52 protein-coding genes (1 of these 52 cut by a window edge) are annotated in these 52,092 nt (G+C 38.4%); 31 read left to right on the top strand and 21 right to left on the bottom strand.

The window, feature by feature from the left end:
• Positions 1–1,140 (bottom strand): IscS subfamily cysteine desulfurase (locus tag DBR40_RS04155; protein WP_158673983.1); only part of this gene is annotated, 1,140 nt, incomplete at its 3' end.
• A gap of 119 nt (positions 1,141–1,259) precedes the next feature.
• Between DBR40_RS04155 and mce the strand changes: the two genes are divergently transcribed.
• The 10 genes from mce to DBR40_RS04105 all read left to right on the top strand — a co-directional run bounded on the left by mce (position 1,260) and on the right by DBR40_RS04105 (position 8,917).
• A complete protein-coding gene (gene mce, locus DBR40_RS04150) occupies positions 1,260–1,667 on the top strand; it encodes a methylmalonyl-CoA epimerase (protein WP_124558551.1) in 408 nt (135 codons plus the stop codon).
• 174 nt (positions 1,668–1,841) lie between these two features.
• A complete protein-coding gene (locus tag DBR40_RS04145; RefSeq protein WP_124558550.1) occupies positions 1,842–2,126 on the top strand; it encodes a hypothetical protein in 285 nt (94 codons plus the stop codon).
• 235 nt (positions 2,127–2,361) lie between these two features.
• Complete coding sequence (locus tag DBR40_RS04140) at positions 2,362–2,610, top strand: type B 50S ribosomal protein L31 (protein ID WP_025142617.1); 249 nt, start codon at positions 2,362–2,364, stop codon at positions 2,608–2,610.
• Between the two features lie 72 nt (positions 2,611–2,682).
• Positions 2,683–3,855 carry a putative sugar nucleotidyl transferase gene (locus tag DBR40_RS04135; protein ID WP_124558549.1) on the top strand — a complete coding sequence of 391 codons (1,173 nt, stop codon included), beginning with the start codon at positions 2,683–2,685 and terminating at the stop codon, positions 3,853–3,855.
• A 48-nt stretch (positions 3,856–3,903) separates the two neighbouring features.
• Positions 3,904–4,665, top strand: a complete 762-nt coding sequence (tpiA, locus tag DBR40_RS04130; protein WP_124558548.1) for a triose-phosphate isomerase — start codon at positions 3,904–3,906, stop codon at positions 4,663–4,665.
• A complete protein-coding gene (prmA, locus tag DBR40_RS04125; protein ID WP_124558547.1) occupies positions 4,665–5,504 on the top strand; it encodes a 50S ribosomal protein L11 methyltransferase in 840 nt (279 codons plus the stop codon). The genes tpiA and prmA overlap by 1 nt, the downstream gene beginning before the upstream one ends.
• A gap of 97 nt (positions 5,505–5,601) precedes the next feature.
• Complete coding sequence (locus tag DBR40_RS04120; protein ID WP_124558546.1) at positions 5,602–6,954, top strand: UDP-N-acetylmuramate--L-alanine ligase; 1,353 nt, start codon at positions 5,602–5,604, stop codon at positions 6,952–6,954.
• Positions 6,955–7,065: 111 nt separating this feature from the next.
• On the top strand, positions 7,066–7,395 hold the full coding sequence (locus DBR40_RS04115; protein WP_124558545.1) for a helix-turn-helix domain-containing protein: 330 nt from the start codon (positions 7,066–7,068) through the stop codon (positions 7,393–7,395).
• A gap of 108 nt (positions 7,396–7,503) precedes the next feature.
• Entirely contained in the window at positions 7,504–7,983 is a 480-nt protein-coding gene (locus DBR40_RS04110) for an Lrp/AsnC family transcriptional regulator (protein WP_124558544.1), read from the top strand.
• A 4-nt stretch (positions 7,984–7,987) separates the two neighbouring features.
• Positions 7,988–8,917, top strand: coding sequence for an EamA family transporter (locus DBR40_RS04105; RefSeq protein WP_199748274.1), 930 nt, complete (start codon positions 7,988–7,990; stop codon positions 8,915–8,917).
• 138 nt (positions 8,918–9,055) lie between these two features.
• Here the strand turns inward: DBR40_RS04105 and DBR40_RS04100 are convergent, their stop codons facing one another.
• The 5 genes from DBR40_RS04100 to DBR40_RS04080 form a co-directional block, all read right to left on the bottom strand.
• Positions 9,056–10,174 carry a GNAT family N-acetyltransferase gene (locus DBR40_RS04100; RefSeq protein ID WP_124558543.1) on the bottom strand — a complete coding sequence of 373 codons (1,119 nt, stop codon included), beginning with the start codon at positions 10,172–10,174 and terminating at the stop codon, positions 9,056–9,058.
• A gap of 71 nt (positions 10,175–10,245) precedes the next feature.
• Complete coding sequence (locus DBR40_RS04095) at positions 10,246–10,440, bottom strand: hypothetical protein (RefSeq protein WP_124558542.1); 195 nt, start codon at positions 10,438–10,440, stop codon at positions 10,246–10,248.
• Positions 10,441–10,527: 87 nt separating this feature from the next.
• Positions 10,528–11,094 carry an SMC-Scp complex subunit ScpB gene (gene scpB / locus DBR40_RS04090; protein WP_124558541.1) on the bottom strand — a complete coding sequence of 189 codons (567 nt, stop codon included), beginning with the start codon at positions 11,092–11,094 and terminating at the stop codon, positions 10,528–10,530.
• A gap of 251 nt (positions 11,095–11,345) precedes the next feature.
• Positions 11,346–14,300, bottom strand: coding sequence for a two-component regulator propeller domain-containing protein (locus DBR40_RS04085; RefSeq protein ID WP_233603801.1), 2,955 nt, complete (start codon positions 14,298–14,300; stop codon positions 11,346–11,348).
• Positions 14,301–14,340: 40 nt separating this feature from the next.
• Positions 14,341–15,126 carry a LytR/AlgR family response regulator transcription factor gene (locus DBR40_RS04080; protein ID WP_124558539.1) on the bottom strand — a complete coding sequence of 262 codons (786 nt, stop codon included), beginning with the start codon at positions 15,124–15,126 and terminating at the stop codon, positions 14,341–14,343.
• 123 nt (positions 15,127–15,249) lie between these two features.
• Here DBR40_RS04080 and DBR40_RS04075 point away from each other — a divergent pair, with 123 nt between their 5' ends.
• Both DBR40_RS04075 and DBR40_RS04070 read left to right on the top strand, forming a co-directional pair.
• Positions 15,250–15,972 carry a ferritin-like domain-containing protein gene (locus tag DBR40_RS04075; RefSeq protein WP_124558538.1) on the top strand — a complete coding sequence of 241 codons (723 nt, stop codon included), beginning with the start codon at positions 15,250–15,252 and terminating at the stop codon, positions 15,970–15,972.
• 17 nt (positions 15,973–15,989) lie between these two features.
• A complete protein-coding gene (locus DBR40_RS04070; protein ID WP_124558537.1) occupies positions 15,990–16,868 on the top strand; it encodes a ferritin-like domain-containing protein in 879 nt (292 codons plus the stop codon).
• Between the two features lie 95 nt (positions 16,869–16,963).
• Here the strand turns inward: DBR40_RS04070 and DBR40_RS04065 are convergent, their stop codons facing one another.
• The 5 genes from DBR40_RS04065 to DBR40_RS04045 all read right to left on the bottom strand — a co-directional run bounded on the left by DBR40_RS04065 (position 16,964) and on the right by DBR40_RS04045 (position 21,582).
• Complete coding sequence (locus tag DBR40_RS04065; protein ID WP_124558536.1) at positions 16,964–17,470, bottom strand: hypothetical protein; 507 nt, start codon at positions 17,468–17,470, stop codon at positions 16,964–16,966.
• A gap of 15 nt (positions 17,471–17,485) precedes the next feature.
• Positions 17,486–18,610: a CofH family radical SAM protein gene (locus DBR40_RS04060; RefSeq protein WP_124558535.1), complete on the bottom strand. Its 1,125-nt coding sequence runs from the start codon at positions 18,608–18,610 to the stop codon at positions 17,486–17,488.
• A 116-nt stretch (positions 18,611–18,726) separates the two neighbouring features.
• Complete coding sequence (locus DBR40_RS04055; protein ID WP_124558534.1) at positions 18,727–19,719, bottom strand: hypothetical protein; 993 nt, start codon at positions 19,717–19,719, stop codon at positions 18,727–18,729.
• A gap of 27 nt (positions 19,720–19,746) precedes the next feature.
• Positions 19,747–20,856: a hypothetical protein gene (locus tag DBR40_RS04050; RefSeq protein WP_124558533.1), complete on the bottom strand. Its 1,110-nt coding sequence runs from the start codon at positions 20,854–20,856 to the stop codon at positions 19,747–19,749.
• A 24-nt stretch (positions 20,857–20,880) separates the two neighbouring features.
• Complete coding sequence (locus tag DBR40_RS04045; protein ID WP_124558532.1) at positions 20,881–21,582, bottom strand: hypothetical protein; 702 nt, start codon at positions 21,580–21,582, stop codon at positions 20,881–20,883.
• Positions 21,583–21,720: 138 nt separating this feature from the next.
• Here DBR40_RS04045 and DBR40_RS04040 point away from each other — a divergent pair, with 138 nt between their 5' ends.
• Together DBR40_RS04040 and DBR40_RS04035 are read left to right on the top strand one after the other, a co-directional pair.
• Positions 21,721–22,965: a M16 family metallopeptidase gene (locus DBR40_RS04040; protein WP_124558531.1), complete on the top strand. Its 1,245-nt coding sequence runs from the start codon at positions 21,721–21,723 to the stop codon at positions 22,963–22,965.
• Positions 22,958–24,229: a M16 family metallopeptidase gene (locus tag DBR40_RS04035; protein WP_124558530.1), complete on the top strand. Its 1,272-nt coding sequence runs from the start codon at positions 22,958–22,960 to the stop codon at positions 24,227–24,229. The genes DBR40_RS04040 and DBR40_RS04035 overlap by 8 nt, the downstream gene beginning before the upstream one ends.
• A 101-nt stretch (positions 24,230–24,330) precedes the next feature.
• On the opposite strand, the gene DBR40_RS04030 is transcribed toward DBR40_RS04035, so the two are convergent.
• A complete protein-coding gene (locus tag DBR40_RS04030; RefSeq protein WP_124558529.1) occupies positions 24,331–24,612 on the bottom strand; it encodes a pyrimidine/purine nucleoside phosphorylase in 282 nt (93 codons plus the stop codon).
• A 272-nt stretch (positions 24,613–24,884) separates the two neighbouring features.
• On the opposite strand from DBR40_RS04030, the gene guaB reads away from it, so the two are divergent.
• From guaB to DBR40_RS04005, 5 genes are all read left to right on the top strand, one after another.
• Positions 24,885–26,354: an IMP dehydrogenase gene (gene guaB, locus DBR40_RS04025; RefSeq protein ID WP_124558528.1), complete on the top strand. Its 1,470-nt coding sequence runs from the start codon at positions 24,885–24,887 to the stop codon at positions 26,352–26,354.
• A gap of 297 nt (positions 26,355–26,651) precedes the next feature.
• Complete coding sequence (locus DBR40_RS04020) at positions 26,652–29,231, top strand: TonB-dependent receptor (protein ID WP_124558527.1); 2,580 nt, start codon at positions 26,652–26,654, stop codon at positions 29,229–29,231.
• Between the two features lie 218 nt (positions 29,232–29,449).
• Complete coding sequence (locus tag DBR40_RS04015; RefSeq protein WP_124558526.1) at positions 29,450–30,043, top strand: TIGR00730 family Rossman fold protein; 594 nt, start codon at positions 29,450–29,452, stop codon at positions 30,041–30,043.
• A 156-nt stretch (positions 30,044–30,199) separates the two neighbouring features.
• The gene (locus DBR40_RS04010) at positions 30,200–30,661 is read left to right on the top strand and encodes a MaoC family dehydratase (RefSeq protein WP_124558525.1); all 462 of its coding nucleotides are present in this window, start codon (positions 30,200–30,202) and stop codon (positions 30,659–30,661) included.
• A 62-nt stretch (positions 30,662–30,723) separates the two neighbouring features.
• Positions 30,724–31,272, top strand: a complete 549-nt coding sequence (locus DBR40_RS04005; protein WP_124558524.1) for a hypothetical protein — start codon at positions 30,724–30,726, stop codon at positions 31,270–31,272.
• Here DBR40_RS04005 and DBR40_RS04000 read toward each other — a convergent pair.
• Positions 31,269–31,712 carry a DUF2721 domain-containing protein gene (locus DBR40_RS04000; RefSeq protein ID WP_124558523.1) on the bottom strand — a complete coding sequence of 148 codons (444 nt, stop codon included), beginning with the start codon at positions 31,710–31,712 and terminating at the stop codon, positions 31,269–31,271. The genes DBR40_RS04005 and DBR40_RS04000 overlap by 4 nt on opposite strands.
• A 204-nt stretch (positions 31,713–31,916) precedes the next feature.
• Here DBR40_RS04000 and DBR40_RS03995 point away from each other — a divergent pair, with 204 nt between their 5' ends.
• The 5 genes from DBR40_RS03995 to DBR40_RS03975 all read left to right on the top strand — a co-directional run bounded on the left by DBR40_RS03995 (position 31,917) and on the right by DBR40_RS03975 (position 38,206).
• Positions 31,917–33,545, top strand: coding sequence for an acyl-CoA carboxylase subunit beta (locus tag DBR40_RS03995; protein WP_124558522.1), 1,629 nt, complete (start codon positions 31,917–31,919; stop codon positions 33,543–33,545).
• A gap of 168 nt (positions 33,546–33,713) precedes the next feature.
• The gene (gene trxB / locus DBR40_RS03990; protein ID WP_124558521.1) at positions 33,714–34,670 is read left to right on the top strand and encodes a thioredoxin-disulfide reductase; all 957 of its coding nucleotides are present in this window, start codon (positions 33,714–33,716) and stop codon (positions 34,668–34,670) included.
• 231 nt (positions 34,671–34,901) lie between these two features.
• Entirely contained in the window at positions 34,902–36,812 is a 1,911-nt protein-coding gene (locus DBR40_RS03985; protein WP_124558520.1) for a beta-N-acetylhexosaminidase, read from the top strand.
• Positions 36,813–36,876: 64 nt separating this feature from the next.
• The gene (locus DBR40_RS03980) at positions 36,877–37,503 is read left to right on the top strand and encodes a hypothetical protein (protein WP_124558519.1); all 627 of its coding nucleotides are present in this window, start codon (positions 36,877–36,879) and stop codon (positions 37,501–37,503) included.
• Positions 37,504–37,834: 331 nt separating this feature from the next.
• Positions 37,835–38,206: a diacylglycerol kinase family protein gene (locus DBR40_RS03975; protein WP_124558518.1), complete on the top strand. Its 372-nt coding sequence runs from the start codon at positions 37,835–37,837 to the stop codon at positions 38,204–38,206.
• Here the strand turns inward: DBR40_RS03975 and DBR40_RS03970 are convergent.
• From DBR40_RS03970 to DBR40_RS03960, 3 genes are all read right to left on the bottom strand, one after another.
• Positions 38,195–38,761, bottom strand: a complete 567-nt coding sequence (locus DBR40_RS03970; protein ID WP_124558517.1) for a DUF922 domain-containing protein — start codon at positions 38,759–38,761, stop codon at positions 38,195–38,197. The two genes, DBR40_RS03975 and DBR40_RS03970, sit on opposite strands and share 12 nt — an antisense overlap.
• A 107-nt stretch (positions 38,762–38,868) precedes the next feature.
• Positions 38,869–39,468, bottom strand: a complete 600-nt coding sequence (locus DBR40_RS03965) for a hypothetical protein (protein WP_124558516.1) — start codon at positions 39,466–39,468, stop codon at positions 38,869–38,871.
• Positions 39,455–39,952 carry an RNA polymerase sigma factor gene (locus DBR40_RS03960; RefSeq protein ID WP_039476083.1) on the bottom strand — a complete coding sequence of 166 codons (498 nt, stop codon included), beginning with the start codon at positions 39,950–39,952 and terminating at the stop codon, positions 39,455–39,457. The genes DBR40_RS03965 and DBR40_RS03960 overlap by 14 nt, the downstream gene beginning before the upstream one ends.
• A gap of 326 nt (positions 39,953–40,278) precedes the next feature.
• Here DBR40_RS03960 and DBR40_RS03955 point away from each other — a divergent pair, with 326 nt between their 5' ends.
• The 4 genes from DBR40_RS03955 to DBR40_RS03940 all read left to right on the top strand — a co-directional run bounded on the left by DBR40_RS03955 (position 40,279) and on the right by DBR40_RS03940 (position 44,226).
• Complete coding sequence (locus DBR40_RS03955; RefSeq protein ID WP_124558515.1) at positions 40,279–41,664, top strand: dicarboxylate/amino acid:cation symporter; 1,386 nt, start codon at positions 40,279–40,281, stop codon at positions 41,662–41,664.
• 100 nt (positions 41,665–41,764) lie between these two features.
• Positions 41,765–42,265, top strand: a complete 501-nt coding sequence (locus DBR40_RS03950) for a hypothetical protein (protein WP_124558514.1) — start codon at positions 41,765–41,767, stop codon at positions 42,263–42,265.
• 99 nt (positions 42,266–42,364) lie between these two features.
• A complete protein-coding gene (locus DBR40_RS03945; RefSeq protein WP_124558513.1) occupies positions 42,365–42,727 on the top strand; it encodes a BlaI/MecI/CopY family transcriptional regulator in 363 nt (120 codons plus the stop codon).
• Positions 42,728–42,732: 5 nt separating this feature from the next.
• On the top strand, positions 42,733–44,226 hold the full coding sequence (locus DBR40_RS03940; RefSeq protein WP_124558512.1) for a M56 family metallopeptidase: 1,494 nt from the start codon (positions 42,733–42,735) through the stop codon (positions 44,224–44,226).
• Positions 44,227–44,375: 149 nt separating this feature from the next.
• Here the strand turns inward: DBR40_RS03940 and DBR40_RS03935 are convergent, their stop codons facing one another.
• Together DBR40_RS03935 and DBR40_RS03930 are read right to left on the bottom strand one after the other, a co-directional pair.
• The gene (locus tag DBR40_RS03935) at positions 44,376–47,036 is read right to left on the bottom strand and encodes a TonB-dependent receptor (RefSeq protein WP_124558511.1); all 2,661 of its coding nucleotides are present in this window, start codon (positions 47,034–47,036) and stop codon (positions 44,376–44,378) included.
• Positions 47,033–47,989, bottom strand: coding sequence for a GLPGLI family protein (locus tag DBR40_RS03930; RefSeq protein ID WP_124558510.1), 957 nt, complete (start codon positions 47,987–47,989; stop codon positions 47,033–47,035). The genes DBR40_RS03935 and DBR40_RS03930 overlap by 4 nt, the downstream gene beginning before the upstream one ends.
• A gap of 417 nt (positions 47,990–48,406) precedes the next feature.
• Between DBR40_RS03930 and rplU the strand changes: the two genes are divergently transcribed.
• From rplU to DBR40_RS26830, 3 genes are all read left to right on the top strand, one after another.
• On the top strand, positions 48,407–48,718 hold the full coding sequence (gene rplU, locus DBR40_RS03925; RefSeq protein ID WP_039476071.1) for a 50S ribosomal protein L21: 312 nt from the start codon (positions 48,407–48,409) through the stop codon (positions 48,716–48,718).
• Between the two features lie 52 nt (positions 48,719–48,770).
• Positions 48,771–49,187: a 50S ribosomal protein L27 gene (gene rpmA, locus DBR40_RS03920; RefSeq protein ID WP_124558509.1), complete on the top strand. Its 417-nt coding sequence runs from the start codon at positions 48,771–48,773 to the stop codon at positions 49,185–49,187.
• Positions 49,188–49,557: 370 nt separating this feature from the next.
• The gene (locus DBR40_RS26830; RefSeq protein WP_199748273.1) at positions 49,558–50,400 is read left to right on the top strand and encodes a hypothetical protein; all 843 of its coding nucleotides are present in this window, start codon (positions 49,558–49,560) and stop codon (positions 50,398–50,400) included.
• A gap of 95 nt (positions 50,401–50,495) precedes the next feature.
• Here DBR40_RS26830 and DBR40_RS03910 read toward each other — a convergent pair whose 3' ends face one another.
• The 3 genes in view from DBR40_RS03910 to DBR40_RS03900 are tightly spaced (at most 22 nt apart) and all read right to left on the bottom strand, a layout consistent with a single transcriptional unit that may run on beyond the window.
• On the bottom strand, positions 50,496–51,203 hold the full coding sequence (locus tag DBR40_RS03910) for a hypothetical protein (RefSeq protein WP_124558508.1): 708 nt from the start codon (positions 51,201–51,203) through the stop codon (positions 50,496–50,498).
• A 5-nt stretch (positions 51,204–51,208) separates the two neighbouring features.
• Positions 51,209–52,042 (bottom strand): hypothetical protein, encoded by an 834-nt coding sequence (locus tag DBR40_RS03905; RefSeq protein ID WP_124558507.1) that lies wholly within the window; start codon positions 52,040–52,042, stop codon positions 51,209–51,211.
• Between the two features lie 22 nt (positions 52,043–52,064).
• Positions 52,065–52,092 carry the 3' portion of a polyprenyl synthetase family protein gene (locus DBR40_RS03900; protein WP_124558506.1) on the bottom strand. 938 nt of this gene lie beyond the right edge of the window, so only the last 28 of its 966 coding nucleotides appear in the window; its start codon lies beyond the right edge, outside the window; the stop codon is at positions 52,065–52,067.

Raw genomic sequence — 52,092 nt, 5'->3', positions numbered from 1 at the left:
TCTTAAGTGGTTAACTGCTTTTTCGGTAACAGCAATAGCCTGGTCAATCTCTGCTTCTGTGGTAAACCTTCCTAAACCGAAACGGATAGAAGAGTGAGCCAGGTCATCAGATAAACCTAAGCTTTTTAAAACGTATGATGGTTCTAAAGAGGCAGAGGTACAAGCCGATCCCGAAGACACTGCTAAATCACTCATAGCCATCATTAAACCTTCACCTTCAACATATTTAAATGAAATGTTCGCTACGTGTGGTAAACGGTGTTGTGTATTACCATTAACATAACTTTCTTCCATTTTGTTTAAAGTCGATTCTAATTTATCACGTAAACCTGATAAACGAACGGCTTCGCTTTCCATTTCTAATCGGCAAAGTTCGCAGGCTTTACCTAAACCTACAATACCCGGAACGTTTAAGGTACCTGAACGCATGCCGCGTTCGTGACCACCACCATCCATTTGGGCAGTAACTTTAACTCTTGGACCTTTACGACGTACATAAAGTGCACCAACACCTTTTGGTCCGTACATTTTGTGTGCGGAGAAAGCCATTAAATCAATCCCATCAGTATTTACATCAACCGGAATTTTACCAACTGCCTGCGTAGCATCAGTCATAAATAAAGCACCGTGTTTGTGTGCAATCGCCGAAATTTCTTTAACTGGTTGAACTACACCGATTTCGTTGTTGCCATACATGATAGAAACTAAAATTGTTTCTGGTGTCATGGCAGCTTCTAATTCAGCTAAATCAATTAAACCATCTTCTTTAACACCTAAATAAGTAACACGTGCACCATTTTTTTCTAAGTGTTTGCAGGTATCTAAAACCGCTTTATGCTCAGTAACCGCAGTAATAATGTGGTTACCTTTTTCTTTATACATTTCAAATACACCTTTAATGGCCAGGTTATCAGCCTCGGTAGCACCTGATGTAAAAATAATTTCTTTTTCAGTACAGCCGATTAATTTGGCTACTTGCTCACGAGCATAATCTACACCCTCTTCAGCCACCCAGCCAAACGCGTGATTGCGGCTCGCGGCATTTCCAAATTTCTCAGTAAAGTAAGGTAGCATTGCTTCCAACACTCTCGGATCTAACGGTGTTGTAGCATTATTATCTAAATATATCGGCTGTTTCATCTTTATTCTGTTGATTATTGATACAAAGATACGAAAAAAGTTTTCTAACAATTATAAATAATAGCTATGAGGTTATAGAGAAAACCTGCATTTTTACATTTAACCAACCTTTTAAATCGATGAATAAGATAGAACATATCGGAATTGCCGTAAACAGTTTAAATAAGTCGGTTCCGCTTTACGAGCTTTTGCTTAATACTTCGTGCTACAAAACCGAAACCGTAGCGGCAGAACAAGTAAATACAGCGTTTTTTAAAGCCGGCGATAACAAGGTTGAGTTGCTCGAAGCTACATCCGATGATAGTGCTATTGCACGCTTTCTGGAGAAAAAGGGGGAGGGGATTCATCATATTGCTTTTGCTGTTGATGATATCCTGGCCGAAATGGAACGCTTAAAGGCCAGTGGTTTTGTGTTGTTAAACGAAGCACCCAAAAAAGGTGCCGATAATAAAATGGTGTGTTTTGTTCATCCTAAACAAACAAACGGCGTACTAATAGAGCTTTGCCAGGAGATAAAATGGGTGTAGAGGGGGGGGATGGATAATGTAAGATGGGAGATGTGATGGAAGAGATAAGATGGGAAATGGAAAATGAATGAGGGAGCTAATCTAAACATCATTAACTTTGTACTATTGTTTTTCGCTTAATGAAAACTTTGCAAAAAAAATCTTTAAACTCTAAAATCTTATAAATCCTATTCGATGTCATTAATTAGTATCATCAGTAAAGATTTCGATGTGCCCGAAAACCTTTCCGAAAATCAACTGCGGGAGGTGATGGTTGATGCATTTGCGTATCTGATTGATAATGATTTTCCGAAATTGATTCAGATTTTATACAAGGCAGATGTAGATCAGTATAAATTAAAGGAATTACTTGAGACGGTTGAAGGTTCGAGCTCGGCTGAAGTAATTGCCGATGCTTACATCGTCAGACAAAAGGCCAAAATAGAAACCTGGAAAAAATATAGTCAGAAAAAAGATTAGTTTAAAAGCTGCTATTTGACATTATTTCAAAGGTTTTTAGACCAGAACTCGTTGTGAAAAGGCTTATGATTTAAAATTCTTGCATTAGGCTTGTAAATCAAAAATAAAATTAAGATATTTGCATCCTCTAAAATAGAGGTAGAAAGACTAATAGGAAATGTCATAAGCGTTGTTGCCAGCAAATTGCAAAAATGTTCTTGATGCTTTCACACAAATAACTAAAAATAATATTCAAATGAAAAAAGATTTGCACCCAACAAGCTACAGACCAGTTGTTTTTAAAGACATGTCTAACGAATATGCTTTCTTAACAAAATCTTGCGTAGATACTAAAGAAACTATTAAATGGGAAGATGGTAATGAGTATCCTCTTTATAAATTAGAGATCTCTCATACTTCACACCCTTTTTATACTGGTAAAATGAAATTGGTTGATACTGCAGGACGTATCGATAAATTCAAAAACCGTTACGCTAAGAAATAATTTTAGCAACAAAAAGCATTTTTTAAAGTCCCTTTGCCAAAAGCATCGGGACTTTTTTTATTTTTGTTGCTTATGACAATCAATCTTTTTGATGATGCCAGCTGGATGTCTTTACGTCCGCTTACGTTTACCAGGCCTGTGGCCGATCTGCGCATTGGTATTTTAACCATTGCAGAAAAATGGGCGAAACACTTAAAAGCCGACTTTGGCTTTCAAACTCAGGACTACCTCTCCGTAAAATTTGCTCCAAAATCTAACGCCAGTTTGTTTATAAACGGGTCGGTTTGCCCTGATGATGATTTGCTTAATGCCATTACTGTGCTTAAAAGCGGTGAAGTATTATTGGCTGGCGATGTTGTTTTGGCTTTTAGGAATAGCGAGGTATTAACTTATCAGCAGGCTCAAATGCAGTTAAAGCCGGTTGATTATCAATTAAATTTCACCAGGATTAGCTACCCCGAGCATATTTTTGGGAATAACCCTGCCGAGATCAGAAAAGATTTTAAGTTGTTAACCGAAGGTCGTACCTCGGCAAAATTAAGCAGTACCAACCAGTTGTTAGGGAACGATATTTTTCTGGAGGAAGGCGCTAAGGTAGAGTGTAGCGTATTGAATAGTGGTTACGGACCCATTTATATCGGTAAAAATGCCGAAGTTTGGGAAGGCAGTTTAATAAGAGGCTCTTTTGCTCTTTGCGAAAATTCATCGGTAAAAATGGGTGCTAAAATATATTCAGGTACTACCATTGGTCCGAACAGCCGTGCTGGAGGTGAAATTAATAATTCGGTAATTTGGGGCAACTCAGCCAAAGGTCACGAAGGTTACCTGGGTAATTCGGTAATGGGCGAGTGGTGCAACATTGGTGCCGATACCAACAACTCGAATTTAAAAAATAATTATGCTGAAGTAAAGCTTTACAATTATGAAAGCAAAAAAATGCGCAATACCAACCTTCAATTTTGTGGGTTAATTATGGGCGATCATGCCAAAAGCGGTATTAATACCATGTTTAACACTGGTACTGTAGTCGGAATTGGAGCTAACGTTTTTGGTGCCGGTTTTCCTCCACACCACATTGCCGATTTTAGTTGGGGTGGTGCTGCTGGTTTCGAGGCTTATAAATTGCATAAAATGTTCGAAACAACCGAAAAGGTGTTTGCAAGAAAGGATGTGGCCTTTAATGAGGTAGAAAAAAACATCCTGACAAAAGTATTTGAATTAACCGAATCGTATAGACGATTTTAATATAAAATCTGATCTGAAAAAGATCAACCAACCATTAAATAATACAAAATGAGAAAAAAGATTGTTGCCGGTAACTGGAAAATGAACTTAGATTATAACGAAGGTGTTTCGTTATTCAGTGAAATCGTAAATATGGTTAGAGATGAGCGCAAGGGCGATCAGTTAGCAATCATCTGTTCACCATTTATCCATTTAAACAGCCTGGCAAAATTGGGTGGTAATGATGTTAAAATTGGCGCTCAGAATATCAGCGATAAAGAAAGTGGTGCTTATACAGGCGAAACTTCTGCCAAAATGGTTAAATCTGTTGGTGCAGAATATGTTATTTTAGGTCACTCAGAGCGCAGACAGTATTTTGCTGAAAGCGACGCTTTATTAGCAGAAAAAACTAAAGTTGCTTTAGCTAACGGCTTAACGCCAATTTTTTGTATCGGCGAAACTTTAGACGAGCGTAACAACGGAAGTTACTACGAAGTATTAAAAAAACAATTGGTAGAAGGTATTTTCGGTTTAACTGAAGAAGATTTCAAGAAAATTGTAATCGCTTACGAGCCGGTTTGGGCTATTGGTACAGGTTTAACCGCTTCACCAGAGCAGGCGCAAGATATTCATGCTTTTATACGTAGCGAAATTCATGCAAAATATGGTTTCAACGTGGCTGATGATACAACTATTTTGTATGGCGGTAGCTGTAACCCAGGTAACGCAGCAAGCTTGTTTGCCCAAAAAGATATCGATGGTGGTCTTATTGGTGGTGCATCATTAAAATCGCGCGATTTTACAGATATTATTAAAGCATTAAACAGCTAATGCAATATACAAAAGCAATATTTACATTTAAAAGTATCGAAGACTATCAGCAGGATTTGCTTATTAGCGATCTTGCCGATTTAGGCTTCGATACTTTCGAAGATAGCGAGGGAGGTTTTACAGCTTTCGTAATCAAGGATAACTTTAACGAGCAGGAACTGAAAGATTTGCTGGCTAATTATAGTGATGAATTTACAACAGATTATACTTTAGAAGATGTTGCAGATGAAAATTGGAATGCCGAATGGGAGAAAAATTTTAGTCCGCTGGTAATTGATGATGTGTGTTACGTAAGGGCAACTTTCCATGAGCCACAGCCATCTTTCCCGTACGAAATCGTAATCGATCCGAAAATGTCATTCGGTACCGGTCACCACCAAACTACAACGATGGTGATGCAGTATATTCTGGCTGCCGATGTAAAAGATAAAGCCGTATTAGATATGGGCTGTGGTACAGCCATTTTGGCTATCCTTGCTGCTAAATTAGGTGCAAAAAGTCTGGTAGCTATCGATTATGATGATATTTGTTATCAAAGTGCTATAGAAAATGCTGCGCTTAATAAGGTAGACAATTTAACAGCACTCTGCGGCAGTAAAGAAGTGATTCCGGACGAAGTGTACGATGTTATTTTTGCCAACATCAACAGGAATATCCTTTTAGATCAGATTCACCGCTATGCCGAAGTATTGAAACCATCAGGCAAGATTTTCTTCAGCGGTTTTTATCTCGATCCGGATTTAAGTATGATCACTGCTGAATGCGCTAAATATGGTATTAAATATATCGACCATAAGCAAAATGGTGAGTGGGTAGCGGCACAATTTGAGAAAAGGTAGAAGGATGGAAGGTTGAGGGTTTAAGGTGGAAAGCAGAAAATTTAATAGTTGTTCTCATATCTCAAATCTAACCTCTCAAATCTAAAATATTAAAAATATGCGTATACATTTTATTGCAATAGGTGGAAGTGCGATGCACAATCTGGCTATTGCCCTGCATAAAAAAGGTTATCAGATTACCGGTTCGGATGATGTGATTTTTGAGCCTGCGAAATCCCGTTTGGATAAATATGGCTTGTTGCCGGCCGAAATGGGTTGGGATGATAGCCGCATTACCAGCGATTTGGAAGCGGTTATTTTGGGGATGCATGCCCGGATCGATAACCCTGAGTTGTTGAAGGCACAGGAAATGGGCGTTAAAATCTATTCATATCCCGAGTACATTTACGAACAAAGCAAAAATAAATTACGTGTAGTTATTGGCGGTAGTCATGGTAAAACAACCATTACCAGCATGATTTTGCATGTGCTAAATTATTATAATCGTGATTTTGATTACTTAGTTGGTGCACAACTGGCTGGTTTCGAAACCATGGTGAAAGTAACAGCAGAAGCGCCAGTAATGATTATTGAAGGTGATGAGTATTTATCGTCGCCGATTGATAGAAGGCCTAAATTTCACCTCTATAAAGCCAATGTTGCTGTAATTAGCGGTATTGCATGGGATCATATCAATGTTTTTCCTACCTATGCCGATTACACTGCACAGTTTGATAAATTTATCGATACAATTGAAGAAAATGGTACCCTGATTTATTGTGAAGCAGATGCTGATTTAAATGAGATTGTAAGCCATTCAAAGGCTAAGGTAAATAAAATTGGTTACGCCATTCCTGAACATGAAATTAAGGATGGAATTACTTATTTGCTTCCTGAAAACACAGCTTTAAAAGTTTTTGGCGACCATAATTTAATGAACCTGAACGCTGCCAGGCTGGTGTGTGCACAACTGGAAATAGACGAAGCTGAGTTTAATACCGCTATTTCTTCTTTTACTGGTGCTGCAAAACGTCTAGAAGTTATTTCAGTCGATGCTTCGACCAATGTGTATAAAGATTTTGCACATTCGCCATCGAAATTAAAAGCTACAATTGATGCCGTTAAAACACAATTTACCAATCGTAAGCTGGTGGCCTGTATCGAATTGCATACTTTTAGTAGTTTGAATAAGGATTTCTTAAAAGAGTATGCCGGTGCTATGGATAAAGCCGATGATGCCATTGTGTTTATCGATGTTAAATCTTTTGAGCAGAAGCAGATGGAGCCATTTTCAGAAGATGATGTTCAAAATGCCTTCCATAATCCAAAACTGAAATTTTTTAACGATGCTGAAAAACTAAAGGCCTACTTACTGAGCCTGCATTATGCCGATACCAACTTATTAATGATGAGTTCTGGTAATTATGCTGGTTTTGATTTGCCCGAGCTGGCAGCTGCATTAAATAAATAGATATTAGATGTGAGATTTGAGAGAGGAGATTTAAGCCAGTAGTCTTCTCAGATCTCATGTCTAACCACTTAAATCTATACCCAGTGTCTCATATCTCAAATCCAGTATCTCATGTCTAATCAGATAAAAAGCATAGGAGACAACATTAAGCAATGCAGGCATTCCTTAAATTTAAGTCAGGCCGATGCCGCTAAGAAACTGAATATCTCTACTCCGGCCTTTTGTAAAATCGAAACAGGTCAAACCGACCTTAATATTTCCCGCTTACAACAAATTTCAAAAGTCTTTAAAGTTCCTGTAGCTCAGTTGCTTGGATTGTCTGCAGCTCTTGATACAGCTGGAGAGCTGGCTATGCTAAAAAAAGAACTGATGGAAAAAGATGAAGAAATCAATAAACTACGTAAAAAGGTAATTGATCTGTATGATAAACTGGGGATGTGAAATTGTTTAATTTTGACTATTTGTCATGTTAAAATTATTATTCTGAATAAAATTCATTTTTTGTTAATTAATAATGATTTTTATTCTAAATGTTTGTAGTTTTATAATATGGTAACGGAAAACAATTTTAGTCTCGATCATATTGATCTGGCTATCCTCAGATTGATGCAGGATAATGCACGTATTTCAAATGTCGATTTAGCAAAGGCGCTTGAGCTGGTTCCATCAGCTGTGCTGGAGCGGGTAAAGAAACTTGAAAAGAAAAATGTAATTACGCAGTACAATGCCCGGATCAATCCGGATGCAGTCGGACTAAAATTACTGGCTTTTATTTCTTTAAAATCATCGCAAAGTTTAGGCTGCAGCGATACGGCGAACGAACTGGCTAAAATTGCGGATGTGCAGGAGGTACATGTAATTGCAGGTGATGATTGTTTTCTGGTAAAAGTACGAACGGCCGATTCAGCTTCACTGATGGCTTTGCTGCGCGATTCTTTTAGTAAGGTACCCAATATTCTTTCCGTTAAAACTACCATCGTATTGGAAACGGTAAAAGAACAGCAAAAATTAGTAATCCCAGAAAAATAACATCATGACAGATTTAAACAAAAAAGCATCGCCGGTAATGGTTTACCTGGCATTTGCGATCGTATATATAGTTTGGGGCTCCACCTATTTTTTTATCCAGAAGGCACTGGCCGGTTTTCCACCTTTTGTTTTGGGAGTAGTCAGGTTTTTTATAGCTGGTATTTTAATGTTGGGCTGGTGTAAATTTAAGGGAGAAGATATTTTTAACCTCAAAACCATCAAAATTGCCACGGTAAGTGGTGTTTTAATGTTAGGGTTGGGAAATGGTATTGTAATTTGGGTAGAACAGTTTATTCCTAGCGGTTTAGTGGCTATTATGGTGGCTTCGGCTGCAATCTGGTTTGTTATTTTAGATAAATCGCATTGGAAAGAAAACCTTAGCAATAAATACATTGTATCAGGACTTGTAATTGGTTTTTTAGGAGTGGTGTTGCTTTTTGGTAACCAGCTCATACAAGCACTTGATAAGCCACAGAGTAATCTGCAAATTATTGGTATGGTGTTACTTGTTTTCGGACCGGTTGCTTGGGCTGGGGGCTCACTTTATTCTAAATATCATCCTACAACCGGTAGTTCAGTTTCGGTAAATACGGGTTGGCAAATGCTAATGGCGAGTGTTGCTTTTTTACCCGGTAGTTTCATTAAATCAGAATTTAAAACGCTTGATTGGGAAAGTATTCCTCTCGATGCGTGGTTGTCTATCGTTTATCTCATTTTATTTGGCTCAATAGCTGCGTTTAGCGCTTATGTATGGCTGTTAAAGGTGCGTCCGGCTACGCAAGTAAGTACTTATGCTTACGTAAACCCTGTGGTGGCTGTTTTATTGAGTTTAACTTTTACTAACGAAGTAATTGGTGTAACACAGGTGATTGGCCTGGCTATTATTTTAGGAAGTGTGCTTTTGATTAACCTGCCGAAATATAAAAACGCATAGGTTGTTTTTAACACAATATAGTTATCGTTTGTAACGAGGATCACATTTGTAATGTGATAGAAGTAAAATGTTTTCTTGAACTAACAAGAACCGTCCTTTTGATCCGATAGCTATCGGATCAAAAGGACGGTATTAAGATTAAAATATCTTCCGCATGGTTAAGTGTTTTTTACCAAAGGTTGCGCCTGTAGCTTTATGAATAGCAATCATTTGTTCGTTAAAATCGCCAACCCAACTTAATTCCAGTTCTTTGTACTGGTTTTTGGGTAATACATACTCACCTAAACGGATAAAAAGAACCGACTCCAAGCCATGTTTCTGAAATTTCGACTTTGTACCCATTACAATTGCGCGCATTCTGTTTACGCCAACCCAACGCCTGTAAGCAAACTTCAATTTCTCTAGCAAGCCTAGTTTTCCGTCAAAACCTTTAATCATCTGGTTTGCATCTGGGATAAGTACCACAAATGAGGCTGGTTCGCCATTATAATACGCAAATTGGATTAAATGCTCGTCCATAATGGGCTCCATGCTTTTAAAGCTTTCCTGCAGGGTTTCTTTTTTTATCGGCACAAAGTTTTCAAAATCCTGCCAGCCATCGTTATAGATTTCCATCAGATCGTTAATGTATTTCTCTGAATTGGCTTTGCTGAAATACTCGAAAGTATAGCCTGGTTTATTTCTTACCCAATTGGCAATTTTTGTAAAACGCTCAGGAAAGGGGATGGTAAGGTTAATATGGTTGGTTAGTTGCTCATATTCGGTAACGAAACCATACTTTTCAAAGAATTTTTGATAGTAAGGGAAATTATAATTCATACCAAAGGAAGGAGGGGTAAAGCCCTCGACCAGTAGGCCCCAGAAACTATCGTTCTCGCCGAAATTAATTGGGCCATCCATTGCTTTCATGCCGTTTTCGGTTAACCAGGCTTTAGCTGTATCGAACAATAGGAATGCCGCTTTCTCATCATCAATGCATTCAAAAAAGCCCATTCCACCGGTAGGTTGTTCGTACTTATGCGCCTTTTTTTCGTTAATAAAAGCAGCCACTCTACCAATTAGCTTTCCGGTATCATCTTTTAAAACCCAGCGTGTACATTTTCCATGAGCAAAAAAGTTGTTTTTATCTGGGTTGAACACGTTTTCTACTTCACTATCCAGCGGACAGATCCAGTTTTTATCGTTTTTGTAAAGAAATTTGGGTGTATTGAGAAAGTCTTTTTTTAAAGATGGGCTGCTTACTGGTATAATTTGCATGAACAGATTTTAAAATTAAAAAGCATCCAACCAAGCGGTAGGATGCTTTTCAAATATATGTTTTTTAAATATTAATAATCGTCGTCATCGTCATCGAAATTATCGAAGTTATCAAGGTCGTCTAACGGCATGTCAAAATCATCGTCGTCATCATCGTCTTGAGACTTCTTTTTCGTAGTTTGAATATCGTCATCTTCAAGATCATCGTCTTCGTCTACCTGTTTCTTGGTAGTCGGCTTTGCTGGGAGTTTCTTTGGCGCTTTCATAACACAAAAATAAAAATTGCTTTTATACTTTAAAATTACAAAAAAACTTTTTTTAATAACAATCTGGAAGCAAAGAAATTAAATTATTTATTCAACATTTTCGCCTACTGTATTTTCCTCTTTTACTATATCTTTTAGCTGCGGAAGCTGATTTAAGCTGTTTAAACTAAAATAATCCATAAATAAAGGACTGGTACTGTAAAGAATAGGCCTGCCCGGAGTTTCTGCTTTTCCATCGATACTGATCAGTTCTTTTTCGAGTAAACGCTGTACTGAATAATCAGAATTTACTCCCCTTATTTGTTCGATCTCGAGTTTGGTAATGGGCTGGCGATAGGCAATGATGGCCAACGTTTCCATAGCAGCCTGACTAAGTTTTTTCTTTGAGCGGTGTAGTTGCAGCTGGTTAACGGTTTCATGGTAATCTTTTTTAGTGAGGAACTGATAACCATTGTTTAAATACACCAGCTCTATAGCAAAATCGTCGTGACTGTATTTTTCTTTAATCTGATCAATGCTTTCGAAAACCTGGGTTTCGATATGTTCTGTTTCGAAAACAGCATTTAAGGCAAGTATAATCTCCTGTACGCCTATGCTTTGAACGGACGAGAATACCAGGGCTTCGATGTGCCTGGTGATATTGGAATTGGGCATATGCAAAAATAAAATTTTTGGGCATAAAAAAAGCGGTCTCGCTTCTAAAAACAAGACCGCTTTCAACACACAAATGAAACCTGAATTAAGATATAGTTTTAGGTTAGGTTATTAAATATCTATATCAATTCTATAAGAACGTCTTTGATAAACACTATCGTTTATTTCTATCACAAGTTTAAGGCTAATCGGGCTTCTGTGAAACTCTTATTTAGTGAGTGGTATTAATAATTGAGTAAACGGTAAATTTCCTATTTTAACGGTATAGAAATAGATACTGTTGTACCATTTGTAGTGTTTTGACGTACACTTAAGTGTATAGGTTTTGCTCCAATCTGACCTAAAAGGTGCAATCTTTCTTTGGTAAGCTGCATGCCTTTGCTAATATGGGTTTCTTTTTTATTCTTTAAAGAGTTATCAATACCTACACCATCGTCAATAATTTCGATGTTTAAATAAAAAGCATCCCGCAGTTTAATGTTGATCTGAATTTCGCCACCGGTTTCTTTAGGCATAATGCCATGCCAGATAGCGTTTTCCACATAAGGCTGCAATAACATAGAAGGAATAAAGGTTTCTTCCTGGTCGATATTTTGGTCAATAGTAAAAATATAATCGAGTTTATCGCCAAAACGGTTTTTTTCCAGTTTAAGGTATAGGTTGAGATATTCAAGTTCCTCTTCCAACGAGATGTAACTCTTGGTACAAATTTCCAGATTCTTTCTGATCAGGCGCGCAAAACCAGTTAAAACCTTGTTTGCCGAAGCCGTATTTTGGGTATTAATGTAATGTTGAATGGAATTCATTACATTAAATACGAAATGTGGATTCATCATAGCCTGCAGGGCTTGTTGCTCCAGCATCAGTACTTTGTTTTTTAGCAGCAACTGTTCCTGTTCTTTGTCTTTTTGTTTACGGGTAATGTAAACGGCTACTTTATAAAAAATATAGGCCACCAGCAAAATTAAAATAGACAGGAACCAAAGGCTTTGCCAGAAATGTTTTTTAATGGTAAAAGCAATTTTTGCAGGTTCGCCCCAGTTGCCGTTCTGGCTTTTGGCACTTACTTCAAAAACATAATCGCCAGCCTGCAAGGAGGAAAAATCGAGGCGACGTGTACGGGTTTCAACCCAGGCCAGGTTTTCATTCAAACGGTAACGGTAGGTAATATCGCTGGTGGTAAAATCAACTGCACTAAAGGTAAACAGAATGGTATTGTTACCGGTTTCGAAGGTGAAATTGCCCTGGTTTACAGGTAAGCGTTCATTGTCTTTAATAATAGAGGTTACATATACCTTCGGCAGGTTTTTTATGCTGTTTTTGTTGTTGTATTTAAAGAGAATGAGACCTTTGTTAGTCGCAAAGTAGGCGGTACTATCATCAATAAACAAACTGTTTACATCGTCGCTTAAAAGGTCTTTTCCGTAATCGAAATTGGCGACACTTGGTTCATCGGGATAGCTGGTAATTTTATTTACTCCCTTGTTGGTAAGTACCCATATTTCACTATTCTTTACAAAAATTTTGGTACAGATATTATTAGTTAAACCGTCTTTTTGGGTTATCTGGTTCCTGATTTGATTGTCTTTATAAAAAATTAGTCCGTAACCATCGGTTGCCAGCACCAAAGTACCATCAGCAAGCTGCTGGATATCGTTGATCCGCTTGGTAAGCAGCGGATGGTTTTCAAAATGCTTGATTAATTTTCCTTTAATTAATTGTGAAAGACCATTGATGTTAGAGAACCAGAGATTGCCATCGCGATCGTAAAAAACATGGTAGGAACGGTCTTTAAAAAAGTCTTCCTTTTCGCGGTATTTTGCCGCATTAAATTCGAATTTATTCTTTCTATCGGCCAGGAATACAACCCCTGAGGAAAGCGCCAGTGCCAAATGATTGTTGTTTTCGCCAACACTAAAGTGCTTAATTACGAACATGGAGTTGTTCGATTCTTTTAAATAATTTACTTCTTCGGTGCTGTTATAAATGTTTTTAAAAACACCCATGCCGTAATCGGAGGCAAAATAAATTGATTGGTCTTTTGGATCGAAAGTAATCTGTTTAATGGTTTTGTACTTTTTAAAATCGTCTAAACCAATTTCATCAACCTGGTAGTTGTTAATGGTTAAAACATCAATTACCGCATCATCGGTGCCCAGCCAAAGCCTGTTTTTTCCGTCTTTGGTAATGCTTTTAATTACATTGCTGCTTAAACCAGATTCAGCATCAATAATAGACAGGCGGTTGTTTACATTGGGCAGCATATAAATCCCCTGAGTGGTGGCAAACCACATGTTCTGGTTGTTATCTTTAATTACCTGGTTTACCGGTATATCCTGAAGATATTGTACCGTTTTTCCGTTTTTATTTAGGGCAAAGGCACCATTGGCATTGGATAGCCATACTTCTTTGGTACTGTTGTCATAATAAAAATAGCCCGACATATTTTTGATCAGGTTTTGTGGAATGGCAATTAAATCGTTAATATGGCCATGCTTAAATTCTTTTAATCCGGCATTATCGAGATAGAACATCGATTTGCGAGCAGTATTGGCCGCAGCCATGTAAGATAGCGGAAGTACTTTCGATTTGATAAGCGAAAATGTTTTTCCATTAAACTGTTGAACGCTTTGATCGCTATAGGCCAGTATATTTCCCTGTTCATCTTCATGGATAAAAGCATTGATAAACTTGTCGTTAGGATTGGGCGAGATGTATTTTTTAATCGTTTTTCCATCCCAGCAAACAATTAGATTCGCATTTGTTCCCAGCCAAATCCTGCCGATCTTATCTATTAAAAAAGAGACGATTACAGTATTGAAGCTTAGTTTTTTTAAAAGCTGATCGTTGTTCCGGTTATAAAATTTACCTTCTTTTAAATAACTTAGCTGACCATTAAGTGCAAAAAACCACAGGCGACCATCTTTGTCCTCTTTCATCTGGAGGATTTGTGTATCAGGCAAGCCATCTTCAATGGTGAAATTCTGAAAATTTGTGCCATCAAAGCGGCTTAATCCGTTGTCTGTTGCAATCCAGATAAAGCCTTTTTTGTCTTGTAAAATGTAGTAACAGTTGTTACTGGCCAGGCCACTTTTTGCATTGTAGTGGGGTAGGTAAGTGGTTTGTGCAAGTAGTGTTTTGGACTGGGAAAAGATCAAAAACAAAAGGCAAAGTGCAGAGAAATATCGGCCGAGATTTAACTTCAATAATGCGTTTTTAGCTTGTTTTCTGAACGCTATGCGGTATTTAATGCTCACTGTTCGCCTTTGTAAATAGTTTTATTTTTTCGAAGAAATCGCTGGCCCTGCGGCGCGAAATATTAATGCTTTCGCCATTTTTTAGAAAGACCTGCAGCCCGTTTTTAGAATTGTATTCTTTTAAGTGGTTAAGGTTAATAATACTCGATTTATGGATCCTAACGAATTGATCTGTTGGTAAAAGCTCTTCAAATTCTCGTAAAACTTTCGAGACGGTTATTTTATCGTGATTATTTAAGTGCACAATTGAATAATTGCTATCTGCTTCGATATAAATGATGTCGTCAATGTCGATCATTTTGAAGCCTTGGCCATAGGGCAGCGTTAGTTTTTTAATCTCTGTTCTGGAGCTTAAACTCGAAGCTAAATTATGGATTCTTTCGTCGTTTTCGTTCTGCCCTTTAAAGCGTTTAATGTGTTGGAAAACCTTTTCTACAGCTACCGTAAGCTCGTCAATATCAATGGGTTTTAATAAATAATCTAATGCATTTGCCTTAATTGCCTTGAGGGCATACTGATCGTAAGCGGTGGTAAAAATAACCGCTGCATTGTGCTTTTGTGCATCAGGAATTAGCTCAAAACCATTGCCGCCAGGCATGGCAATATCTAAAAAAATCAGGTCAATAGGATGGTGGGCTAAAATGTCTTTTGCCTCCGCTACAGACCTTGCTATGCCGGTAATTTCTACCTGTGGGCAATTCTGTTGCAGTAAAAAAAATAACGATGATCGGGCAAATTCCTCATCATCAACAATAATGGCTTTTAAGGTCGTCATAGCAATACGATGGTGAATGTATTAAAATCGGCTAACAAAAAAAAATACAATCGTAAAAAACCAGTGCTCTGATTGTCACGTATGTATCATCAAACGAATTCAAAACCACTAACATAGATTACTATGAAAAACAATGAACTAGAAACAAAAAATGAACTTCGGGAAGAAAGTTTGTTTGAGAAAACCGTTGGAAGAAGATCTTTTCTTCAGTACGCGGGTGCAGGAGCTGCCGGTATTGCATTGGTAGCTGCCGGTTGTAAAAAAGATCGTGGCTATCCAGATATGAACACCGGTGCAACTTTAGATTTTAAAGATGATTTTGGTGTTTTAAATTATGCCTATGCTTTAGAACAATTAGAAGCTGCATTTTATGTTAAAGTAGCTTCTGCACCTCCGGCAAGTTTTACCACAGCGCAAAAAGCATACTTCCAGGATATTCAGTTTCATGAAATTGCACACCGTGAGTTTTTCAAAGCGGCTTTAGGTACAGCTGCAATTGGCAGTTTGGAAGTTGATTTCTCCTCAATTGATTTTACAAGCTCAACCAGTGTTTTAGGTGCCGCCATGGCTTTCGAAGATTTGGGTGTTTCGGCTTATAATGGTGCCGGGCCAAGAATTAAAAATGGTACTTATTTATTGTTAGCAGGTAAAATTGTTTCGGTTGAAGCCCGCCATGCTGCTTACATCCGCGATTTAATCTCAAACGGATCATTTGCAGATTTGAATAGCCTTGCACCACTTGGTGCCAATAATGCTGGAGGCCTGGATGCTGCTTTAACACCTGATAAGGTTTTGGCAATAGCTGGCAAGTATATTAAAACCAAAATTAATGTAGTCAATCTTTAACCCTTAAAACTGAAATCATGAATATCGTAAATATATTAGAAGAAATTGAAAAAGTAGATGGTGAAATCTATGAAAGGTTAAATCCGAGAAGAGCCGCAATGAAAAGCTTTTTCAACATGGGAAAGAAAATTTCATTGGCAGCAATGCCGCTGGCTTTGGGTTCTATGTTTCAGAAGGCCTATGGACAAACTGCGCTGCCAACTGCAGTAGTTGATGTTTTAAATTTTGCCTTATCGTTAGAGTATCTGGAATATCATTTTTATAACCATGCTTTATTGGGTACTGATGTTACTTTTACTTACCCAACAACGGCTGCAAAAACCGCCATTACCACCATTCGTGATCATGAAAAAGCGCATGTTGATTTGTTGGTAGGCGCTTTGGGAAGTTCTGCGCGTGCACCTATTGCTTATGCCGATACCGATTTTAGAGCGGGTGGTACATTTGCTACGGTTTACACCGATTACAATACTTTTTTAGCAGTAGCACAGGGTTTTGAAGATACCGGTGTTAGGGCATATAAAGGCCAGGCAGGAAACTTACTGGTTAGTCCGGGCGTACTGCAAACTGCTTTACAGATTCACTCGGTAGAAGCCCGTCATGCGTCGCACATTCGCCAAATGCGTACAGCAGCTGGTACAACGGTTTATAAACCATGGGTTAGTCTTGGTGCTTCAGGTCAGGCAAATGATTCGGGTGTACCACAGGTAGATGCAGTATATGCTGGTGAAGATTTAACGGTACAGGCAAATGTTAACATTGCCAATATTACCGGTGCACCGAACGCAACTGCCGCTAAACTGGCCGCGGTAGAAAGTTTTGATGAACCTTTAGATAGGGCTAGCGTGATAACAATTGCTAATTTGTTTTTACAACCGGGTAAAAAATTATCGTAGCCAAATAGATTATTGAGCAGGTAATGTTTAGTTTAAGGTAGGGAAGCGGCGTTTGGGCTGTTTCCCTTTTTTTGTGAGGTATACAAATAGAATCGCTAGTTTTTAAACCATATTGTACTCAGGAATATGTCTTTATATTTTACGCTTTTTCCATCGGGAAGGATACACGAAAAACTATATGAGGTGCCATCTAAAAAACAAACATTCATGAAAAGGCTAAGCTTGTTTACTTCATCGCGAGCCACTACAGCATAAGCCCTTTGGCCACTTACCATTATCAGCTTTGGACTTTCAAATTTATATTTTGGAAATGAACCGCTTATACCTACTACAAAATCGTCTGCAAATTTTTGCTTTTCAATTTCAGCATTCAAAGTTGCTAAATCTAATTGTGTAATTGGAAGCAGGTCAACTCTGGAGCTAACATAAATGATCCCTGTAGAATCTTTAATTGCATAGGAAGTCTCATTAACTTTTCTTGGCTGGGTGGGAAAGCTAACACTTACCTTTTCGGTAATCTGTTGTTTAAACCACTTGTTTTGGGCGTTTAATTTGAGAACTCCAATTATCAGCAGTAGTATAAGTGTTGTTTTTTTTAACATGAGCGTGTTTTTTATTTAGTATGTAATTACCTGTTCTTCCAAATGTTCGGGTAAATCTCTGTAGTTGTATTTTTGCCCACGTAATTGTGGCTCAAAACCAGCTGCCCTGATCGATTGCTGAATACCATTTGCGGTAAAGCGGTGTGGTGCACCTGCTGCCGAAACCACATTTTCTTCGATCATAATTGACCCGAAATCGTTAGCGCCTGCATGTAAACACAATTGTGCTGTTGTTTTACCAACGGTTAACCAGCTAGCCTGTATGTTTTTAATATTGGGTAGCATAATACGGCTAAGTGCAATCATGCGGATATATTCATCGGCAGTTACGGTGTTGCTAATGCCGCGCAATCTTTTTAATAAAGTACCATCGTCTTGAAAAGGCCATGGTATAAAGGCTAAAAAGCCGTTTGCATCAGCAGGTTTTTCACTCTGTACCTGGCGTATCCAAACCAGGTGCTCGAAACGCTCTTCAATGGTTTCTACATGGCCAAACATCATGGTTGCCGAAGTGGTAATATCTAACTGATGACAGGCACGCATTACATCAAGCCATTCCTGGCCACCGCATTTCCCTTTAGAAATTAAGCGGCGCACACGGTCGTTTAAAATTTCGGCACCAGCCCCAGGTAAGGAATCCATACCGGCCTCTTTTAGTGCTTTTAAAACTTCAGTATGGCTAATGCCTTCTAATTTTGCAACGTGTGCAATTTCAGGCGGACCTAAAGCATGAAGTTTTAAATCAGGATATAATTCTTTTAGTTTTTTAAAAAGATCGGCATAAAAGGCCAGACCTAAATCGGGATGATGACCACCCTGAAGCAATAATTGATCGCCCCCCAAACGAAAGGTTTCTTCGATTTTTACTTTATAGGTTTCGATATCAGTAATATAACTTTCATCGTGGCCAGGCCTGCGGAAAAAATTACAGAATTTACAGTTGGCAATACAAACATTGGTAGTGTTTACATTTCTATCGATTTGCCAGGTTACCTTGCCGCTGGGTACCTGTATTTTTCTCAGTTCGTTTGCCACAAACATCAAAGATGCGGTATCGGCATTATGGTATAAATGTACACCTTCTTCAAGGCTCAAAAAGTCAAAACGTAATGCCCTTTGTAGTAAATCGGCTGTATTCATAAAGCAAAAATACTAAAATGTTTATACAACAACGCTTAGTTATTATGGCAGGAAAGTAAATTTTTGACATAAAAAAAGAGCGACTGGTTAATTACAGTCGCTCTTTTTAAAGAAAATTATTTAAGGGCTAATAAAAAACCAATGGTAAAGTTGGCATCCCAGTCAAATACAAAAGTATCGCAATTGGTAGCATCTTTAATGGCTTTGTATATGTTAACGCCACTTTTGATTTTAATTTTATCAGTATTGTATTTATCAGGATCATTTAGAACTGTAAATCTTTCATCTCCGGTACGGGTTTGTTTTGCAAGTTCAAAAGGCACACCTCCGATAATGAAACAAACTTCGTGTTTTGTAGATGGGATTTTTGATGATACAGATTTAACAAGATCATATACAGCATCGTCTTTCAGGTTTTTCTCATAATACTTAGCGCCTGGTGCTTCAGATGATTTAACATCGCCATCCATCCACGAAATTTTAGTGTTGCCCGAACCAATGTCAACAACAAAAGAATTATCATAATAAGATGCAGGTAAAACACATTTTAAAGCCAGTTTACCTTCCTGTTCTGCGGTAACAAGGTTAACAACGAAGCCCATTTTCTTTAACTCAGAAACAATAGCAGTTGTTTTAGGCTCTTTTTGCGCGCCAGAACTGATTACAAAGTGAATGTTTTTAGATTTAACGCCTTTATCAAACATGGCGCCTATGTAATCTTTTAGGCCGGTTCTGATATCTGCGGTATTTGCCAAACCTTCGTAAACAAATGATTTTCCGAAATCTTTAGAGATAATTTCCCAGCGTTTTTCTTTATCAATATTTACTACAAAAGAGTTAAAACCCGAGGCACCAACCTCTACAACACCTTTATATTCACCATTTACAGGTTTTTCGGGAGTATAATTAAAACTTCTTTTGTCTTCGCTTTTAGCAGCAGCAGGTGAAGATGCTTGTTCTGTACTGTCTTTTTTACTTCCCTCAGTGTTGGTTGCGGCATCAATTTTTCCCGATTCTAAAGCCCAGTAACCTAAGCCAATGATAGGGATTGCGATAATAATTGCTTTTATAGGCCAGCGTAGTCTTGCCCAGATAGATTTTTCTTCCATTGTGATATGTTTAATTTAAGAGTTTGATTAGTCTAATAATGAAAAGCCTTTGTCTACTTTTTCTTCAGCTTTAAGTTCGTAAGAAGCATCGGTCATTCTGCTTACATTAAGCATTTTAAGGTTGCGGTCGTCTACTTTTTTGATGAATTCTTCCAATTCGCTTTGCGATGGTGCACCACCAACAGTAATGTTATTATTCTGATCTAAGAAATCGAGGTTAGAACGGATAGATGCAATATTTTGGCTAATGGCTCCTGTAGCTGCATTCATTGCCTCCTGAAAAGCCCATCCGTCTTTAATGTTAAAAACTTCTGCAAGTCCTTCAGTTGCATTTTTCATTTTTTGGGTTGCTTCCAGTTTTTTAGAAATGATCGAAATACTGCTATCCAGGGTGCTTACATAAATGCGGGCAGCGCTTTCGTTATCTTTTAAAACTTCTAAAACTTTGGCAAACTGGTTGGCATATTGTACGTAACTACGGGCATTTTGTTCTTCTGCTTCACCTTCTTTGCCTAAAAGGAAAGCTTTTGTACGCGTTTCTTTTGCATCTCTGTTTAAATCGTTTGCCTTTTCGATGTTGTTGTTTGCTGTTTCCTGTTTAGCTTTTTCATCTAAACTTGCAGCTTCAACGGTAAAGCGTTTAGCATAGGTGTATTTTTCTTCGGCAGTTTTCTGAGCTGTTTCTCCGCTTTGTACCATATCTATCCGTACACCATCAACATTGGCAATTTTATCTTTTACCCTTTTTAAAGTATCCTTTGCGTCTTTTGATAAAAGTTGCAAGGTTTCAATCGGGTTACCTCTTATAATGGCTTTTTCGCCTTTAAAAAGTAAAATTGTACCCAACCTATGTAATAAAGAAATAATTTTTGGAGCTAGTAAAAGCAATACAATTAGTATAATACTAAAAATAACCAGTAAAATACTTTTGGCTGCATAAACCAGCATAATTGGAAGAAATTTGAAAAATGCAAATGCACCTCCCAAAATTAGCGCCCAAAAAAAGATACTTGACATTACCTTTTTGCCTTCAGGTGTTTGTATCTGGCTGGGAAGATGATCGCCTAAAACCTGAAATATAGGCAGCTGACTTTTAATTTCGGCTGGAATATTTACATACTGATTTTTGTTTTCCATTACGTTTTCGTTAATTTTTAATCGTTAATTTATGTTTGTTTCAATAATACTCAGTGCTTTTTCTATATCGGCTATTACCTCATTAACAGCTGCATTGCCTAAAGCAATTTTCTGATCGATATCTTTCAACTGCGGATCATACTTCACATTAAGATTCTTTAAATCTTGTTCTTTATTTTGCAATTTGGCTTTCAGATCGGCAATGTTTTGTTCAATAGTTTTAATTTCGTTTATCAAATCGTTTTTTTCATCAATCAGGCTGTTTTCCAGGTTTTGTTTTTGTTGCTGTTTCTGGCTGCTTTCCTGTTCTATAACTTTTTTTAACTCCGTGGCATAGCTTCGGCCAGTAGTTAACAGCTTTTGTTTATTTAAGTCTTTTTCTACATATTTTAAAGATGTATAAGCCGCTTTTATGGTCGAAGCATCAATGCTGCCCATTTCTGCTGCTGCATTCCAGACCTCAAAAAAATCGAGACCCGGCTCATTCATTTTTTCCAGTATGCCTAAAACTTTTACCTTCATTTGCTTAACATCGGTAACACCTATTGGGCTAACATTTTCCTTTAGATTAACCTGTGGTTGGTTAGTTACAGGTTCGGGTGTTTTTGTGCTGATGCTGGCAGGTTGCTGATCCTGCGTGGAACCAGGTGCATCACTGTCTTCGAAAATTAATTTTTTTAAACTGTTTAAAATTCCGAATGAATTTTTTGCTGTTTCCTCGCCCATGTTTACTTGATTATCTGTTGCTAAAATAGTAAAAATAGAATTGCCAGAGACCAAAATATCTTTTAATTGTATTCTCTTTATTAATCACATTCTGCTAAATGAATTATTAAATTATCTTTACCACTCTAAAATTAGGTAATGGTAGATTTTAATCGTTTTACACTAGCTAACGGGTTAAAAGTTTTGGTGCACGAAGATGCAACTACTCCGATGGCAGTTTTGAATATTTTATATGATGTGGGCGCACGTGATGAGGACCCTGATAAAACCGGTTTTGCGCATTTGTTTGAGCATTTAATGTTCGGTGGATCAATCAATATCCCCAACTACGATGAACCTTTGCAACGTGTTGGGGGCGAAAATAACGCCTTTACCAGCAACGATATTACCAACTATTACATTACGCTGCCAGCCGAAAATATCGAAACAGCATTTTGGTTGGAAAGCGACAGGATGTTGAGCCTTGCCTTTTCTGAAAAAAGCCTGGATACGCAGCGCAATGTAGTAAGCGAAGAATTTAAGCAGCGTTACCTGAACCAGCCTTATGGCGATGTTTGGTTAAAACTACGTCCGCTGGCGTATAAAAAGCACTCGTATCGCTGGGCAACCATTGGTAAAGAACTTTCGCATATAGAAAATGCTACTATGGATGATGTGAAAGCATTTTTTAAGAAACATTATACCCCACAGAACGCTATTTTGGTTGTAGGTGGAAATGTGAAAACCGAAGATGTGAAAAAACTGGCGGAGAAATGGTTTGAGCCTATACCGGCCGGAGAGAAATACCACAGGAATTTGGTTCAGGAAGAACCACAAACAGAAGCCAGGCAAGAAACCATTAAAGCAAATGTTCCCTTAAATGCCATTTATATGGCTTTTAAAATGCCTGGCAGATTGAATAATGATTATTATGCTTTCGATTTACTTTCCGACGTTTTATCACGCGGACAATCGTCGCGTTTATACAATAGCCTGCTTAAAGAACAACAGCTTTTTAGCGATATTAACGCTTATATTTCGAGCAGTTTAGATCCGGGTTTGTTTATTATTGAAGGTAAACTGGTAGAAGGCGTAGCCATAGAAACAGCCGAAAAAGCCATATGGACTGAACTGGATAAATTAAAAACCGAACTAGTTTTAGATACCGAGCTTACTAAAGTGAAAAACAAAGTAGAATCTATCCTCGTATTTTCGGAAATGAGCTTGCTTGATAAAGCGATGAATCTGGCTTATTACGAATTGTTGGGCGATGCAGCCTTACTGAATAAGGAAACAGCCGAATTTTTAAAGGTTCAATCAGCCGACATTAAAAGGATTGCCAACGAAACCTTTGGCAAAAAATCATCATCAACCTTATATTATTTAACTGAAGAACATGCTTAACAGACAACAAGCGCCTGATTTTAAGCAGGTATCTGCTATAAATTTTATCCAGCCTGAAAAAAGGTTATTAGCCAATGGTGTACCTGTTTTTACTATTTATTCGGGTGAGCAGGATTTGGTACGGATTGAATTTATTTTTGAAAACGTTAACTGGAAACGTGAAAAACCCTTACAGGCTATCGCTGTAAATACCTTAATAAATAACGGAACCAACAAGCTATCGGCCAAAGAAATAGCCGAAAAAATTGATTTTTACGGTGCATTTTTCCAAACCGAATATACGCAAGATCATTCATCGGTTTCGTTGTATACGCTGAATAAACATTTACATTCGGTATTGCCAATTGTAAAGGATGTTTTAACAGAAAGCCAGTTTCCGCAAAATGAATTGGATATTTATATTCAGAATCAGAAGCAAAAACTTCAGGTTAACCTTAAAAAGAACGATATCGTTTCGCGGAAAGAATTTGCGCATGCTTTGTTTGGTGAGACCGCTTACGGGGTGGATATTAAAGCACAACATTACGATGAACTAAAACGCGTGGATCTTTTAACCTACTTTAAAGCAGCCTACGCGCCAAATAATTGTACCATTGTGGTGTCAGGAAAATTTGATACAACAGGTTTTAACCTTTTAGATAGTAGTTTTGGTTACAATTGGGAAAAAAGTGAGGTGGTGAAAAACACATTTAGCTTTAATCCTACCGAAAAACAATTCGTGTATAAAGAGAAGCCTGAAGCTTTACAATCGGCCATTAGGATTGGTCAGCTGGCTATAAACCGCAAGCATAAAGATTTTCCAGGACTCCAGATCTTAAATACAGTTTTGGGTGGTTACTTCGGATCGCGTTTGATGGCCAATATCCGTGAAGATAAGGGCTATACTTACGGCATTGGTTCGGGCATATCGTCGTTGCAGCAAGCCGGTTATCTTTTTATATCGACAGAAGTTGGTGCTGATGTTTGCGGAGCAGCATTAACAGAAATTTATAAAGAGATCGATTTATTGAAAACGACACTAATAGGGGAAGAAGAACTTAATTTAGTGCGCAATTATATGCTTGGCTCGATGCTTGGCAGTTTAGAAAATGTTTTCTCGCACGCCGATAAGTTTAAAAACATTTACTTCTCAGGCCTGGATTACGATTATTATTCAAGATACATTGAAACTGTAAAAACCATTACAGCCGAAGAGTTGCTGGCTTTGGCCAATAAATACTTCACTACCGAAAGTTTTACCGAAGTGGTAATCGGGAAGAAGTAAAGCGAAGCATTTAAGCTAAGAAGTCAGGTTTTTCTTCATTCGTCGTGCTGAATTGTTTCAGTATCTATTACGAAGGATAAAAACCTGACTTCTTTTTTTGTTTACCTGTACTGGCAAAGATAAGCTGTTTGAACAGTTGCCTTTACTTTAAAAGAAGCATTGGCAGGTACTTCAAAGCTGTTGCCAGCGGTAATGGTTAGCCATTCGGTAGCATCTGGTAAAAGCGCCTCTAGCTGGCCTTCAATAACGTGCATAATTTCTTTCTGCGCAGTGCCAAAGGTATATTCGCCAGGATTGATGACACCTACAGTTGATTTACCTTCGGTTATTTCGTATCCTAAAGATTTAACGTTACCATCAAAATATTGGTTTTCAGTAATCATAGTCTAATTATAAAGTTTTTGCTAAAATAGCTTTTTGCTTATCAGCCTGATAAATTTTTTATAAAACTCTATGTATTCCGCATATTTTTCGGGTGGATATTTTTTGTTATTCATGATTTGTGAGCGATTATAAACAATCATGTTGTCTTTATAATTCTGAAATCCCAATTGTCAACAAAGCTTAATATTTGACTAAATTCGCATTTACATTTTTATTTTCCTGGTTTTTCCTTATCTTTGCCTGGCAAATAATAAATCCTAATTTATTTGCTATGCAACTCGATTCCACAAAATTTATTGCCACAGGTTTGACGTATGATGATGTACTTTTGGTACCTGCATATTCCGAAATTCTGCCACGTGAAGTAAATACATCCACTTTTTTAACGAAAAAAATTAAACTCAATGTTCCGTTGATTTCTGCCGCAATGGATACTGTAACAGAAGCTGAGCTTGCCATTGCTATTGCGCAAAATGGAGGAATAGGCATGTTACATAAAAACATGACGATTGAAAGACAAGCCAGTGAAGTTCGCAAAGTAAAACGCTCTGAAAGTGGTATGATCCAGGATCCGGTTACTTTATTAGAATCAGCAGTGGTTGCCGATGCTTTCAAAATTATGAAAGAACATAAAATTGGCGGCATTCCGGTAGTGAGTAGCGATAATAAATTAGTAGGTATCATTACCAACAGAGATCTGCGTTTTCAAAAAGACATGAAAAGACCGGTTTCTGAAGTAATGACCAAAGAAAACCTGATTACTGCCCCTGAAGGTACAACACTGGTTCAAGCAGAAGAAATTCTTCAGAACCATAAAATCGAAAAACTTCCGGTAGTAAGCAAAGATGGTTATTTAAGCGGCTTAATTACCTTTAAAGATATTTCAAAAGTTAAAAATTACCCGGCAGCTTGTAAGGATGAACGCGGACGTTTACGTGTTGGTGCTGCTGTTGGAGTAACTGCCGATACTTTGCAACGTGTGGATGCATTGGTACATGCAGGTGTTGATGTAATTACCATCGATACTGCCCACGGTCATACCAAAGGTGTAGTAGATAAATTAAAAGAAGTTAAAGCCAAATATCCTGAATTGCAGGTTATTGTAGGTAATATTGCTACAGGTGCAGCTGCAAAATTTTTAGCTGATGCCGGAGCTGATGCAGTTAAAGTTGGTATTGGCCCTGGTTCTATTTGCACCACCAGGATTATTGCTGGTGTTGGTGTACCACAATTATACGCTGTTTACGAGTGTGCCAAAGCCCTTAAAGGTACTGGTGTGCCCGTTATTGCGGATGGCGGTATTAAACATACCGGTGATATAGCAAAAGCTATTGCATCTGGCGCAAGTACTGTAATGGCAGGTTCGTTATTTGCAGGAGTAGAAGAATCACCAGGTGAAACCATTATTTACGAAGGACGTAAATTTAAATCGTACCGTGGAATGGGATCAATCGAAGCAATGGAGCAAGGATCGAAAGACCGTTATTTCCAGGATGTAGAAGATGATATTAAAAAACTCGTTCCTGAAGGTATTGTAGGCCGTGTGCCGTTTAAAGGTACATTGGCAGAAGTAATGTATCAATACATCGGTGGTTTACGTGCAAGTATGGGCTATTGTGGAGCAGCCAATATCGAAGCATTACAAGAAGCACAATTTGTGCAGATTACCGCTGCGGGCATGCGCGAGAGTCACCCGCACGATATTACCATTACCAAAGAAGCACCTAATTATACCAGGTAGGCTAATTTATATATTGAATTTAAACGGGGCATCGGTTACGATAGCCCCGTTTTTTTGTGGTTAACCTTGTAGATTTTTGAATCTGTAAGGTTTAAAAATATAAAAAATGCAAAATAAAATTTGGCAGTTATATTTTTTTAATATATTTGTCGACTAAATCTATAGATTTAATATAATAATTATGAAAACCAATCAAAAAATCTGCTCTTACTGTTGTTGCCATCCCGGAACACATACGAAATATCACCGAACGCAAAACTAATCAACAATATTTAAATCAAATACGAATAACCAATCATGAAAAAAAGCTTACCCATAATCTTTTTCTTAATACTTTTAGCAGGAGCCATTTTTGCTCAAAACCCCATAACGGGGATCATAAAAGGAGCTAATGGTACTAAAGTGCCACGTGCAACTGTAAAAATAAGAGGTACAAATGTATCTGTTATAGCCGATGAAAATGGTGCATTCAGCATCGATACAAAACAAGAACTTCCTTTTTACATTCAGGTAAGCTCGGTAGGGTATAAACCGCAGGATTTTCAAATTATAAAACTACAGGATACGCCTATTGAATTGGTACTTGTTGAAAGTGCATTGTTAGATGAGATTGTGGTAACATCGAGAAGACGTTCAGAAGTATTACAGGATGTGCCAATTCCGATTACTGTAATTGGCGGTCAGGCAGCAGAAAATGCCGGCGCTTTTAACGTTAACCGTTTAAAAGAATTGGTTCCATCAGTACAGTTATATGCTTCAAATGCCAGGAACACTACACTTAATATCCGCGGATTAGGCTCAACATTTGGTTTAACCAATGATGGTATCGATCCGGGAGTAGGTTTTTATGTAGACGGAGTTTATCACGCACGTCCGGCCGCTACCTCTACCGATTTTCTTGATATCGAGCAAATAGAAGTAATTCGTGGTCCGCAGGGTACTTTGTTCGGTAAAAATACCACTGCTGGTGCATTTAACATTACCACTACCAAACCAACCCAAACACCTAGTGCCAAAGTAGAACTGAGTGTAGGTAACTATAATTTCCTTCAGGCAAAAACATCAGTATCTGGTGGTTTAGCAAAAAACCTTGCCGCAAAAATATCAATCTCAGGTACGCAGCGTGATGGTACCATCTGGAATACCAGAGAAGAACGCAAATATAGCGGACAAAACAACCTGGGTTTCAAAAGTCAGTTATACTATACACCGTCTGATAAATTAAAGATATTATTAAGTGGCGATGTAAGTGTTCAGCACCCTGCAGGTTATCCATTGGTAATTGCAGGCGTTACCACTACCGAGCGAAGCGCTTACCGTCAATACGCTAAAATTGTGTCTGATTTAGGTTATCAGCAGCCCAAAATCGATCCTTTTTCGAGAGAGATCAACACAAATACTCCATGGAGACACAATCAATCAATTGGAGGTATATCTTTAAACGTAGATTATAAAATTGGTAACGGAACGCTGACTTCTACCACAGCTTGGAGATTCTGGAACTGGGATCCAACAAACGACAGGGACTTCTCTGAGTTAGCTGCATTAACTAAATCGCAAGGTAACTCACGCCACGATCAATATTCGCAGGAAGTAAGATATGCAGGTAACATTACCGATAAATTAAGCGGTGTAATTGGTGTATTTGCATTGGCGCAAAATTTAAAAGGACTTGCACAAACCGAAGAGGTCGGTAAAGATCAGTGGCGCTTTGTTCAAACCAGCAATACAGGTAGTCAGGCTTTATATTCGACCCCAGGCTTGTTAGATGGTTTTGGTATCAAAACCAATTCAACCATCAAATCGTTAAGTGCAGCAATTTTTGCACAGGTTGACTGGGAGTTTTTAACCCACTTCCACGTATTACCTGGATTGAGATATACCTACGATAAAAAGGATGTGAACTACGACAGGGTAACTTATGGCGGTTTACAAACCAACGATGCCGCTTTACTAGCACTTAAAGCTGCAGTATACAGCAATCAACAATTTACAACCAACGTAGATAATAATAATTTATCGGGTAACTTAACAGTTTCTTATCGTCCAAATGTTAATTTGAATATATACGGTACTTTCTCTACCGCTTATAAACCTGTAGGTGTTAACGTAGGTGGATTGCCAACAACTTCAACCGGTGCTGCTGATTTATCGGTTGCTGTGGTTAAACCAGAATATGTTCAGCATTACGAATTAGGTTTAAAAACCAGACCAGTTAGGGGCGCGTTATTAAATGTAACTGCTTTTGATACTGATATTAAAGATTATCAAACCAACGTACAGTCGCCACAGTTAGGTGTTAACAGGGGATACCTGGCTAATGCTGAAAAAGTAAATGTAAAAGGATTGGAAATTGATGGTACTTATCAGTTGGAAAGATTTTTAACCCTTAATGCAGCAGTGGCTTATTTGGATGGTAAATATGTAACTTTTACGAATGCACCACTACCGTTAGAAGAAACTGGTCATACTGAAATCATTAATGGTACAGCAACGCAAGTGGCCTTTAAAGATGCATCAGGCGGTAGATTACCAGGTATTTCTAAATGGAACATTTCAGGTGGTTCAGAGTTTAGCTTACCGGGTACTTTAGCGACCAAAGTGGGCAGATTCTTTGTTGCTGCTGATGCCAGTTACCGTTCAGATTATTCTTCAAACCCAACACCATCAAGTGTGTTGGTTGTTAAAGGCTATGGTTTGTTTAATGCCAGATTAGGCTTTAAATCAGATAAGTTTTCGTTGTTTGTTTGGAGCAGAAACATTGGCAATAGAAATTACTATGAGCAGTTACAAGCTGCAGCAGGCAACTCAGGCTTATATGCAGGCGTACTTGGCGATCCGAGAACTTACGGAGCTACTATACGCTATGCTTTCTAATTAGAATCTTTTCTCTCTTATATTTGGTTAAAAGGCGTCGGTTTATCCGGCGCTTTTTTTGTTTCTATGCATTTTTAATGCTACATATTATTTTGCAAAGCGAAGCTTTTTATATATCATTGTTTTAGGACGGGATGGCACTTCCTCGTTGGATTTTGTGAAGAATTAAAGTTTAGAGCGCCCATATAAAACCTTAACTTCGATAAATTTTAAAGTAAATGAATAAGCTTAAAGCGGTTTGTGTATATTGTGGTTCGAACTTTAATGGCGATTTACAATTACGCACTGCAATTAAACAATTGGCAGAAACACTTGTAAAACAAGAAATCAAATTAATTTATGGTGGTGGCAGCGTTGGTGTAATGGGGCTGTTGGCTAACGATGTGCTCGAAGCCGGTGGGCAGGTTATTGGTGTAATTCCACAATTTTTAATGGATAAAGAGGTGGGGCATACTGGTGTAACCGAAATGATCGTAACGGAAAATATGCACCAGCGGAAACAAAAAATGGCTGATTTAAGTGACGGTTTTGTTATCCTGCCGGGAGGTTTTGGTACCCTTGAGGAGTTTTTTGAAGTGCTTACCTGGCTTCAACTAGGCCTGCACAACAAACCAATTGGGGTGTTAAACGTTGATGGTTTTTACGATCCGTTATTTGCACAGATGGAAATCATGGTGCAGCGTAAATTCCTGAAATCGGCCAACCGCGATCTGGTTTTTAACGAAGCCGATGCCAGTATTTTAATTGATAAAATGGATCATTTTTCGGCTATACCCGATGAGGTTTGGTTCAGAGATAGGAATTTGAGTTAGAAGGAGATAAGGTTGGTAGTTTATAGTACATAGTCGGATTGACGATCAGGCCATTAGCCATTAACTATAGACCATTAACCAAAAGTCTCAATCTTTAGCTGACAGAAAAACAAATTATTAAGAAATACCTTATTAAAAGGAACTAAAACTAAAACAATGCAAATTATTACTTCACACGCAGAATTTGAACAATACCTTGGTAAGGAATTAGGCGTTTCTTCATGGCATACCATTACGCAAGAGCAGATTAACAAATTTGCTGATGCTACTTTAGATCATCAGTGGATACATGTTGATGAAGAGCGGGCACAGAATGAAGGGCCATTTAAAGCAACTATTGCACACGGTTATTTAACCCTATCGTTAATTCCTTTTTTATGGAAAGAGATTGTTGATATCCAAAACCTGAAAATGGAGATTAACTATGGAATTGAAAATTTGAGGTTTGCGCAGGCGGTTACCGTAAACAGTAAAGTAAGGTTAAAAGCTAAACTGGCTTCAATCATCAACCTGCGCGGCGTAACTAAGGTAAACATGGGTATCGAAATGGAAATTGAAGACCAGAAAAAGCCTGCTTTTAATGGAGAGGTTGTTTTCTTGTATCACTTTATAAACTAATCGCTTAGCTATTGTAGCGTTTTAATCCAGGCTTGCGTTTTAGTAAGAAATAAACTCTTCTCATGAAAAAAACTTACCAAAACGCAAGCCTTATTGTGTTGCTGTTCGCTTTAATTTTATTTGGCGCTTGTAAAAAAAATAAAGTAGAGCCAGCTACAAACGATTCATTTTTGCCAATGCAAATTGGTAACCTGTGGTATTTAAATGGTGAAAATTACACCGAAATTAAAGACTCGGTTAGGATAAACAACAAACTTTTCTACAAGTTTTTTTCTTTGATCGGTGGCGATGCTTTCTCAGTTTATTACCTGAGGATTGATGAGCAGAACCGGCTGGTTGAGAGCTATCCTGATGCTCCATTGAAAATCTTTGTGAGAGCTGATTTTAAAGCCAATGTGGGCGATAAATTTTTCACCACAGGGGATAAGGACTACAATGATAATCAAGTTACAGTTATCCAAAAAAGCGATACAGAGATGACTTTTTCGTTCGATGCTGTTTATCATCCCAATTTAAAAGGGCACCCTCATTCAATAAAATACATCAAAGGTAAAGGTTATCCGGGCAACTGGAAAAAGGTAATCATTAATGGTGTGGTTTACCAAAATTAATCTTTATCAAACTTCTTCTTTAATCTGCTAACAAGTGATGGATCATCCAGCGCCTCTAAGCTGCTCAGTTCAAGCTCAAGAGCCTTGGTGCTGATCTGGATTTCGATCAGTGAAATGATTAACGAAATCATAAAAAAGATAAGGCTTAGCGCAAAGAGTATTTCAGCTGCAGTATTCCAGGTTAAATAAATAAAAAACATACAAAACAAACAGGAGGCAAAACTGAGCACACCAAAAGCCTGCATGTTTTTGATTAATCTTAGCCTGTAACGCAGGTTTTCGATCTGTTTGTGCAGCGCTACGTTTTTATCACCATCCTCATATTTAGATTTTAAACTTCTTACTAGGCTGGCAAGGGCCAGAAACCGATTGGTATAAGCCAGCATAATTAAACTAATGGCCGGAAAAAGTAATGCAGGGATATTGATGGTTAGTTCCATTTGTTTGGTTTAACCAAAAATATCATTTTAAATGGATAATTAACCACAGAGGAAGTCATAAACGATAATCCAATCCTAAATTACGCATTTAGACTCTGTGTTCGCTGTGATTTCTCTTGTTTGCTCTGTGGTAAAAAAAACGCTTTGTACCAGAAACCGTTTTGGTCAATACTGTTTTTATAAAATTAAATTTAAATTGCCTCCATGAATATCGAATTCAATAAAAATGAGGATGTAAATAAACAGTTGGTGTACGAACTGAAAACCAGACTCAAAAAAATATACCTGGGCGGTGGCGAAAAAAATGCGGCTAAACAGAAAGAAAAGGGCAAGTTACTGGCCCGCGAGCGCATTGCCTATTTGATAGATAAAGGCTCTGATTTTTTAGAAGTCGGTGCCTTTACTGCCGATGGAATGTATAAAGAACAAGGCGGTTGTCCGGCAGCGGGGGTAGTTTGTGGTATAGGCTATGTAAGTGGCCGGCAATGTATGATTGTGGCTAACGATGCTACCGTAAAGGCAGGGGCCTGGTTCCCGATGACGGCCAAGAAGAACCTACGTGCTCAGGAAATTGCTATGGAAAACCGTTTACCTGTAATTTACCTGGTAGATAGTGCAGGCGTTTATCTGCCCATGCAGGATGAGATTTTTCCCGATAAAGAACACTTCGGCAGGATGTTCCGCAATAATGCGATCATGTCGGGAGAGGGAATTGTACAGATTTCGGCCATTATGGGCGCTTGTGTTGCTGGTGGAGCTTACTTGCCGATTATGAGCGATGAAGCCATGATAGTAGATAAAACAGGTTCAGTATTTCTGGCAGGTTCCTATCTGGTTAAATCGGCCATCGGCGAAGATGTAGATAATGAAACACTGGGCGGAGCGACTACACATTGCGAAATTTCGGGCGTTACCGATTATAAGCATCCTAATGATGAGGCCTGTTTAGATTCTATCCGCAACATCATGAGCATGTTAGGGGCACCTGAAAATGCAGGTTTCGATCGCATTGCACCCGTTAAACCGAAAGAAAAAGAAGAGGAACTTTACGGTATCCTGCCTGAGAACAGAGATAAACCTTACGAAATAATGGATATCATTAACCGTCTGGTTGATGGTTCTGAATTTGAAGAATATAAAAAAGGCTACGGACAAAGCATTGTGTGTGGTTTAGGCCGCATCGATGGTTGGGCTGTTGGCATTGTTGCCAATCAGCGTAAAGTAGTAAAATCTAAAAAAGGAGAGATGCAGTTCGGCGGGGTAATTTATTCTGATAGCGCCGATAAGGCAAGCCGCTTTATCATGAATTGTAACCAGAAAAAAATCCCTTTGGTTTTTCTGCAAGATGTTACCGGTTTTATGGTTGGAAGTCGTTCAGAGCATGGTGGTATTATAAAAGATGGTGCCAAAATGGTTAATGCTGTAGCCAATTCTGTTGTGCCAAAATTTACCATTGTTTTAGGTAACTCTTACGGCGCGGGTAACTACGCCATGTGCGGTAAAGCTTACGATCCGAGGTTAATTTATGCCTGGCCTACTGCAAAAATTGCCGTTATGGGCGGCTCTCAGGCGGCTAAAACGCTGTTGCAGATTCAGGAAGCATCTTTGAAGGCCAAAGGTGAGGTTATTACACCCGAAAAAGAAGCCGAATTGTTAAAAGAAATTACCGATAAATACGATAGCCAAACTACACCATATTATGCCGCCTCGAGGCTTTGGGTAGATGGGATTATCGATCCGCTCGAAACCAGGAAAGTAATTTCGAGAGGGATTGAAGCTGCGAATCAATCGCCAATAACCAAAAAGTTTAATGTGGGAGTGATACAGACTTAGCGTTTTTATCTATCAACTGAATTTAACGGCCTTTTGCCAAACGCTAAGCGCTTTCCGCTCGGCGTTTCACTGTTAATAAGTAAACTATGTTGACAATGTGCGCTTGTTAACAATTATTTAAAGCACTAGATTTGCGCTACAATTAATGAATTTCAAATACATCATATAATGTCACAAGAAAACGAACACGTTCAGTGTTTAATTATAGGTTCTGGTCCCGCTGGTTATACCGCTGCAATTTATGCCGCCAGAGCAGATTTAAAACCAATTATGTACACTGGTATGCAAGCCGGTGGACAACTTACCCAAACTACTGATGTAGAAAACTTCCCGGGCTACCCACAAGGAATTATGGGGCCGGAAATGATGGAAGATTTCCGCAAACAAGCCGAACGTTTTGGAACAGATATCCGTTTTGGTTATGTAAGCTCAGTTGATTTTTCTTCAACACCACATAAAGTAGTGGTTGATGAAATTAAAACCATTACTGCCGATACCGTAATTATTGCAACCGGTGCCACAGCAAAGTGGTTGGGTTTACCAAGCGAACAACAATACAATGGCTTTGGTGTTTCTGCCTGTGCCGTATGTGATGGTTTCTTCTTCAAAGGTCAGGATGTAGCCATTGTAGGTGCTGGTGATACTGCTGCCGAGGAAGCTACTTATTTAGCCAAACTTTGTAAAACAGTACATTTATTGGTTCGCCGTGATGAATTCAGGGCTTCTAAAGCTATGGTTAGCCGTGTGTTGGCTACACCGAATATTGTGGTACATTACAATACCGAAACGCAGGAAATTTTAGGTAACGGTAAAAATGTAACAGCAGTAAAAGTGATCAACAATAAAACAGGTATAGAATCTGATATCGCTGTTGAAGGTTTCTTCGTAGCTATTGGTCATAAACCTAATACCGATATTTTTAAAGGTCAGTTGGATATGGATGAGACTGGTTATTTAACTACCAAACCAGGTTCTACTTTAACCAATATAGAAGGTGTATTTGCTTGTGGCGATGTACAGGATATGTATTATAGACAAGCAGTAACCGCTGCGGGTTCTGGTTGTATGGCTGCACTCGATGCCGAAAGGTACCTGGCTGCAAAAGAGCATCCGGTAGAAGCATAAGCATTCTTAAACGTATTTTAAAAGAGAAATCAATAGTGGTTTCTCTTTTTTTATGCCTTAATCTTTTATAAAGCAGGTGTATTGGATTTTTACCACTTAAAATTTATTCGGTCAGTACAGTAAAATCAAACGTTTGATTTCTATTGTAACAAGAATGTGGGATTAAGAATCTTGCTACAATCTTTATCTTGGTGTGCTAAAACAAAAATTTAACCTTAAACTAAAACACAAATGAACAAAACATTATCGGTTTTTATTGGAGTCTTAATGGGCACAAGTGCGTTTGCTCAGAGCGATTCCAATTTGGGCATTATTCCTGCTCCGGTATCCATTACCAAAAATGCCGGAACCTTTCTATTAGACAAAACAACTGTACTGGTGCATACTGATGCAGATGGAGCAAAGATGGGCGATCTTTTAAACGCATTTATTGTAGGCAGGGGAGGCTTTGCTTTAAGAGAGGTAAAAACAGCTACTGCTGGTCAAAAAGCTATTGTATTAACTTCGGCAGGTGCCGATAAGTTGCCTAACGAAGGTTATAATATTAATATTTCAGCTAAACAAGTTACATTGGTGGGTAAGGGCGCCGGTTTATTTTATGCCGTTGAATCGCTGATGCAGATGATGCCTGAAAAAAACGGTGATAAAATCGCTTTACCAATAGTATCGGTTAAAGATTATCCGCGTTTTTCTTATCGTGGAGCAATGTTGGATGTGAGCCGTCATTTTTTTCCGGTTTCTTTTGTTAAAAAGTATATCGATCAGCTGGCTTTTTACAAAATCAATACCTTTCACTGGCATTTAACCGATGATCAGGGCTGGAGACTGGAAATTAAAAAATATCCAAAATTAACAGAGATTGGTTCATCACGTAACGGTAGTGTAATCGGACATTATCCGGGTAACGGAAATTACCTTACACCAGTTAAAGGTTTTTATACTCAGGAAGAGGCTAAGGAGATTGTTAAATATGCCGCTGCTAAATACATCACTGTAATTCCTGAAATTGAATTGCCTGGTCATGCTTCAGCTGCAATTGCTTCTTATCCAGAGTTAAGCTGTTTCCCAGATCGTGATACTTTTATCAGTGATAAAACTCCATGGGCAGGTAGCCAAAAAGGTAAACAAGTACAACAAACCTGGGGTGTTTTTGATGATATTTTTGTTCCCTCAGAAAACACCTTTACTTTCCTGAACAATATATTGGATGAGGTGATTGCCATTTTTCCTTCAAAATACATCCATATTGGTGGCGATGAAGCACCAAAAACATATTGGAAAGAATCACCTTTTTGCCAGGCTTTAATGAAAGAAAAAGGCTTAAAAGACGAGCACGAGTTGCAAAGTTATTTTATCCAGACCATAGAAAAACATGTAAATGGCAAAGGTCGTTCTATTATTGGTTGGGATGAGATTTTAGAAGGCGGTTTAGCGCCAAATGCTACTGTAATGAGCTGGAGAGGCGAAGATGGTGGTATTGCTGCAGCACAACAAAATCACGATGTAATTATGACGCCAGGTTCGATGGGCTTGTATATCGATCACAAACAATCTAATTCTCCTGATGAGCCCGTTACCATTGGTGGTTTTGCCCCTTATCAGAAAATATATGCGTACGATCCGGTTCCGAAAGTATTAACAGCCGATCAGAGAAAGTATATTAAAGGTGTACAGGCAAATATGTGGACTGAATATATTAAAACCCCTGAAAAAGCTGAAAATCATGCTTTCCCACGCATATTGGCTTTATCAGAAATTGCCTGGTCGCCGGTTGAACGTAAAGATCTGAAAAACTTTAGCGAAGAACGTTTACCTGCACATTTGGCTCGTTTAGATAAAATGAACGTTAACTATTGGGTGCCAACGCCAATTGGTCAAAGCGATAAAACTTTAACCGGTAGCGAATTTACCATCGATTTAAAAGTACCGGTTAAGGGAGGTAAAATCTATTATTCGATTGATTTATCCCGCCCTTCAGAAAATGCTTTTTTATACACCGGACCGGTTAAAATTACTGTTCCACAAGGTGAGAAAAGAGTTTTGAAAACCATTGTTGTTGCGCCAAGCGGTAGAAGAAGTGTAACTACTGAAACGGTTTTAAATAATGGTGCACCTGATGTTAAAGCCGATGCTAAGAAATAAAAAATAATTGCTTTGATAGGCTAAAATCCTTAATTTGGGACAACCAAAAATGTCCCGAATTAAAATGAAACTACAGAAATATACATTACAGCATCTCTTGTGCATAACAGGGATGCTGTTTTGTTTCGCATGCACCGAAGAGAAACAAAAAGAAGTTGTCGCAGCCCCAGCTAAAGCCACTAAAAATCCTTTTCCTTTTTATAAAGATATTGAAGTAAAACCCGGATTAAACTTCGAAATTGTAAGCTGGGGTAAGGGAGTCGATTCTATTGGTGGTTACCAGATTTTAATGTCCGATTCTATTCGCAATAATTACCGTTCAGCGGCAGTAGATCGTAAAGGTATAATTACCGACGCCTGGAATATGGATCTCGATAACGACGGAAACCCAGAGTTATACATTCAATTGTTGAGCAAAAAGAATGTTTCCGACCTGAATGTTTTTGAGTACGCAGGTGGCGATTTTAACAAAATCAGTTTCCCTTCTTTGAGTGCAAACCAAAAGAAAGGTTATACCGGCAACGATAAGTTTTTTATCAAAAATGGCGATCTTTTTCGCACATTTCCGGCAAAAGATGCAGGCGATAGCAGTAAAACAGTTACTAAAACCTACCAGTATAAGTTAAGTGGAAATAGTTTTTCGACCAGTGAAGTAAATCCGGAAGAAGAAAATACCAAGGCCAAGAAGTAGAGATTTATTATAGATATTCGTCATTACCAGCTTGACAGGGAATCGTAATAATTTAGTGTGTTAGCACATTAAGATTCCCGCTTTCGCGGGAATGACGATTTAGGCCGGGTAGAAGGAGAGGCTTCGTCATTGCGAGGTACGAAGCAAACCCATCCCAGTAGCCGTCATTTCGAGCGAAGTGAAACGAAGTCGAGAAATCTATCTCGAAGAGAGTCTTTTTGATTTAGATCTCTCCCCACCTGTACGGGCAGGCATTCCGCTGTGCTTCATCCGATAGCTATCGGATTGAGATGACGACTATCTTTATTGCGATTAGCATAAATTTAAAACAATGGACAATCAGAAATTCTCAATTATCAATCGAATTAAAAGCTTTAAATATGCCTTTCATGGCTTAAAACTGTTTTTTATCCACGATCATAATGGGAGGGTTCATCTTTTTGCAGCAATTATTGCCATTGGTCTTTCTTTTTACCTCAAGCTTTCGCCATTAGAGTGGATTTCCATTTTAGGCGTTATCTCAGCGGTTATTGTAGCCGAGATTTTAAATTCGGCGATCGAAAAACTGGCCGATGTGGTTTCACCATCTATTCATCCTAAAATTAAGGTAGTAAAAGATTTGGCAGCTGCTGCGGTTTTGGTCGCCGCATTTTTAGCAGTAGCAGTTGGCTCAATTATATTTATCCCTAAATTATTTTTGTAAGGCCAGCGTAGCAGTTCTCGATTCCTCCATTTTATCCTGGATAATATCGTCCCAGCGAGCCTGCATTTTATGGTTGCTGCCATGTTCAGTTTCTTCGTCGTAATTGCGTTGCATGGTATCGAAATACTCGCTAATTTGGTTGGCCAGCTCTGATATTTGTGCTTTATAGTTGCTAACCGAATAATTGCGGTTCTTGAGCACTCTTTCGGCTTCAGAAAGCAGAATGTACTGAATATTAACATGGCCTTGTTCGTGGTGTAATAAACTGGCCCTGATTTCCGGATCTTTGATTTTATCCCACTTTACCCACGAACGCGTTTTATCAACTCTAACTTCGTTTTTAAGCTTAATTACAACACGGTTGCGGTACACTGTGCTGCTGTAACTGTATTCCCAGGTCATGGCTGTTAAAGCAAAAAAAGGCGAGCGCTCATCGGCCTTCCCTTTAAAATAGGTTTCCCAATCCAATTGCACCGGTTGGGTAAAATCTTGCTTAAAAGCAAAAGAAAAGGGCAGCGCCAGGAAGAATAATATCGGTAAAATAAGTTTTTTCAATGTTGTAAATTTAGTATCAACAGTGTATTGGTCTTGTTGCTTTCCTGCTAACCAAACCAGAACAATTTTGTGTGTTGAATTTTACAACGAAAAAACCGTGCCTAAAATTACTCGGGAGTAGAAATCTGTCCGCTGATGCGCTCAAATTTTTCGATCAGCAATGCAATTCTTTCTTTTTCCCGTTTCATTACTGCTTTTCGTAATATGGTTGAACAGAAAATCATCCATAAGGTAGTTAAACCTACCGCAATTACTTTTTGAGCAGTATTAAAGTGCGCCAGTATTTCTACAAAATAAAATATGAGCCCCAGCGAAAGTGCAACCATATAAAACCAGTAAAGCGAGTTGTATAGTTTGTAACGATTTAATTGATAGGTTTTTAAGTTGTTTAAAAATTCGTTAGGATGAGCAGTAAAATCATTCTTTGCAATTAAACGGTAATCGCGGTAAAGAATTAAGGTATAAACACCAATAGCAATAATAGTAATGCTAATGCCTACGTGCGTGGTCCACGATTCGAAATGGAAAAATATCCATAAGGCAGCAATAGCAATAAAAGACAGCAGCATGCCTCCAATATTCAAAGCCGATTTAAGCTTCAATCCATTCACCTCTTTCTTAGCTTGTTGCAGCATTTCGTCGGCAGAAACCTTAACTTCAACCTCGTGCTTTTGCCACAATTCCTGTATTTGATCAAACGCTTGCATACTGGCTATATAATTCTGTTAATTTTTGTTTAATACGGTGAATTTTTACCCTTAAATTGCCTTCGCTTATTCCCGAGATATCGGCAATTTCGTGGTATGGAAGTTCATCAAGCACCATGGTGATAATTAAACGGTCATTTTCTTCAAGTTTAGAAATACATTTATAAAGTAGGGCTACCTGCTCGTTTTTCTCCGAAAACTCCTCTACTTTATTTTCTATAATGTTATCAGTTAATTCGTCTTTAGCCTGTCTCTTTTCCGATCTCAGGTAAGTTAAACAGGTATTTACTGCGATGCGATAAATCCACGTAGAAATCAGAGATTTGTTGCGGAACTTATCCAGATTTTGCCAGACCTTTAAGAAAGTTTCCTGTAAAAGATCATTTGCAGCGTCGGTATCGCCGGTATAACCATAACATAAATGGAATATTTTTTTGGAATTCGAATCGAAGATCTGCTTAAATAACTTGTCTTTTTGTTCCATTTAGGGAATTATAGTTGCGTTTTAGATGATGGTGCACTTTTTTTGTTACACGAGAATGCGAAAATAATATATTTTTTAATGTCATTGAGTTAAAAATTTAAACCACACCTGTCCGGCTTGTCAGGCGGGGATGTTCGCAGATAAACACGCATTTTCATATCTGTGTGCGCATCCTTTTTATCTATGGTTAAATTATTTCTGCTTTGTTGAATAGCTTAATTAAGTGACGTTGATATATTTTTTGATGCCTCCCGATATCAAAATTTGTTACAAGCGGTAAATATCGTAGTTTTACCGAATTAAGAGTGCCACAAACTTTTTTATTCATGAAGAAAAACAAACTCACGCTTTTTATTTTTATAGCGCTGATTGCAGGTATTGCACTAGGCTATATTTTAAACGTAAACTCTATCAATGTTTACAACCAGAATATCCTGAATGCCGATGCAAAGGTTAAAAGTATCGAGGTAAACATCGCAAAAACGACCGATACAACCACTGCGGTTTATACTCAATTTAAAGCTGATAAAAAAGCTGCCGCCAAAATCAAAAAAGAAAACGAAGGAATAAGAGAGAAAAAACTGGAGTTTTTTACCCTTTTAAGCGATATTTTTCTGCGCCTGATTAAAATGATTGTTGCGCCACTGGTATTTACCACATTAGTTGTTGGTGTAGCTAAGGTGGGCGATATTAAAGCGGTAGGCCGTATTGGTGGTAAAACGCTTGGCTGGTTTTTAACCATGTCGTTAATGTCGCTGGTGTTGGGAATGATCCTGGTAAACTTATTTGAGCCTGGAAAACACATGAAATTATCGTTGCCTGATCATTTGGTTGATACCGGGATACAAAAAGCAGCCATGAGTGTTAAAGACTTTATTGCGCACGTGTTTCCAAAAAGTATTGCCGAATCAATGGCTACCAACGAAATTTTACAAATTGTGGTATTCTCGCTGTTTTTTGGAGTAGCTACGGCAGCCATTGGCGATATGGGACAGGTTGTAATTAAAGCTTTTGATGCCATTGCACACGTAATATTAAAAATGACCGGCTATGTAATGAACTTTGCACCACTCGCTGTTTTTGGCGCCATGACGGCGATTATAGCTAAGCAGGGTTTAAGTGTATTAAATACCTATGCTATTTTTATAGGGGAGTTTTACTTTGGTTTGGCCATTCTTTGGGGCTTACTCATATTTTTGGGCTTTCTGGTGCTGAAAAAACGTATTTTCCGCCTGGTAAACGATATGAAAGAGCCTGCGGTTCTGGCATTTAGTACGGCCAGTAGCGAAGCGGCCTATCCAAAAACCATGCTGTTACTGGAGCGTTTTGGCTGTAAAGATAAAATTGTAAGCTTTGTATTGCCATTGGGTTACTCGTTTAACCTGGATGGTTCGATGATGTACATGACCTTTGCCTCATTGTTTATTGCGCAGGCTTATGGTATTCATTTAGGTTTTGAACAGCAAATTTCGATGCTGTTAATCCTGATGTTAACCAGTAAGGGGATTGCCGGTGTGCCTAGAGCATCGCTGGTGGTTATTGCTGGTACTATTGCCAGTTTCAACATTCCCGAAGCAGGTTTAGCCTTGTTAATCGGTATCGATCCCTTACTGGATATGGGCCGTTCGGCAACGAATGTGGTAGGTAACAGTATTGCAACCGCTGTGGTAAGTAAATGGGAAGGGGAGCTTAAAGAGAGTACTGAGGCTTAAGTCGGGAGTTTTGAGTCAGAAACATGCAATCATTCAAAAAAACGATCATTCTTTCACTAAATAATTCAGTAATTCGTTCATTCAATAATTAATATAAAAAGTGTCAAGCAGAGGGAAAAAAATATTCTTAGCCATTACCATCATCGTTCCGATGATTATTTATTGTTACATCTACTATAAACCGATTATCCAGAACGCACCTTTCCGCAAAAAGGATTTCGTATCGATGGAATATAAATGGGGGATTAAGGACACCTTAGAAAATCATTACAACTCAGCAACAGGCGAGTACCAGTATGTTAACGGCGCCGATTCGGTAATTAAGAAGAAAATCTTTTTAAAGAGCGATGATATCCTTTACATGCACGGTAAAGCCAACGAAATTGGTCTTTGGAATTTTCCGGATACTATTGGTAAGAAAAGCGTAAAATCGATGGCAGTACCACGCTATGATATTTTGTTTAAATACAAGGAAAAAACAAAGCATGTAGTGATGTATGGTGATTTTGATGGCAATCCTAAATTACTCGATGCTGCTGTGCAGATGCGTAAAGTTATTGATCAAACCTTACTTCAGGCAGAAAAAAGAAGCGTAAAGTAAATTTATTGGTTTAATTTCAAACGAAAAGACCTTAATCAAAGCAGATTAAGGTCTTTTTTGTTTAGGATGTTTTCGTATATTTACGATATATTCGTAAGTATGGAAAAATTAACATTGCAGGAAGAAGAAGCGATGCTGGCTGTTTGGCAGATTGGAAAAGGCTTCATCAAAGATTTTATGGATGTACTGCCTGAGCCTAAACCTCCTTACACTACACTGGCATCAACAATTAAGAATCTGGAACGTAAAGGCTATCTGGTAAGCGAGCGTTTTGCCAATGCTAACCGTTACAGTGCAAAGGTTAAAGAAGTAGAATATAAAAAGCGGTTTATGAGCGGCTTTGTCAATAATTACTTTCAAAGTTCCTATAAAGAGCTTGTCGCTTTTTTTGCCAAGGATAAAAAGATCAGTGCCGAAGAACTTAAAGAGATTATAAATTTAATCGAGAACCCTGAAAAGTAAAGGCTATGCCACATTTCTTTCTCCTTTTATTAAAAATTAACCTGGTGCTGATTTTGTTTTCGGCCACCTATTACCTGGTATTGCGCAGGCTTACCTTTTACTCGCTCAACAGGGCTTTTCTGGTGTTCGGTATTATTTTTTCTTCTGCGTATCCTTTTATCAACCTTACCGATTTTTTGGCCGGCCGTAAGTCGGTACCTGCATTTGTTCCGGAGTTGAACCAACAGGTAAGTCAGCTGGTAAAACAAAATGCTGTACCGTTTATCTGGCAAATACTTTCCATACTTTTTTATGCAGGCGTGGTTTTAATGGCACTGCGTTTACTGGTGCAGTTCATCTCCCTGTATCGCATGCATCAAAATTCTTCGCCCGATAAGCTGAGTCAGTATCCGGTAAGGATATTAACTGAAGAGGTAAGCCCTTTCAGTTTCTGGCAAACCATTTACATTAATCCGGGTCTGCACAAGCAGGAAGATCTACCCAATATCCTGGCACACGAGAAAGTACATGTGGAGCAGTGGCATACATTAGATATTATTCTGGCCGAAATTTGCGTGGTTTTTTATTGGTTTAATCCAGGTGTTTGGCTGATGAAAAAAGCCGTGCGCGAAAATATTGAGTTTATTACCGATGCCCGCATTTTAAGAAAGGGAATCGATAAAAAGGCATACCAATACAGTTTGCTGGATGTAGGTGCTTTACAACCTTCGGTGGCTATTGTTAACAATTTCAACCTTTCTGATCTGAAAAAACGGATTAAAATGATGAATACCAAACGTTCATCGAAAGTGAACTTAACCCGCTATATGCTGGTATTACCGGTTTTGTTGTGCGTTACGCTGGCTTTTACTATTGATAAGAAAGCCGTTCGGAAAAGTTTAGCTCCCTTAACTAAAATGGTGGTTAATGTAATCCCACATAAGGAAGCTGAATCTATTGTGCAAGCCAAAACCAGTATAATAACCAGAAAAAAGAAAAAGATAGTCTCACCTTTGGTGAAAAAAATAGACACAGCAATCAAGCTGACATTTGTTTTTAAGCAGACTGGCAAAGAGGGCGATTCGGTACCGCACCAGATAAGAGAAGTGGTTAAAAAAATGGTTGGTAATGTTAAGTTCGATTTTAAAACGGATGGCGATCTTAGCAAAAGAACCTTTGTTAAACATTTCACCTTTACCGATTCTGTTCCAACTAACGAAAAAATTGAGCAGATTATGCTGGCTGATCAGGCGAATATGGGATTAGGAAATGTTCCTGATGCCAAAGGAAAAAAAGTAACCGCTGTTTTTATTATGAAGTCTACCATCAATACAAAACATGCCGATGAAACAGTAAACGATAAATCAGAAGTAAAAGAATCGTCGGTTACCAGCACAGGTTATTATTTAAATGGAAAAAAGATAAGCAAAGCAGAGCTCGATAAATTGAATCCCAACATGATTATGGATCTAAAAATGGATAAAAATAGACAGTTTATTCAGATCAATACCAAGCCTTAATATCATTCTTTTTTCTCCGCCGATCACACGGATTTCGCTGATTTGAAAAGATTTTGATTTAACCTCATGCTTGTCAATTTGCTCCTAGTGTGTCACCTTAAATCAGCGGGGAAATGATATGGTGCATCACTTCCCACTGACCAAAATACTTAGAAATTAAACGTAGCCTTCAGCATGGCCACCCTACCGGGGATGTAATAAGTACCGGTGGTAAGGGAGTTAGCCGAAAGATAAATGGCATCAAAGCTTTTAATGTTGGTTAAGTTGGTTATCCCAAATTCAATATCTGTTTTCATTTTTAACCATTTGTACCGCATATTGGCATCAGCAAAAAGATACTTCAAATCTGGCTGTGAAGATTGCCGGGTGAAAAGGTGTTCTGCCGATAAATTTAAATACACATTTCTAACCGTAGTGATGGCTAAAGATGACTGCTGCCTTAATTGCTTAAAGTTCGTTTCTATTCCATCAGCAATCATGGCTTTATTGTCGGTAATGGCAAAATTAGCGTTATATGACCAATTGATGAAGTTTGTAAGCTTAGCTTCAATGCCGGCTTTATAGCTTATCGTTTGCGTGTTAAATGGCAATAATGCATTGTTTTGTAGTTGACTGTATCGGCTTTGTGCAAAACTTACTCCGGCATTCACCGTACTTTTTAAGCTAAACAGATATTTGCTTGCATTTGCGGCTAGCGAGAGGCTGCGGATATGGTTATTCAATGGCAATACAATTTTCTGTTGGATGTTGTTACTTAAGTTATAAGCAGAAATGGTACTCAATTCGGTGTCGCTGTAAGTAGCCGTTAAATTCGCAAATAGCATTTGCATGGCCTTTCTAAAATTAAAACCAGCCCCAACATTATGTGTTTTGGATTCAGCAATAGGTGCATCGTTCGAAAATAGCGACCGGTAGTTTTTTAAAATAGTGCCGCGGTAAACATCATCAATTCCCCCAAGGTCGTTTCTGAAACTATAATTTGCTGTTACATAGTTTTCTGTACTGGTTTGGTATTTTACGTTAAGTGCCGGGTTTATAAATAACTTGTTCAGCCTGTTATCCAATTGATTTAGGGCATCGCTATAATTGATCTGATTGTAGCTTAACGGCAAGCTTATGCCTGCTTTTAGCTTATCGTTGGTATACTCATAGGTTGCCTCTGTATAGAGTTTGGTTTTTAGCCAGTCGAGATCGTTTACTGTACTGCCTGTTACTGGTTCCGTTTGCTGATTGTTTTGTGTACGGTATAGCTCCGAATTCAATTGTTGTTTTTGTACATTAAAACCAGCCTTATAGGTTTGTACGAAGTTGTTTTTTACAAAAGCGAAAGACGCATAATTGTTGGTGTACCAGGTTGGTAATTTAATGTATTGTGTTAAACCAAGATAACTGTTACCATTGTTTAAGATATCGGCATTAAGCCCGGGTGTAATATTTAGTGTTTCTGGTTGTGTAGTCCGGTTTAAGTAGGAGTAGAGGTTAATTACATCGTCTGATTTTAATTTTTTACGGTAATTAAATTCGTTCGACAAATCGAAGGTTTCTTGTTTAAGTACCTGGTTGGCCGCTACATTGTTAATTACAAAACCCGATGTGGTTTTAAAAGGTGTATATTCCACTACCAGATTGTTGTTCAGGTAGTACTGCTCAGCATTTCCGTTTAAGTTAAACTGCGCCCTCAGCTTTTGCGGATTAATGGCATTGCTCTGCGTTTCGGCATAGCGAATGGTTTGATTGGGTAAATAAGTTTCCGAAAATTTATTGTATTGCTGACGTCGCTGATCATATAAATATGAAATATTAGCCCTCAACTGCAGATCGGGGTTAAACTTGTATAAATTGTTCAGGTTAATCAGTCCTGCTTTGTTGAAAAGGTATCGGCTTTGCGGTAACGAAGGCACCCCGGCAGCACCTGTTGAAAGGAGTCCACTGGGTTTATCGTTATCCAGTTTTTTTAAGTAATCAGAGAAATTGTGCGCGGTAAGGTCGCCACCTGGATCGCTGCCAATGTTGTTGCCCTTAATGTTGTTAATAAACTTCAGTTTTTTATTAAACAGCATGGCGGTAAGGTTTTCGTCAAAGCGGTTGGGCATACCTGCTCCAACAGTTGCATCGCCCATTACTTTAAGCTTTGCCTCATCTTTTATTACCAGGTTTAGCGCAACATCATCGCTCATGTTATTTTTCCGCATCATTTTAATGGGCTGGTCGTTTTGGATTACCTGTACCTTATCAACCGCACCATGAGGGATGTTTTTTGTGCCAATATTGTATTTATCGTCTAGCAAATTATCACCATCTACATAAAGGTTCGAAATCGATTTTCCATTGTAGCTGATCTTGCCATCCTCGGCAACCTCTACACCAGGCATTTTTTTAAGCACATCGCCAATGCTTCTGTCTTGCTTGTCGGCAAAATCAGAAGTGCGGTAATTTAAGGTGTCGCCCCGGGCTGTTAACGATGGCCGGTTTTTAACGGTAACCGTTTCCAGTGTGGTTTCGCTGGGTTGTAAAGTCAGGTCGTAACTTTTAGCAATATCAGTTACAGTGGTAATCAGCTTTTTGAAGCCAATGCTCGAAGCTTCAATTTTGTAACCGGCAATCTGGTCATTTTTGAGCTCAATACTAAAAGTACCATTCTTGTTGGTGCGCGTAAAGTTGATGGTGTTACCTTCAGCATCTTTTAAAGTTACGTTAACTGATTCGACAGCCTTGCCGCTGGCATCTTTTACCATGCCTTTAAGTGGTTTCTGGGCAAAAACCGAAAAAGCTGCCAGCAGGAGCCAGCAGGTTAAAACGAGCTTTCTCATTTTTTGTCTTCAATTTCTATCGGGTTGTTTACTTCTGGTTTAGTTGCTGCTGTACCTGCCGGGCGTGGTGCCTGGTTGGTTCTGAACGAGCCTTGCATGCCGCTTGCCGCCATTTGTGCCTGCATAAAGCCCTGTGGGTCTTTATCACGGGCAGCTTTAAGTTTATCTAATTCTTTCCGGGTGGTTTTAATGGCATCGGCAGGCAATTTAATTTCTGGCCCAAGGTAGCTGGTACTCACATCTATACCTACAATTTTTACTGCACCCACTCCGCCATTCGGAGCTGCTATTTTAACATCGCCATCCGAGTTCGCTGTAGCATCTGCATCTTTTACATTTTCAAGCCCGGCAAATTCAAATTTCACTTCCTTTTTATCGTCGTAAGCTTCTACAATTAATCCGGGTAGGCCATTTAATTTCCACGGACCGCTTTGAAACGGAATTTCGCTGGCAAACCAGGCAACCCAGTTGCGGCCTTTAAAATGTGCTGTAGCTTTTTGGCAGGCAACCCCCGAAAAACTCATTGTATCTTTCAATATCTTCCAGTCTATTTTGGCTGCAGGTTCTTCAACCAGGTAATTGTTAAACAGGCGCTCTTTGGTAATCATTTTATGTTCGTTGGCAAAAAAGAAATAATCTTCCTGGGTTAGGGGAGCTTTCATTTCACTTTTTACTTCAATTTTCATGTTACCATTACCTGTTTGGTTTTTAATCTGTTCCTGTATCTGTTTTTGCATGTTCAGCGCCTGGTTCAGCTTATCGTAACTGGTATAAACCGAAGCGTTTTTGCCGGTTACCAATAGCATGTTTTCCACTTTCGGTTTGTCTCTTTGGGTGGTGTCTCTCACGTGTGTAAAAGTATAACGCACCCTGGCCAGTGCTTTATCCGGTTCCTGGGCTTTGGCCGAAAGTAAAATGGCGGTAGCCAAGCAGGTAGTTAAAATTCGTTTCATAATATTGGGTTTTAGTTATCTATTTAGTTTTCGTAAATCTACGAAATTTTCGTAGTAAAATTGGTGTTTAACATTTTTTAACAGATGGCAGTTTTATGATTTTGAAAAGGAGCAGACAGGAGTACTTGGCAGCTTGTAGTCCCGCTATCCACTACAAGCACTGCCGAAAAAGCTGAGGCTTTCCATTCCTATCGGGTTTAGAACAAAGTGGCTGCTACAAATCAGGTGGGGGTTAAAATGCTTACCTTTGTCTTCCGAAAAACTTTAATTGAGGTAGGTAAATGGATGCCGAATCAGCGGTAATGACCGGGGGAATGTTTTAACGAAAAATATTTTCGATATCTATTTGTGTGTTAATTGAAATTGTTCTATATTTGCACCTCGTTAAATAAAAATTAAAAAACTAATATTTAAACAATGTACGCAATAGTAAATATAGCAGGGCAGCAATTTAAAGTTGCTAAAGACCAGCACCTTTTTGTACACAGATTGCAAGGAGATGAAGGCGCTAGTATTGAATTTGATAATGTATTGTTGGTTGATAACGGTGGTGCAATTACTGTAGGTGCTCCTGCAGTTAAAGGTGCTAAAGTTTCAGCTAAGATCGTATCTCATTTAAAAGGTGATAAAGTAATCGTTTTCCACAAAAAACGTAGAAAAGGTTACAAAAAGAAAAACGGTCACCGCCAGTTTTTCACTAAGATTCAGATCTCTGACATCACGTTATAATTAATTGTTAACCCAATAATCCGCTTTTTGGCGGGTTACAAAATATAAAATCATGGCACACAAAAAAGGAGCCGGTAGTTCGAAAAACGGACGTGAATCGCATAGTAAGCGTTTAGGTATTAAAGTTTTCGGTGGTCAGTTAGCTATCGCAGGAAACATTTTAGTACGTCAACGTGGTACAAAACACCATCCTGATAAAGGCGTTGGTATTGGTAAAGACCATACTTTATTCGCTTTAGTTGATGGTACTGTTGTTTTCAAAAAGAAACAAGATAACAAATCATACGTTTCTATTCTTCCTATCACTGATGCTGAAATCGAAGCAGCAATCGCTAAACCAGCTGCTAAAAAAGCAACTGCAAAGAAAGAAGTTGTAGCTGAAGTTGAAGCAGCACCTGCTAAAAAAGCACCAGCAAAAAAAGCAGCTAAAAAAGACGAATCTACTGAAGAAGCTGCAGCTGCAGAATAATTAGTAAGAAACAAAAATATAAAAAAGGTTCTGATGAAAATCAGGACCTTTTTTGTTATATGGCTTATTGGTTCATAGTCAATAGCTTAATCCAACTGGAAATTGATAACTGAGTATTGGTCATTGGTTTATAGTCAATAGCTTAATTAAGCTGGAAATTGATAACTGAAAATTGGTTATTGGTTTATAATTAATAGATAATCCAACTGAAAATTGGCCATTAGTTCATTTCATCGCTTAGCTGACTTCAGATTTCCAACTCCTGACTCCGGACTGTCGACTCCCGGCTTAATTGTTAAACCCTGTTAAATAACAAAAATTAACATTTCCGGTCTGTAGATTTGGTTATTGATTTTAAAATTAATCCCCGATGAATCTGAAAGAAATATCCTTATTAATTCCGCTACTAATTTCTGTCCGGTTATTATATGCGCAAGAGGTTGAAGAAAATATCCGTATGGTAAAGCCGTTTAAAGCCGATGGCATCTCGAACGAATGGAACGAACCGCTTAATCAGTATAACGATGCTACACGGTTGGCTTTTGCTCTGGCTAATGATGATCAGAACCTGTACATTATTATCGAATCTTTAGATCCACAAACTACCTTTAGCGTGTTAAGAGGTGGTATTACATTAAATATTAATACAGTTGGTAAAAAGAAAGATGGTATGAAATTAACTTTTCCGCTAATGGAAAGACCGCCTATGCCAAATGAAAGTGATAGAGGGGCAGATCATCATGAGGTGAAACCCAATGAGCATAACGAGATGATGCTCGATGAGCAGGCAATGCACAAAGCTATTCATGTCTCAGGCTTTAAGCAGATTCCGGATGGCGATTTACCTGCTGATAACGAGAGCGGAATTGAAACTGGCATGAGCATTCATCCCAATAAAGACATGATATACGAATTGAGTATCCCATTAGCTCAATTGGCTGTTAACCTGGACATGAAAAATCCTTTGTTTTATAATATTAAAATTAACCAGTCTAATAAAGTCATTATGCATAAAGAAGGTAGGCCGGAAGGAGGTGAAAGACCTGGCGGTGGTATGTCGAGAGGTGGCATGGGCGGTGGCCGCGGTGGTATGGGTAGTGGAAGATCTGGTGGTGGTATGGGCGGCGGAGGCCGTGGACAGCGGCCAGCCGAAGGCATAGCAAACAGTAAAGCAGCCGATTTCTGGATTAAGTATAAACTAGCAAGAGCCTGATAAGCAAAATTCTCAGTTATACTTTTTTCGTATCAATATTAAATTAAGCGCTTAAACTGGTACACAATAGCAATACTTTTTAGATTAAGTTATTGCTATTGCACTACTTTAATGTGTTTAGAAACATAAGTTAACGCCTGATGCTCTAAATTGATTTGAGTAAGTGTACTACTTTCAAACTCAATAAACATTTTATAGTTGTCTTGTTTAAAAGCGTAAGCTACACCTTTAAACTTAATGCCGGATTGTGTAATGTTATAAGAAACCAATTTTGAATTTGGGCTAAGTTTAATAAAATCACGGTAGTTTTTGATTTTACTTCCAGATTTTAGTTGTTTAAAAGATGCATCAACAGTCGAAGTACCTTCGAAATCGTGCACAAAAACATTTAGATTCTTAGGCGTTTTAAATGCAAACTTTAAAGAATCATCATGTGTGTTTTGAAAAAAGCATCCTTTTTCTATTTTAAGCTGACTCTTTATATCCAGACTAACAAGAGAGTCTTTTGTTAATTTAACGATATAAAAGTCTCTAAGCCGGGTTAGGTCTAAAGAGTCAAGGTATTTGTACCTTTTATAAAGCAGACTGTTCCAGGCTTTAGGAGGCGGGGATGAGGATACGGAGCCTTGGTTCGAAAACCGTTGCTCTGTTAAATTTAAAATGTTGCTGTCTGGTATGTTACTTTGCCTCGAATCCATTTTGTTGCAAGTTGCAAAAAGACGTATTACTGCAAAAATAGCAATTGCGATACTAAGCACTATTCTCCAAACAGGCCTTTCTCTGTATTCTTCGTTATCATCCATGTGGCTTAATTTAGATCAGCAGTAGTTAAACGGAGCTCATTAATCTGATTGCCTTTTTGATCGTAATAGACATACTTCACAGCATTAATCTGAAATTTTCTAAAACCACTCATCAATTTTTTCAGCTTCCCACTTCGCAATATTTCGCTTTTCATCAGTTCTACACCTGCCTTGGTTTTCAACGGGCCAGCAAGATCTTTTGGGGTACGTACATGATAAACTAAATCGCCAAGCCTGTTTTGGTCTATTCTGAAGATAGTTGCACCGTTTGAGGCATCGGTATAAGGCAGGCTTTTGTTCAGTGCGGCTAATATCTGCTCAATAGGAGAAGATGGAGCCTTTGCTTTTGGATTTATAAAACTAGGATCGTTATTCAGGGCATCAGGAGTAGCCTTGCTCAGCTCTTCCATTTTCTTTTTATCTAATGTTGCCGATAAAATTTCGGATAGCTTTTCTGTATAATAGGTAATTTCGAATTTAACGCCATCTTTAATCAATTTATTAGAGGATGGCTGTTGTCTTAATAGCTCCATCATCATTCCTGGCATGGCCTGTTTTATAAAATTACTTTCAGGATCGCTGGCAGAATAAGTGGTAACCACCTTTATTTTAATTATTTTTTCCTTGTAATCTGCTTCTGCCGAAGTACTGCTTACCGATGCAGTATTGGTATACCTGGCTTGTTCATTGTAGGCTTTAATAAAATCGGCCATTCCATCTCTGGAATCTCTGCAGCCTGCAAAGAAGAAAAGGCTTAGCAATAAGGCTGTAAGGGTAAATAATTCGAAATGGAATTTACTACGAAAAGAGGTTGTTGGGTGCTGTAATAACTTGTACATGAGAGGTTAACTTATATTGTTTTTAATTATTCCGTTTCAATAGCTGTTCT

Source organism: Pedobacter sp. KBW01, assembly GCF_003852395.1.
Classification (GTDB): domain Bacteria; phylum Bacteroidota; class Bacteroidia; order Sphingobacteriales; family Sphingobacteriaceae; genus Pedobacter.
Note: the sequence above shows the minus strand (reverse complement) of the source record. Positions and strands in the feature narration are given on the sequence as shown.

Excerpts from the sequence above, each read along its gene's own strand:
- mce (WP_124558551.1), top strand. The coding sequence starts at position 1,260 with ATGAATAAGATAGAACATATCGGAATTGCCGTAAACAGTTTAAATAAG.
- DBR40_RS04145 (WP_124558550.1), top strand. The coding sequence starts at position 1,842 with ATGTCATTAATTAGTATCATCAGTAAAGATTTCGATGTGCCCGAAAAC.
- DBR40_RS04140 (WP_025142617.1), top strand. The coding sequence starts at position 2,362 with ATGAAAAAAGATTTGCACCCAACAAGCTACAGACCAGTTGTTTTTAAA.
- DBR40_RS04135 (WP_124558549.1), top strand. The coding sequence starts at position 2,683 with ATGACAATCAATCTTTTTGATGATGCCAGCTGGATGTCTTTACGTCCG.
- tpiA (WP_124558548.1), top strand. The coding sequence starts at position 3,904 with ATGAGAAAAAAGATTGTTGCCGGTAACTGGAAAATGAACTTAGATTAT.
- prmA (WP_124558547.1), top strand. The coding sequence starts at position 4,665 with ATGCAATATACAAAAGCAATATTTACATTTAAAAGTATCGAAGACTAT.
- DBR40_RS04120 (WP_124558546.1), top strand. The coding sequence starts at position 5,602 with ATGCGTATACATTTTATTGCAATAGGTGGAAGTGCGATGCACAATCTG.
- DBR40_RS04115 (WP_124558545.1), top strand. The coding sequence starts at position 7,066 with ATGTCTAATCAGATAAAAAGCATAGGAGACAACATTAAGCAATGCAGG.
- DBR40_RS04110 (WP_124558544.1), top strand. The coding sequence starts at position 7,504 with ATGGTAACGGAAAACAATTTTAGTCTCGATCATATTGATCTGGCTATC.
- DBR40_RS04105 (WP_199748274.1), top strand. The coding sequence starts at position 7,988 with ATGACAGATTTAAACAAAAAAGCATCGCCGGTAATGGTTTACCTGGCA.
- DBR40_RS04100 (WP_124558543.1), bottom strand. The coding sequence starts at position 10,174 with ATGCAAATTATACCAGTAAGCAGCCCATCTTTAAAAAAAGACTTTCTC.
- DBR40_RS04095 (WP_124558542.1), bottom strand. The coding sequence starts at position 10,440 with ATGAAAGCGCCAAAGAAACTCCCAGCAAAGCCGACTACCAAGAAACAG.
- scpB (WP_124558541.1), bottom strand. The coding sequence starts at position 11,094 with ATGCCCAATTCCAATATCACCAGGCACATCGAAGCCCTGGTATTCTCG.
- DBR40_RS04080 (WP_124558539.1), bottom strand. The coding sequence starts at position 15,126 with ATGACGACCTTAAAAGCCATTATTGTTGATGATGAGGAATTTGCCCGA.
- DBR40_RS04075 (WP_124558538.1), top strand. The coding sequence starts at position 15,250 with ATGAAAAACAATGAACTAGAAACAAAAAATGAACTTCGGGAAGAAAGT.
- DBR40_RS04070 (WP_124558537.1), top strand. The coding sequence starts at position 15,990 with ATGAATATCGTAAATATATTAGAAGAAATTGAAAAAGTAGATGGTGAA.
- DBR40_RS04065 (WP_124558536.1), bottom strand. The coding sequence starts at position 17,470 with ATGTTAAAAAAAACAACACTTATACTACTGCTGATAATTGGAGTTCTC.
- DBR40_RS04060 (WP_124558535.1), bottom strand. The coding sequence starts at position 18,610 with ATGAATACAGCCGATTTACTACAAAGGGCATTACGTTTTGACTTTTTG.
- DBR40_RS04055 (WP_124558534.1), bottom strand. The coding sequence starts at position 19,719 with ATGGAAGAAAAATCTATCTGGGCAAGACTACGCTGGCCTATAAAAGCA.
- DBR40_RS04050 (WP_124558533.1), bottom strand. The coding sequence starts at position 20,856 with ATGGAAAACAAAAATCAGTATGTAAATATTCCAGCCGAAATTAAAAGT.
- DBR40_RS04045 (WP_124558532.1), bottom strand. The coding sequence starts at position 21,582 with ATGGGCGAGGAAACAGCAAAAAATTCATTCGGAATTTTAAACAGTTTA.
- DBR40_RS04040 (WP_124558531.1), top strand. The coding sequence starts at position 21,721 with ATGGTAGATTTTAATCGTTTTACACTAGCTAACGGGTTAAAAGTTTTG.
- DBR40_RS04035 (WP_124558530.1), top strand. The coding sequence starts at position 22,958 with ATGCTTAACAGACAACAAGCGCCTGATTTTAAGCAGGTATCTGCTATA.
- DBR40_RS04030 (WP_124558529.1), bottom strand. The coding sequence starts at position 24,612 with ATGATTACTGAAAACCAATATTTTGATGGTAACGTTAAATCTTTAGGA.
- guaB (WP_124558528.1), top strand. The coding sequence starts at position 24,885 with ATGCAACTCGATTCCACAAAATTTATTGCCACAGGTTTGACGTATGAT.
- DBR40_RS04020 (WP_124558527.1), top strand. The coding sequence starts at position 26,652 with ATGAAAAAAAGCTTACCCATAATCTTTTTCTTAATACTTTTAGCAGGA.
- DBR40_RS04015 (WP_124558526.1), top strand. The coding sequence starts at position 29,450 with ATGAATAAGCTTAAAGCGGTTTGTGTATATTGTGGTTCGAACTTTAAT.
- DBR40_RS04010 (WP_124558525.1), top strand. The coding sequence starts at position 30,200 with ATGCAAATTATTACTTCACACGCAGAATTTGAACAATACCTTGGTAAG.
- DBR40_RS04005 (WP_124558524.1), top strand. The coding sequence starts at position 30,724 with ATGAAAAAAACTTACCAAAACGCAAGCCTTATTGTGTTGCTGTTCGCT.
- DBR40_RS04000 (WP_124558523.1), bottom strand. The coding sequence starts at position 31,712 with ATGGAACTAACCATCAATATCCCTGCATTACTTTTTCCGGCCATTAGT.
- DBR40_RS03995 (WP_124558522.1), top strand. The coding sequence starts at position 31,917 with ATGAATATCGAATTCAATAAAAATGAGGATGTAAATAAACAGTTGGTG.
- trxB (WP_124558521.1), top strand. The coding sequence starts at position 33,714 with ATGTCACAAGAAAACGAACACGTTCAGTGTTTAATTATAGGTTCTGGT.
- DBR40_RS03985 (WP_124558520.1), top strand. The coding sequence starts at position 34,902 with ATGAACAAAACATTATCGGTTTTTATTGGAGTCTTAATGGGCACAAGT.
- DBR40_RS03980 (WP_124558519.1), top strand. The coding sequence starts at position 36,877 with ATGAAACTACAGAAATATACATTACAGCATCTCTTGTGCATAACAGGG.
- DBR40_RS03975 (WP_124558518.1), top strand. The coding sequence starts at position 37,835 with ATGGACAATCAGAAATTCTCAATTATCAATCGAATTAAAAGCTTTAAA.
- DBR40_RS03965 (WP_124558516.1), bottom strand. The coding sequence starts at position 39,468 with ATGCAAGCGTTTGATCAAATACAGGAATTGTGGCAAAAGCACGAGGTT.
- DBR40_RS03960 (WP_039476083.1), bottom strand. The coding sequence starts at position 39,952 with ATGGAACAAAAAGACAAGTTATTTAAGCAGATCTTCGATTCGAATTCC.
- DBR40_RS03955 (WP_124558515.1), top strand. The coding sequence starts at position 40,279 with ATGAAGAAAAACAAACTCACGCTTTTTATTTTTATAGCGCTGATTGCA.
- DBR40_RS03945 (WP_124558513.1), top strand. The coding sequence starts at position 42,365 with ATGGAAAAATTAACATTGCAGGAAGAAGAAGCGATGCTGGCTGTTTGG.
- DBR40_RS03940 (WP_124558512.1), top strand. The coding sequence starts at position 42,733 with ATGCCACATTTCTTTCTCCTTTTATTAAAAATTAACCTGGTGCTGATT.
- DBR40_RS03935 (WP_124558511.1), bottom strand. The coding sequence starts at position 47,036 with ATGAGAAAGCTCGTTTTAACCTGCTGGCTCCTGCTGGCAGCTTTTTCG.
- DBR40_RS03930 (WP_124558510.1), bottom strand. The coding sequence starts at position 47,989 with ATGAAACGAATTTTAACTACCTGCTTGGCTACCGCCATTTTACTTTCG.
- rplU (WP_039476071.1), top strand. The coding sequence starts at position 48,407 with ATGTACGCAATAGTAAATATAGCAGGGCAGCAATTTAAAGTTGCTAAA.
- rpmA (WP_124558509.1), top strand. The coding sequence starts at position 48,771 with ATGGCACACAAAAAAGGAGCCGGTAGTTCGAAAAACGGACGTGAATCG.
- DBR40_RS26830 (WP_199748273.1), top strand. The coding sequence starts at position 49,558 with ATGAATCTGAAAGAAATATCCTTATTAATTCCGCTACTAATTTCTGTC.
- DBR40_RS03910 (WP_124558508.1), bottom strand. The coding sequence starts at position 51,203 with ATGGATGATAACGAAGAATACAGAGAAAGGCCTGTTTGGAGAATAGTG.
- DBR40_RS03905 (WP_124558507.1), bottom strand. The coding sequence starts at position 52,042 with ATGTACAAGTTATTACAGCACCCAACAACCTCTTTTCGTAGTAAATTC.